This window comes from Clostridium ljungdahlii, assembly GCF_001636845.1.
GTDB classification, from domain to species: domain Bacteria; phylum Bacillota; class Clostridia; order Clostridiales; family Clostridiaceae; genus Clostridium_B; species Clostridium_B ljungdahlii_A.
Genome location: NZ_LITT01000011.1, coordinates 1 through 57671, shown reverse-complemented (window position 1 = coordinate 57671; position 57671 = coordinate 1). Strand labels below are relative to the sequence as shown.

Annotated in this window: 50 protein-coding genes, 2 rRNA genes, 1 riboswitch and 1 other annotated feature; of the genes, 17 read left to right on the top strand and 35 right to left on the bottom strand. The window is 30.3% G+C overall.

What is annotated here, in order from left to right; all coding sequences use genetic code 11:
• Window positions 1–315 precede the first annotated feature (315 nt).
• The 4 genes from WY13_RS05565 to WY13_RS05550 form a co-directional block, all read right to left on the bottom strand.
• Window positions 316–3057, bottom strand: coding sequence for a hypothetical protein (locus WY13_RS05565; RefSeq protein ID WP_063554716.1), 2742 nt, complete (start codon window positions 3055–3057; stop codon window positions 316–318).
• 37 nt (window positions 3058–3094) lie between these two features.
• Entirely contained in the window at window positions 3095–6049 is a 2955-nt protein-coding gene (locus tag WY13_RS05560; protein WP_063554715.1) for a hypothetical protein, read from the bottom strand.
• A gap of 239 nt (window positions 6050–6288) precedes the next feature.
• Entirely contained in the window at window positions 6289–6732 is a 444-nt protein-coding gene (locus tag WY13_RS05555; protein ID WP_063554714.1) for a MarR family winged helix-turn-helix transcriptional regulator, read from the bottom strand.
• A 32-nt stretch (window positions 6733–6764) separates the two neighbouring features.
• Entirely contained in the window at window positions 6765–7088 is a 324-nt protein-coding gene (locus WY13_RS05550) for a DMT family transporter (protein ID WP_023163293.1), read from the bottom strand.
• 217 nt (window positions 7089–7305) lie between these two features.
• On the opposite strand from WY13_RS05550, the gene WY13_RS05545 reads away from it, so the two are divergent.
• The 5 genes from WY13_RS05545 (at window position 7306) to WY13_RS05525 (ending at window position 11888) form a co-directional block, all read left to right on the top strand.
• A complete protein-coding gene (locus WY13_RS05545) occupies window positions 7306–7581 on the top strand; it encodes a hypothetical protein (protein ID WP_063554713.1) in 276 nt (91 codons plus the stop codon).
• A gap of 420 nt (window positions 7582–8001) precedes the next feature.
• Complete coding sequence (locus WY13_RS05540; protein ID WP_063554712.1) at window positions 8002–8475, top strand: MarR family winged helix-turn-helix transcriptional regulator; 474 nt, start codon at window positions 8002–8004, stop codon at window positions 8473–8475.
• A gap of 28 nt (window positions 8476–8503) precedes the next feature.
• Complete coding sequence (locus WY13_RS05535; protein WP_063554711.1) at window positions 8504–9556, top strand: HlyD family secretion protein; 1053 nt, start codon at window positions 8504–8506, stop codon at window positions 9554–9556.
• 8 nt (window positions 9557–9564) lie between these two features.
• The gene (locus WY13_RS05530) at window positions 9565–10719 is read left to right on the top strand and encodes an ABC transporter permease (protein WP_242866341.1); all 1155 of its coding nucleotides are present in this window, start codon (window positions 9565–9567) and stop codon (window positions 10717–10719) included.
• Window positions 10719–11888: an ABC transporter permease gene (locus WY13_RS05525; RefSeq protein ID WP_063554709.1), complete on the top strand. Its 1170-nt coding sequence runs from the start codon at window positions 10719–10721 to the stop codon at window positions 11886–11888. The genes WY13_RS05530 and WY13_RS05525 overlap by 1 nt, the downstream gene beginning before the upstream one ends.
• A 375-nt stretch (window positions 11889–12263) precedes the next feature.
• On the opposite strand, the gene WY13_RS05520 is transcribed toward WY13_RS05525, so the two are convergent.
• Together WY13_RS05520 and WY13_RS05515 are read right to left on the bottom strand one after the other, a co-directional pair.
• A complete protein-coding gene (locus WY13_RS05520) occupies window positions 12264–12785 on the bottom strand; it encodes a nitroreductase family protein (RefSeq protein ID WP_063554708.1) in 522 nt (173 codons plus the stop codon).
• Between the two features lie 31 nt (window positions 12786–12816).
• Window positions 12817–13029 (bottom strand): zinc ribbon domain-containing protein, encoded by a 213-nt coding sequence (locus WY13_RS05515; RefSeq protein WP_063554707.1) that lies wholly within the window; start codon window positions 13027–13029, stop codon window positions 12817–12819.
• A gap of 174 nt (window positions 13030–13203) precedes the next feature.
• Here WY13_RS05515 and WY13_RS05510 point away from each other — a divergent pair, with 174 nt between their 5' ends.
• Both WY13_RS05510 and WY13_RS05505 read left to right on the top strand, forming a co-directional pair.
• On the top strand, window positions 13204–15270 hold the full coding sequence (locus WY13_RS05510) for a helix-turn-helix domain-containing protein (protein WP_063554706.1): 2067 nt from the start codon (window positions 13204–13206) through the stop codon (window positions 15268–15270).
• A gap of 183 nt (window positions 15271–15453) precedes the next feature.
• Complete coding sequence (locus WY13_RS05505) at window positions 15454–16827, top strand: MATE family efflux transporter (RefSeq protein WP_063554705.1); 1374 nt, start codon at window positions 15454–15456, stop codon at window positions 16825–16827.
• Window positions 16828–16831: 4 nt separating this feature from the next.
• Here the strand turns inward: WY13_RS05505 and WY13_RS05500 are convergent, their stop codons facing one another.
• The 15 genes from WY13_RS05500 to WY13_RS05430 form a co-directional block, all read right to left on the bottom strand.
• The gene (locus tag WY13_RS05500) at window positions 16832–17554 is read right to left on the bottom strand and encodes an effector binding domain-containing protein (RefSeq protein ID WP_063554704.1); all 723 of its coding nucleotides are present in this window, start codon (window positions 17552–17554) and stop codon (window positions 16832–16834) included.
• A 16-nt stretch (window positions 17555–17570) separates the two neighbouring features.
• Entirely contained in the window at window positions 17571–17768 is a 198-nt protein-coding gene (locus WY13_RS21485) for a hypothetical protein (RefSeq protein ID WP_082848398.1), read from the bottom strand.
• A gap of 46 nt (window positions 17769–17814) precedes the next feature.
• A complete protein-coding gene (locus tag WY13_RS05490) occupies window positions 17815–18750 on the bottom strand; it encodes a helix-turn-helix transcriptional regulator (RefSeq protein ID WP_063554702.1) in 936 nt (311 codons plus the stop codon).
• A 25-nt stretch (window positions 18751–18775) separates the two neighbouring features.
• The gene (locus tag WY13_RS05485; protein WP_063554701.1) at window positions 18776–20086 is read right to left on the bottom strand and encodes a DUF6179 domain-containing protein; all 1311 of its coding nucleotides are present in this window, start codon (window positions 20084–20086) and stop codon (window positions 18776–18778) included.
• Complete coding sequence (locus tag WY13_RS05480; RefSeq protein WP_063554700.1) at window positions 20086–20559, bottom strand: DUF6323 family protein; 474 nt, start codon at window positions 20557–20559, stop codon at window positions 20086–20088. The genes WY13_RS05485 and WY13_RS05480 overlap by 1 nt, the downstream gene beginning before the upstream one ends.
• Window positions 20560–20895: 336 nt before the next feature.
• On the bottom strand, window positions 20896–21564 hold the full coding sequence (locus tag WY13_RS05475) for an RloB family protein (protein ID WP_063554699.1): 669 nt from the start codon (window positions 21562–21564) through the stop codon (window positions 20896–20898).
• Complete coding sequence (locus WY13_RS05470) at window positions 21548–22786, bottom strand: AAA family ATPase (RefSeq protein ID WP_063554698.1); 1239 nt, start codon at window positions 22784–22786, stop codon at window positions 21548–21550. Before WY13_RS05470 ends, WY13_RS05475 begins: the two co-directional genes overlap by 17 nt.
• A gap of 201 nt (window positions 22787–22987) precedes the next feature.
• Complete coding sequence (locus tag WY13_RS05465) at window positions 22988–24910, bottom strand: ABC transporter ATP-binding protein (protein WP_063555075.1); 1923 nt, start codon at window positions 24908–24910, stop codon at window positions 22988–22990.
• On the bottom strand, window positions 24897–26639 hold the full coding sequence (locus tag WY13_RS05460; protein ID WP_063554697.1) for an ABC transporter ATP-binding protein: 1743 nt from the start codon (window positions 26637–26639) through the stop codon (window positions 24897–24899). The genes WY13_RS05465 and WY13_RS05460 overlap by 14 nt, the downstream gene beginning before the upstream one ends.
• 50 nt (window positions 26640–26689) lie before the next feature.
• Entirely contained in the window at window positions 26690–27127 is a 438-nt protein-coding gene (locus WY13_RS05455) for a MarR family winged helix-turn-helix transcriptional regulator (protein WP_063554696.1), read from the bottom strand.
• 260 nt (window positions 27128–27387) lie between these two features.
• Window positions 27388–29028 (bottom strand): peptide ABC transporter substrate-binding protein, encoded by a 1641-nt coding sequence (locus WY13_RS05450; protein ID WP_063554695.1) that lies wholly within the window; start codon window positions 29026–29028, stop codon window positions 27388–27390.
• An 88-nt stretch (window positions 29029–29116) separates the two neighbouring features.
• Window positions 29117–30100 (bottom strand): ABC transporter ATP-binding protein, encoded by a 984-nt coding sequence (locus WY13_RS05445; protein ID WP_063554694.1) that lies wholly within the window; start codon window positions 30098–30100, stop codon window positions 29117–29119.
• The gene (locus tag WY13_RS05440; protein ID WP_063554693.1) at window positions 30090–31109 is read right to left on the bottom strand and encodes an ABC transporter ATP-binding protein; all 1020 of its coding nucleotides are present in this window, start codon (window positions 31107–31109) and stop codon (window positions 30090–30092) included. The genes WY13_RS05445 and WY13_RS05440 overlap by 11 nt, the downstream gene beginning before the upstream one ends.
• 15 nt (window positions 31110–31124) lie before the next feature.
• Window positions 31125–32039, bottom strand: a complete 915-nt coding sequence (locus WY13_RS05435) for an ABC transporter permease (RefSeq protein ID WP_063554692.1) — start codon at window positions 32037–32039, stop codon at window positions 31125–31127.
• Between the two features lie 11 nt (window positions 32040–32050).
• A complete protein-coding gene (locus tag WY13_RS05430) occupies window positions 32051–32971 on the bottom strand; it encodes an ABC transporter permease (RefSeq protein ID WP_063554691.1) in 921 nt (306 codons plus the stop codon).
• Between the two features lie 677 nt (window positions 32972–33648).
• Here WY13_RS05430 and WY13_RS22270 point away from each other — a divergent pair.
• A complete protein-coding gene (locus WY13_RS22270; protein ID WP_082848397.1) occupies window positions 33649–33750 on the top strand; it encodes an IS3 family transposase in 102 nt (33 codons plus the stop codon).
• Window positions 33751–33807: 57 nt separating this feature from the next.
• On the opposite strand, the gene WY13_RS05425 is transcribed toward WY13_RS22270, so the two are convergent.
• Window positions 33808–35706: an AAA family ATPase gene (locus tag WY13_RS05425; protein ID WP_063554690.1), complete on the bottom strand. Its 1899-nt coding sequence runs from the start codon at window positions 35704–35706 to the stop codon at window positions 33808–33810.
• Window positions 35707–35878: 172 nt separating this feature from the next.
• A riboswitch (purine riboswitch) is annotated at window positions 35879–35980 on the top strand.
• 78 nt (window positions 35981–36058) lie between these two features.
• Between WY13_RS05425 and WY13_RS05420 the strand changes: the two genes are divergently transcribed.
• The gene (locus tag WY13_RS05420; protein ID WP_063554689.1) at window positions 36059–37375 is read left to right on the top strand and encodes a nucleobase:cation symporter-2 family protein; all 1317 of its coding nucleotides are present in this window, start codon (window positions 36059–36061) and stop codon (window positions 37373–37375) included.
• Window positions 37376–37396: 21 nt separating this feature from the next.
• On the top strand, window positions 37397–37969 hold the full coding sequence (locus WY13_RS05415) for a xanthine phosphoribosyltransferase (protein ID WP_063554688.1): 573 nt from the start codon (window positions 37397–37399) through the stop codon (window positions 37967–37969).
• A 246-nt stretch (window positions 37970–38215) separates the two neighbouring features.
• On the opposite strand, the gene WY13_RS05410 is transcribed toward WY13_RS05415, so the two are convergent.
• The 4 genes from WY13_RS05410 to WY13_RS05395 form a co-directional block, all read right to left on the bottom strand.
• The gene (locus WY13_RS05410) at window positions 38216–38731 is read right to left on the bottom strand and encodes a hypothetical protein (protein WP_063554687.1); all 516 of its coding nucleotides are present in this window, start codon (window positions 38729–38731) and stop codon (window positions 38216–38218) included.
• A gap of 165 nt (window positions 38732–38896) precedes the next feature.
• On the bottom strand, window positions 38897–39859 hold the full coding sequence (locus tag WY13_RS05405) for a serine hydrolase (protein WP_063554686.1): 963 nt from the start codon (window positions 39857–39859) through the stop codon (window positions 38897–38899).
• 38 nt (window positions 39860–39897) lie between these two features.
• Window positions 39898–41343: a zinc ribbon domain-containing protein gene (locus WY13_RS05400; protein ID WP_063554685.1), complete on the bottom strand. Its 1446-nt coding sequence runs from the start codon at window positions 41341–41343 to the stop codon at window positions 39898–39900.
• Window positions 41344–41364: 21 nt separating this feature from the next.
• Window positions 41365–42246, bottom strand: coding sequence for a zinc ribbon domain-containing protein (locus WY13_RS05395; RefSeq protein ID WP_063554684.1), 882 nt, complete (start codon window positions 42244–42246; stop codon window positions 41365–41367).
• Between the two features lie 429 nt (window positions 42247–42675).
• On the opposite strand from WY13_RS05395, the gene WY13_RS05390 reads away from it, so the two are divergent.
• Window positions 42676–43317, top strand: coding sequence for a hypothetical protein (locus WY13_RS05390; protein WP_063554683.1), 642 nt, complete (start codon window positions 42676–42678; stop codon window positions 43315–43317).
• A gap of 73 nt (window positions 43318–43390) precedes the next feature.
• On the opposite strand, the gene ilvA is transcribed toward WY13_RS05390, so the two are convergent.
• Window positions 43391–44602 carry a threonine ammonia-lyase gene (ilvA, locus tag WY13_RS05385; RefSeq protein ID WP_063554682.1) on the bottom strand — a complete coding sequence of 404 codons (1212 nt, stop codon included), beginning with the start codon at window positions 44600–44602 and terminating at the stop codon, window positions 43391–43393.
• Window positions 44603–44781: 179 nt separating this feature from the next.
• Window positions 44782–45054: a binding site (T-box leader), on the bottom strand.
• A gap of 180 nt (window positions 45055–45234) precedes the next feature.
• On the opposite strand from ilvA, the gene WY13_RS05380 reads away from it, so the two are divergent.
• The 3 genes from WY13_RS05380 (at window position 45235) to WY13_RS05370 (ending at window position 48270) form a co-directional block, all read left to right on the top strand.
• A complete protein-coding gene (locus WY13_RS05380) occupies window positions 45235–45966 on the top strand; it encodes an ABC transporter ATP-binding protein (protein WP_063554681.1) in 732 nt (243 codons plus the stop codon).
• Window positions 45956–47140 carry an ABC transporter permease gene (locus tag WY13_RS05375; RefSeq protein WP_082848396.1) on the top strand — a complete coding sequence of 395 codons (1185 nt, stop codon included), beginning with the start codon at window positions 45956–45958 and terminating at the stop codon, window positions 47138–47140. The genes WY13_RS05380 and WY13_RS05375 overlap by 11 nt, the downstream gene beginning before the upstream one ends.
• A gap of 89 nt (window positions 47141–47229) precedes the next feature.
• On the top strand, window positions 47230–48270 hold the full coding sequence (locus tag WY13_RS05370) for a M42 family metallopeptidase (RefSeq protein ID WP_063554680.1): 1041 nt from the start codon (window positions 47230–47232) through the stop codon (window positions 48268–48270).
• An 89-nt stretch (window positions 48271–48359) separates the two neighbouring features.
• Here the strand turns inward: WY13_RS05370 and WY13_RS05365 are convergent, their stop codons facing one another.
• Window positions 48360–50273 (bottom strand): endonuclease MutS2, encoded by a 1914-nt coding sequence (locus WY13_RS05365; protein WP_063554679.1) that lies wholly within the window; start codon window positions 50271–50273, stop codon window positions 48360–48362.
• 400 nt (window positions 50274–50673) lie between these two features.
• The gene (locus WY13_RS05360; RefSeq protein ID WP_063554678.1) at window positions 50674–51573 is read right to left on the bottom strand and encodes an NUDIX hydrolase; all 900 of its coding nucleotides are present in this window, start codon (window positions 51571–51573) and stop codon (window positions 50674–50676) included.
• Window positions 51574–51959: 386 nt separating this feature from the next.
• Between WY13_RS05360 and WY13_RS05355 the strand changes: the two genes are divergently transcribed.
• Genes WY13_RS05355 through WY13_RS05345 form a run of 3 tightly spaced genes read left to right on the top strand, consistent with a single transcriptional unit; the run spans window position 51960 to window position 55005 of the window.
• Complete coding sequence (locus tag WY13_RS05355) at window positions 51960–52499, top strand: biotin transporter BioY (protein WP_063554677.1); 540 nt, start codon at window positions 51960–51962, stop codon at window positions 52497–52499.
• Window positions 52495–53673 carry a thiolase family protein gene (locus WY13_RS05350; RefSeq protein ID WP_347459172.1) on the top strand — a complete coding sequence of 393 codons (1179 nt, stop codon included), beginning with the start codon at window positions 52495–52497 and terminating at the stop codon, window positions 53671–53673. Before WY13_RS05355 ends, WY13_RS05350 begins: the two co-directional genes overlap by 5 nt.
• Before the next feature lie 6 nt (window positions 53674–53679).
• The gene (locus WY13_RS05345) at window positions 53680–55005 is read left to right on the top strand and encodes an AMP-binding protein (protein ID WP_063554675.1); all 1326 of its coding nucleotides are present in this window, start codon (window positions 53680–53682) and stop codon (window positions 55003–55005) included.
• Window positions 55006–55140: 135 nt separating this feature from the next.
• Here the strand turns inward: WY13_RS05345 and WY13_RS05340 are convergent, their stop codons facing one another.
• The 6 genes from WY13_RS05340 to WY13_RS05325 form a co-directional block, all read right to left on the bottom strand.
• Window positions 55141–56148 carry a sensor histidine kinase gene (locus WY13_RS05340; RefSeq protein WP_242866340.1) on the bottom strand — a complete coding sequence of 336 codons (1008 nt, stop codon included), beginning with the start codon at window positions 56146–56148 and terminating at the stop codon, window positions 55141–55143.
• On the bottom strand, window positions 56145–56336 hold the full coding sequence (locus tag WY13_RS21705; protein WP_242866339.1) for a hypothetical protein: 192 nt from the start codon (window positions 56334–56336) through the stop codon (window positions 56145–56147). Before WY13_RS21705 ends, WY13_RS05340 begins: the two co-directional genes overlap by 4 nt.
• Window positions 56337–56359: 23 nt before the next feature.
• Window positions 56360–56740, bottom strand: coding sequence for a winged helix-turn-helix domain-containing protein (locus WY13_RS21700; protein WP_242866338.1), 381 nt, complete (start codon window positions 56738–56740; stop codon window positions 56360–56362).
• A 113-nt stretch (window positions 56741–56853) separates the two neighbouring features.
• Window positions 56854–57063, bottom strand: coding sequence for a response regulator (locus tag WY13_RS21695; protein WP_242866337.1), 210 nt, complete (start codon window positions 57061–57063; stop codon window positions 56854–56856).
• Window positions 57064–57124: 61 nt separating this feature from the next.
• Window positions 57125–57241, bottom strand: a 5S ribosomal RNA gene (gene rrf / locus WY13_RS05330).
• Window positions 57242–57466: 225 nt separating this feature from the next.
• A 23S ribosomal RNA gene (locus WY13_RS05325) occupies window positions 57467–57671 on the bottom strand; the annotation flags it as partial.

Here is a 57671-nt window from a genome sequence, read left to right as displayed (position 1 = left end):
TTTAGAAAGTATATCAAGAAAAGAATAAACTTATCCTCCGAATGTTTTTACAACCTTCAGCACGTTAAATATTTTGATAAGTCTAAGCAGAAAATTTTGAAAAAAACTAAGAACTTTTAAAAACTCGTACCTCAAACAATTCAAAAGTTCTAAGTTTTTCAAAAATTTTTCACTAAGACTTATATGCAAAATATTTAAATGTGCTTCATTATTATAAAAGCATTTCTACGGATAAGTTTATTCTTAAGCTAGATTTATTTACCTTAATTAAAATACTAAAAATATAGGATTTCAAGAATTGAAGATCTAAGTGAATTATTCCGTCATAAAGCTTTGTTGTAAACCCATTTGTCTAATTCTGTCAAGCCAATCATATATCATTGCTTGGTTATATATAGGTTGTCCTTTCTCATCTTTAGCTTTTTCTAGTGCAATTGCAAGTAGCGCATATTCGTTTTCTAAATAAGTTCCAAAAACACCTTGGTCATCAGTGTTAATGGATACAAACATTTGCGGGCAACTTTTTATTTTTTCCGGATCACACGTAAGTCCTAAATTATAAAAATTAATAATTGGATGCTTATCATACCTCTTAAAGCTACCTATAAGATAATTTGATGATGGATTAGTTTCAATACCTATGCCTTTTTGAGCCACTACCTCCTGCATTCTCCTTTGAATTTTTTCAGCTGCACGTACATAAGCTTTTGGAACTTTAAAGTTATACTGTTCAGCACCAGTTTTTTTAACTTGGAAATTATAGTGATAGTTATAATATAAGTAAGCACAGTTCCTATTGTTTCTTATTGAATCTAATATAGAATTATTTATCTTACATCTATCCCAATAGCAAATTTCTATTTCACCTTTATCATATTTCTTATCAAAATACAATGAAGGATCATCCCCTCTTAATTTCCATGCATCATAATAAGTCATATGATTATAAATAGCAGATTGAAGTTTTTCATCTTCTGAATGAAAATTATTTTGATATATTTCCTGAAACATTTCATTAAACTGATTTTCAAGTTCGTATACTAAATTGTCAGTATCCTTTATATTATATTCCCTTATCTTCGCTAACATCCAAACTATATTGTCTAAATAATCCTGTTTAGAAAGCACAAGATTATTGCATTTCGAATTATACCAATCTCCAACATCAACCCCCAATGCCATTGCATGTCCTATTCTATCCCCATAACTTAATCCTAGAAATAAAATAGATTCATCTATTGCTCTAAGACCATCAATTAAATCCAAAAAATCTTCTCCTGCATGATAAGTTGACATGATCCTTGGAATTTTATATTCATCAAGTAAATACTCATGTTCAGTGCTATTACTATGATTTTTAAGGAATCTAAAAGCTTGTGCAAAAACTTCTGGTCTGCACCCAATTTCATCAGAACATGCATCTATACCAAATATTCTCTTAACAACTGGATTTATTCTTTCTCTTAGTCCTGCAATCATAATTGCTTGATTTTTAACATTTTTTCTAAGCTTATAGTCTCTTGGTTTCATTGAAACAGCTATCTTTTCATCAATATTTTCTATTGAATTATACTTAACATCATCTTTTCTTTTAGGGAAATGAAGTACATAAAAATATTTTTTTTCACTTTCATCTCTAAAAAGCATTTGTTTTAAATTTATTTGTTTTTGCTTATCATCTACAATCTTTATATTTCCTTCTTCTTTTTCAATAATTTTATCTAGCCACTTTATTGTATCTCCCATGTCTTTATCCGTATTAGATGGACAAATTCTAGCCTCTAAGTTCCTTATGTTTTGATCTTTCATAGAAGATATAATGGACATATAAATTACAGCATTATATAAAAGCGGTTCTTCATTTAAAAACTTAGTTTTTCTATCCTGGTAATCACCAAAATTTTTGAATCCAACTCTATTATTTATTTGCATTAATTCTCCTCTAAATTTTGATTTTATAACAAGGTAAGCATAAAACAAATCAGCATATGCAAGATACTTTTTATCTCTTTCATAAATCTTTTTGAACATCAAATACATAAATTTTCTTTCGCCATATAACAATACATTACTATTTTTATTTATTGAACTTAAATTTTTAGGTATGCAATAATCAGCCGCAATTTTCTGTCCATAAGTACCACATTCAAATTTATATCCAAATTCATGTTTTAATACACTTATATCCTGCTGAATTTTATGCAGATCCAAATCAATATTATAATTCTTTAAAAAACCTTTTAATCTTTTATCTTGGCTGTTTTCATTTTTCATTTCATTTATACTTTTTTTATTTTCATCAAAAAAATTCACACCATTTAAAACACTAAACAAAAATCCTCTTATTACAGCTGCCTTTTTCACTAAATCAATAATATTGCAGCTTTTATCATCTGAAGAATAATTCAAATCAGGATCTAATCTTTTGCTACCAATTCCAGAAGCCTTAAAATCCTTATTTCTATATACGACTTTATTCATAAGACTTATCCATGTTAAATTAAAATACGGAGCTGATCCCTTAAGATGAAAGTGATTTTCTGCCATACCCTTTTCCATCATTTTATGAAGTCTTATATTATCACTTTTTATTACAGGCTCCCAGGAGAAAAAACTTCTCTCCCTAGAAGACACCACATCCCTATATGCAAAATAAGCTGTAGTAAATAAGTCTTGATCTAACCTGTGTGAAATCATTCTCCATCTTAAAAGCTGTTTGTACTTACAAAACGGCTCTCTATCTTTTTCTATTAAGACATCATCTGTAAACTGAATTAACAAATTAAATACCGATGAAAATTTATTTTTTTCACTAATACCTCTACTTACTTCTCTCATATCTTTCATTAAAATATCTAGTTCATTATATATATTTAAAATTTCATCTTCAGAATAGTGCTTGAAATACTCTGTAGCCAAATTAATAAAAGTATTTCTATCTACTCTGTTATGCAAATTCTTTCTTTTTCTTTCTTCCCACTGAAATGTACTGTCTAAAATCTTTTGTGGGGATTGTTTCCTAAAAAAGATGTCTAGGCATCCTCTAATTATATCCATTAGGATTCACTCTCCTTAAATTCCAACTATCACATAATTATTCATTTTCTAGCCTATCCTTTTCACGTTTAAGCAAATCTATTAATTCATCTATATAATTAGAATTAACCCTTTTCTCATCTTCACTACTCCTATTATTATTTACCCCATCAATCCAATCTTTTATTTTTTGTATAAATTCATTTCTAAAATTCGATTGTAAAACCACTTTTCCTTTTTTTATCTCAATGCCTTTATTATATATTGCCCTTGCGTTATATTTAATAGCAGGCACTTGAACTTTGTTCCCATAATTAGAAAAATATTTAATTCTGTCATCCAATATATATATATTTTGCTCATCATTTTGAAAAGTGTCACTTTGTTGCTCTATATAATCTAATATTTGTCTAATATGTGCACTAAAAACAGGTTTCTTTTTATCTGCATCTACCTCTAAAATTTTATTAACAATAATGTTATCAATAAAATCTCCCTTAAAATCATCATTTTCCTTTAAATTTAATATTTTATTAACATCATAATAATTGCTGTTAATAACATTATATATAACTTTAAAAAACGTCTCAAAAAAATATGCTAAACTACTTACTGCCTTATAACTTTTATCAAATTCATAATATGTATCCTCAACAATTTTCTCTGTTAATTCAACACTATATATAGGCAATACTATTTTAGTGCTCTGTTCATTAATTTCTTTTGACATCGAAATATTATACATAGTATTGTACATATTTTTAATATCATTACTTTTTACTATATCATCCCCATCAGTATTCATATAACCACCTATTGCTTTTTCAATAGTACCTTCTGGATCTAGAACTTTCGTTATAAAGGCTGTGGCATTAATTATTCCATGCTTTCGCCCAACACCTCCATCCATATTCAATTGACTATTTAATTCATAATAAGGTATGACATTTCTCCTATATTTACTATCTTCTTTTCCTAAAATAATAAAATAATTTATTAATTCAAAGTCTCTAAATAATTCTTCATCAACGTCTCCATAATAATCCCCATCATTTATTACTCTATCCATAAACTCTTTCATTCTATCGCTAGCTTCATTAACTCTCAAACTTCTATAATCACTTATTGGATAAAACATGTAATAATTTGGAAATTTATCTAATAACATTGTATTAATAATATTTCCACCCATTAAAATTTTAGCACTATTAAAACTCATTCTTACTTTAAGTATTTTATAAAACAATATAGAATACAAAGTTTTTATTGCAAATATAAATTTTTTATACTCTTCATCATTTAAATATTCATCATACGTATTAAGAACTGCAATCACATCTCCAAAACTTATATTTAATGAATTATTAGATAAGTTAATTATATTTTTTATTGTTTCCGCTATATCACCTTTACGTATAAGTTTTCTAGGCCTAGTATAATCCGATATTTTATAAATATAATTCTCTCTATCTAAATCACTATATGAATATTTTTTCATAAGAAATTTAATATAAATTTCATCTGTAACTGCATTCACTATAAACTTATTCTTTTTATTAATTGAAACATTATAAAATTCATTAATAATCTTTATATATTTTCTCGACAAATTTCTTCTTACCCAATTTTTTAAAAAATAAGTTTCAAATTTTTCAAGATTATGCAACCTAATTTGTTTATTCTGCTCATCATCATCTGGAATTAATTCAATATCATCCATCTTATTAAGCATAATCAAATAATTTTGCAACTCTCTCAAATTATCTGGGACCAAATAATGAACATTATAATCATTTTTTATAAATATTAAGCCTGTCTTTTCATATGTAATTTTCAAAACAGTATCTTCTATTGATAAATCATTCTCAACTTTAACTTCTTTTTTAGCAGTAGATTCTTTATTCATACAACATACATTAGGAGAACCTTCATAATCGCATCTACATGTTTGAGATTGTTCCCCTTTATTTATATCATCTTCATCTTCAAACACTAATTCTATATCTTCTTCCATTCCATCCTTATGAACTCTTATATCAGGTAAATAAAGTTTTCTGCCATTCGGTATTAGTTTTTCTATGTATCTTTCCGCCATTTCTTTAGGATCATCAGACAAGTTGTCCCCCTTAAGCATGACCGCATAATTTTCTCTATACATCTGCTCTATAGAATCCTTTAGTTGTCCCATCTTTATTGCCATAAGCACAATTACATTAGGAACCATTAAATATTTTCTTATTTGCTCTGCCATTTCTGCCGAATGTTTAATATTCATATCTAAATCATCTATTGGAATAACAAGAAATCTATTATCATTCTTTTCTTTACCAGCAAACATTTCGAGAAATTCATTAACTAATTCAATAAAGCTTTTCCTCATGTTAGACCCAGAGGCTAAACTAATTAATGTTTCTATTATATCCTCACTATATGGTGATTCTTTTAACATATCTTTTCTATCTGCATTAATTGTTTTTAAATCCATATACACTTTTTGAAATTTCTTTAATAATCTTTTTTTATCATCATATTCTAAAGTATTACTTTGGTTTTCCATTTGTTCTTTAAACTTTGAAAACATCTTTGCTATTATAATTTCAAATATAGACTCTTTATCCTCTAAAAGTGCTGGGTCAATTATATCTAAATTCACAAAAGATACATCTTTAAGTTTTTTAAACTTTTCAAGTCCTGATTTATCTAAGTTAATATCTTTATCATTTATATGCTTTAAGGCTTCCGCAAATGAAACCATTGCTGAACTCTTTCCAGTTCCTCTCTCTCCAACAAAAGCTATAATATTGTTTGCTTCTTCTTTATCTTTTTTAAACTTTTCATCAACATTATAGTATTTCTTAGTATTGTCAATTATCTCTCCTGCATTTACTGCTGCACTATCATATATATCCTTAAAAAATGAATCATTGAATTCTTGTACACCTTCAACTTTTATTTTAAATTCTGATCCTTCTTTTATAACTAGTTTTGTCTTTTTAGAATTATCATAGCCCATTTAGATTATCCTCCACTTTATTATCATTTTTACTTACAAATTAGGTATTTATTTCTTTTATTTTAACATAATAATACTAATTATTGTATTTTATTAATTTAAAAGTTATATTTTTCAATTATAAAATTACCATATATTTTACTAAATTTTTATTTACGAACACAAAAATACCGTACTATTAAATAATACGGTACCACTATATACTAGTTTATTTTTCAATTACTATATAAATCCTGCAATTATTTAGAAAGACTTTTGGTTAATAAATCAGATAACAAGCAGAAACTTTCCACCATAGTCCTTCTTTGCTCTTGAGACATATTACTCAGAGCTTCTACCTCCGATGCTTTAAGCTGATCTAATATTCCTTTTGCATATTTGTCTCCTTTTTCTGTAAAGCTTACTACTTTATTTCTGTGATCTTCAGAATCTACTTTTCTAGAAATATATCCTTTTTTCTCAAGGTGGGATAATATTAAAGAAACCGTCTGTTTTGGCAGGCATAATTTATCGCAAATTTCATTTTGACTGCAGGAAGGGGAAACTTCTATTACATACAAAATAAACAAAACCGTATCCTGAATACCATGTTTTTTTGACCAGATACGATAAATTTCATTAATTTTAAACCAGGATTCATAATAATCACTTAATAGCTCAGTAACTTCATTTTCTTCATTCATATTTCATACACTCTTTTCTAATAGTAAAAAAATTAGTGACTAACGCCGCTAAAATTTAATCCTACAACTCCTAATATAATAAAAAATATAGACAAAACTTTTAAAATACTTATATTTTCTTTAAAAATAAAAATTCCTATTACTGATATAATAGTAGTTCCCGCAGCTGACCATATAGCATATGCCACACTCACAGGTATTTTTTTTAATGATATTGAAAAAAGTACAAAGCACAAGCCATATGTCAAAATTGTTCCTAAAGCTGGCAGTAATTTTGTAAATCCATCAGACATCTTCATACAGGTTGTTCCTATTGTTTCAAGTATAATAGCTCCAATTAGGTAAATCCATTCCAATGATAAAACCTTCTTTCACTGTTTATAATAATATTAGTCTATTTATGGACTAATATTATTATAAGCTAAAAGCTATTTTTGTTCAATTGCAAATAATTTTACTGTAAACAAAACGAAACTATATAATAGATGCTGTTCTTATTACAATGTCTATTAGCCTAAATTTTCATGCAGTGCTATAATAACATTATTAATTTAAAGTACAGAGGTGCAAATTATGGACAACACAACTACTGAATTAGAACTGCTTTATACTGATGCTAAAAAAGATCCTTCCTTAAGAAAGAAGCTGCTGGAAACTCGTCTTGCAGATGATCCTATGGATACCTTTTGTAAAATAGCCTGTGATACAGGACATCCTATAACTGTTGGAGGTCTTCTGGAAGTTGGACAAGAGTACAGTGACAACCAATGTAAAAGTACAAACGGTGGAAATCCAGATCCCTACGATTCGTTTGAAGATGCATATGAAATGTTTTTATCTTCTTTATAATTTCACTTAATACATAATTAAGGGATTGCCTAATTTTAAGACAACCCCTTTTCCCTGATCTATAATTTTAGAAACTTCTTACCTTTACATGACACTTGGAATTCAAACACCTTGCCTATATTTACCCCCTCTAATAATTCCTATCCTACATACTCTACCATTTGTATAACACTTTCTTAATGGCAGATACCTAACAATATCTTTATTTTGTAGAACTAAAATTAGAAGTTACAGATTATTAATAACAATTTCCAATTATTGATATTGAAACTAATATAATAATGTGTATAATAGTTAGTATGGTTAATCATTAGCCATACTAACTATTAGTCGTACTAACTATTATTTATATAATTATCAGCATATTAAATTAATAGTGTTAGCAGAATAATATCAAAAAACATTTTAGGGGTGTTGTTTATGAATAAAAAAGATACCGATTTAATTAATATTGATCCAATGGAATTAACTTTTGAGGTAGCTGATGAGATAGTTAAAGTATCAGAAATAATAAATAGATTTGGTGAGGAATGCTATAAAAAATTTAAATTAACACAAGTACAATTCAAAGTTTTGTATTATCTATATTTATGTGGTGATGAAGGAAGTACTTCCTCTACTCTTAGTAAAAAGTTAGGAGTAAAAAAACCTAGCGTAACAACTTTAATTGATAGAATGACATCAAAAGGAATTGTTATGCGACAGGAAGATAAAAATGATAGGAGGTATACAAAGGTAATTATAACAGAAGAGGGTAAGGATATCTTAGTTGATATATTACCAGATAAAGAAAATTTTATAGCTTCTTTATTAGGTGTTTTACCAGAAGAACAAATGCAAATTCTATATGAATCACTTGTAAAAATTAGACAACGTTTAACATCTTATAAGTAAACATATTAGTTGATTTGGGAGGATTTATATGAAAAAGAAAAAAATTTCATTATTATTGGCTCTAACAATTACAACAGGTTTGTTTTCAGGTTGTAGTAAGAATTTTGTTTTGACGGGCGATAAAATAGTAAAACAGCAAAGCGACCACTTAATTGTTCAAGGAGATATAGAAACTAAAGAAATAAATATAAATTCTAAAGCTGCAGGCAAAATAACAGCTATAAAAGTAGCTGAAGGTGACAGCATAAAAAACGGACAAGTTTTAATAACTATAGACAATAGTTCACTAGTTGCAAAGGAAGCTCAATCAAAAGCTCAAATCGATGCAGCTACTGAACAAATGAAAGCAGCAGAAGCAGCAAAATCAGCAGCTCAAGCACAACTTCAAAAGGCTCAAAATGGAGCAAGACCGGAAGAAATTGATGAAGCTAAGTCTCAATATGATTTAGCGAAATCTACATATGATAGGATAAATGCATTGTATAGTAAAGGTTATGCAGCTAAAGAAGATTTAGATAAGGCTCAAACATCTATGGATGTGGCGCAAAATCAATATAATGTTGCTAAAGATGGAGCAAGATCTGAAGATATAGCAGCATTACAAGCACAAGTAAGTCAAGCAGATGCAACAATACAGGGATATCAAGCTCAAATTAAACAAGCTGAAGGTGGACAAGATGAAGTACAAAGTTACATAGCTGATACAACAATAACAGCACCAGCAGATGGAATTGTAAATCAGTTAAATGTAGAGGTCGGTGAACTTGTATCTACAGGAATGCCTCTTCTAGTAATGACAAATACAGTTGCACCCTGGGTTGAATGTAATGTAAAAGAAACAGATCTTTCAAAAGTGAAGTTAGATGAAGAAGTTCCTGTCAAACTTTCTGCTTATCCTAATCAAAAATTTAAAGGTAAAATAGTTAGAATTAATAAGGATGCTGATTTTGCAGTTAAAAGGGCAACAAATGATAATGGGGATTTTGATATATTGTCCTATGGGGTTAAAGTTGAATTAACTGATATGAATAAACCACTTCATGCGGGAATGACAGCCTTTGTTGACTTTGGAAAGAAGTGATGATTATCATGAAAGAAAAAATATTAAGATTTAAGTATATGATAATTCCTATTTTAATGTTTCTAATACTTGGAATTGGTGGTTCTATTGTTTTAGCACTTGAATTTAGTGCTCATTCACTCAGCCAAATTCCAACTATTATTGTAAATCATGATAATTCTTTATCAACTCAAACTTTCATTAGGGAAATAAAGACAAATTCAAAATTTAATGTAGTTGCATATAGTCAGATTGATAATGATATTAAAGATTTAATAGACAAAGGAGATGTATCTATAGGATTTATTATTCCTAAACACTTTTCAAAGGATCTAACTGATGGGAAGGATCCAAAAATTATGGTTGTTTATGACGGAGCACAAATGGCCATGACTTCTTCTGGTAGAACAAGAGTTGCACAGATTCTTGGTACTATTAAATCAGCATATTTAATAAATGTAGCAGAGGGACAACTTGGATTAATGCCAGAAGTAGCTGCAAATTATATCAATCCAATACGTTATAATTCCAGAATTATAGGAAATCCTACTGAAAATATATTTAATTTTTTTATTCCAGGATTTTCAATCAATACTATTCAAGTTGGGATGATTATAGTTGTAATTTTGTTAATAAACAAAGGTAATAGCTATAAAAAAATATGGATTAAAGGTATTATGGTTGGACTTCTGGCATCAATTTCAGTTTTTATTATCCATGTAATTTATTGCAAATATTTTGGCTTGCCTTATAGGGGTTCTGTTGATGCAGGAATTATGTTAACTATTCTCTTTTGTATCGGAATGACATTTGTGGGAGTACTTTTAAGCATCTTGTTTAATGGAAACCAGATAGATGCACTAGGTTTAGCAGGTCCAATAGCTATAACTCTATTTTTGGTTGGATACACATTTCCAACTGTAGCTATGCCTGATATTATTCCTATGCTAGCTAAATTAATTCCATTTTATTATTATGCTATACCTCTAAGAGATTTATCACTTATAGGCGGAAGTTTTCAAGATAACTTATCTAATATATTCTGGCTTACTAAATTTATGATTTTTATGTGGGTGGTTACATTTCTTTTATATAAAATGAAAGAAGCTAAGAAACTTAGAAATATTCGAATAAACAAGAAAAATAGTATCATTAATAGTCAAAAAACAGAGGTGATAATATAATGAAGAGTTTTTTTAAAATATTAAAAGAAGAAAGAAGCCCCCTACTTAAGACTATTATACTCACTATTTTAGGAACACTTACTTTTGGTTATGCCATGTCCAATCCTTATATAGAGCATATTCCCTTTGGTGTAGTTGATAAAGATAATTCACATTTGTCGAGAACTGTTGTACAACAACTTAAAATTAGTCCAGGTTTAAATGTTAATTATTACGCAGATTCGGATACTGAACTTGAAAAAGCAATAAAGGATCATAGAGTAGATGGAGGTATAATAATACCTAAGCATTTTGAAAAAGATGTAAGTTTGGCAAAATCGCCCAGTGCTTTATTACTAATAAATGGAACTAGTCTTCCTAAAGAATCCAGTGTTTTAGGATATGCTAGTCAGGTTTTAGGTACGATAAATGCTGGTGCTCAAATAAACACTTTACAAGGAAATGGTATGGTTCCATACCTATCCAAACAATCTGTTTTAAACTTTTCCTACGTTGAACGTGTACTTTATGAGCCGCAAAGTAGTTATCTTAGATATTTAATTTATACTTTGGTACCTTTAGTTAATCAAGGTTTTTTTCTACCAACACTTTTAATGCCTGCTTTAATGAAAAAGAAAGAGCAATTTGCACATATTAAAATACGTTCAAGAGAAGGTGTAAGAGCTGTACTTGGTCTTATAGGAAGAATATTACTATATTCTACTTTATGTACTATATTAATTTTTATTTGCCTATGTATTCTTGATAAATTTGTCTCAGTACCCCTTCGTGGTGATGTATTAATATATATTGTTTTAATGTATTTATTCTTTATTAACCTTACAGCTATGGGATTAGTTTTTACATCAGTTATGGATAATCTTGGTTATTTTATGCTATTTTTTAATATGATAAATATAGTTATATTTCTAACCGCTGGTATTGTATTTCCAGATTATCTGCTGCCAAGTGGAATGTCGGATGCTCTTAATAGTCTATGGCCATTCAGACATATGACAGTAGCATTAAAGATGTTAAATTTAAAAGGATTAGGCTGGGACCTTATGCTTCCTTATTTGCAAAATGAGCTTAAATTTGGCGCATTTTGGTTACCAGTAGGAATTGCACTATACTCTGCTAAAGTTGTTTTTATGAAATATAAAAATAGTAAACTACTGCAGAAAGTTTAAAGTTAAATCTATAATTACTTAAAATTGCTTATATAAGTCTCGGTTGAATTTATAACTTTAGCATTTAAATCAAGTTGGCAATTTGGATAAGTTTAATTGTAGAGTTAACTATCTATATGGGGTTTCTAATTGAAATTTAAACTTATACATAAAATATAATGACAAAATTGAAATCACATTTAAAAACTTTTCCATAAGTCTTAGCGAGGTATTTTAGAAAATCTTAGGAGCTTAGATATGTCTGAGGTACGAGTTTAGCTGAGCTTCTTAGATTTTCAAAATACCGAGCTTTAGACTTGTCAAAAGTTTTTATAGTGATGAAATTTGTCATTATATGATATTGTATATGTTAACTTTCAATTTAGAAACTCTATATTATTTTACAAATTTAATAACCCCATCTTTTCTCTCATGTGCTTTAGATATATCTTCAGGATATCCAATAGATGCCATTCCCCAAACAATATGATTTTCAGGTATACCAAAACTATTTAGTACTTCCCTTACTTCTTTTTCATCACAAATAGTTCTTAATTGGTTGATCCAGCAGGAACCTATTCCTAGTGAATTTGCCATTAGAAATATATTTTCAAGAGCACAAGCGCAATCAGCAAGTCCATTTACATTTTCCTTCTCATTGGACAGCATAATTAAAGTTGGAGGTGCATAAAAATTGTATCCAGCATCTCTCCCTAATGCTCCTCTAACTACTTTTGCAAGTAATTCCATCTTCTCTTTGCTTTGAACAACTGTAAACTGCCAAGTTTGTTTGTTCATGCCACTTGGTGCATACACCCCAGCTTTTAAAATCAATTCTAATTCTTCGTCTTTTATTTGTTCTTCCTTGAACTTTCTTACACTTCTTCTTGTTAAAATATTCTGTAAAACTTCATTCATAATAATTTCTTCCTTTCATATATATTATAAGTTAATTGCCTATAAGAAAATCTAAAATATTCCATCCAGATGAAGACTGTGCCTTGTACAATTCAGTATATCCACACTTTTTACAGCTAATAGTAATAAATTTCTTATTCTGTACATCAAATATCTTTGAGAAATTTCCTCCTGTTGCCTGGAATTGATCTGATTCATATTCTGTGCTGCCACATTTTGGACAAACATATTGTTTCTTTTCCATTTTAAACCTCCTCTTAACCTATACATGATTGTAAAGTAATTATACTCTTTTTAATAAACAAATTTCCACTTGCTTGAAAAAACTTTTTTCATATATTATACTAGTTATAATTTCAAAAAGTATTGCTAGGGCTTTGCCCTTCTTTTCCCTAAAGAAGAAAGGAGTTCAATCTATATGAGGAGAAAATATATAAATTATTCTTCAGATATACCTGTTTCAATAAATTTAGCAAATATAATGAATTATCCTCTCCACTGGCATAATTCAATAGAAATACTTTATGTCCTAAAGGGCACTCTTAATATCACCATAGAATCTGACAAATATGAACTCATAGAAAAAGACATAGAAATAGTAAACATAGATGAAACCCACAGTATTGTAAGCAGTGATGCCGGCAATAGAGTTTTAGTGTTTCATATAGATCCTTATTTTTTTGAAAAATACTACAGTGATATTGAAAACATGTTTTTCTTTACCAACACCACAGATGACAGAGCTCAAGAAAGTGAAGAATATGATATTTTGAGAACCTTTTTAGCTAAAATAGCCTGTGAAGCAATTCAAAAGCAGGATAACTACGATGAGGAAATAAAAACCATTCTCATAGATCTTCTCTATCACCTCATAAACAATTTTCATTATTTAATGTATGAAAATGAAAATTTAAAGGAAAAAGAAGAACAGCTTGAAAGATACCATAGAATTTCCAAATACATATTTAATAATTATAACGATAATATAACCTTACAGGACATTGCAAAAAAAGAATTTTTAAGTACTGACTACTTGTCCCACGGTATAAAGGACGTCACAGGATACAGCTTTACAGATTTACTGAATTCAAATAGAGTTGAAGAGTCCCTAAAACTTCTTTTAGATACAGATAAAACTATATCTGAAATTTCAGAAGAAGTAGGATTTTCCCATACCAGGTACTTTAATAAACATTTTAAAATTCAATATAACTACACTCCCCTTCAATATAGGAAAAAGTTTAAAATGGATGATGAAGCTTTTGAGAAGCAAAAAATTATTGAATTTTTTAATCTGGGGGAAAGCCTCCAGTACATAACACATTATTTGGAGGACTATGACAGATTCAATTATGAGGATAAAATAGCAAAGATAAATATAAATATGGGAGATGACCTTGGAAAGTTCAGCAAAAGTTTTAAAGATATATTAAATGTAGGAGATGCCTTTGAACTTCTCCTGGAAGATAACAAAGATATATTAGAAGTTCTTCAGGAAGAAATAGGCTTTACCTATGCCCGACTTTTAAATATTTTCAGCGAAGATATGTGTATATTTCCAGAGTCTAAGTTCTATAATTGGAATAGAGCCCGGGATGTACTTGAATTTTTAGATACGCTTAATATAAAACCTATTATAGTTTTAAATGATACGGGTTTCTCTACTTCAAGCTTTCTATTAGCTATAAAATCTTTTTTAAACTACTTTAATGACCTAGATAGTTTAAACTTAGATTCCTTTAAATTTCAATTTGACTCTACTCTAGAGCCTGCTGTTGTGGATAAAGTAACAGAACTTTTATCTACAGAATACAAACTGGAAATAGTTAAAGATGTATTTTATGCAAAAGACAGCATAGATTTTATCTACGATACCACATATATGCTGCCCTATATTATATATAGTGTAATAAACAATACAAATTCTCTAAACTTTTTAAGAGCCTTTGATGTGCTAGATAAACAAATTAACTTGACTAATGAAGTGTTTTTTGGATACCCAGGACTTATAAATGACAAGGGAATAAAAAAACCTTCTTATTATGCCTATTACTTGTTAAATAAACTTGGAGACACTTTAGTTGCTAAAGACAAAGGATATATAGTTACAAAATCCAATAATGAGTACCAAATCCTACTCTACAACCATCATGACAATGTAAATAAACTGATACCTTTTGAGAATTTTTCAAAGCTTAGGGCTGTCAAAAATGCTGCTGCACAAAAGCTTTCAATAAATATAGTAAACATACCTTCATCTATAAAAATAACTACTTATGAAATGAACGAAAAATCCGGCTCCTCATATAACTACTGGCTTGATATGGGTAAACCCAAAAGACTAAGCAAAGAAGAAAAACAGATTCTTCACAAAGCCTCTTTTCCAAGTATACATTTTAAAAGCTTTAAAAAAAGTACTGTATTTAATATACGAACTAAACTCAAGGGTTATGGTGCTCTATTAATTCTAATAAAAGAGGTCTGATAATACCTTAAAACAGGTGTTATTATGCTATTTCAATAATGTGACTATTTTCGCAGCATAACGACATAGTACCTTTTTATGAACCTTTAAGTGAATGTAAATTTTGCCCAAAAGCATTACAATTTAACTATAGAAAAAAGTTAAGCCTATTTTCTAACAGCTTAACTTATTGAGGTGAAATTTATGGAAATTGAAAATAATACTCTTAAACAAGGTAAAATAAGAAAATTACTTTTAAAATTTGCTATACCTTCTGTGTTCGCACTGTTGGTATCTGAGCTTTACAATATTGTAGACACGGTGTATGTGGGACACTACATAGGAGTTACTACACTAGCAGCTATTACTATAGCATTTCCAATTCAAAAATTATTAGTAGCCCTTGGGCTTTTGATAGCTGTAGGAACTTCCACTTATGCCGCTAGAAGCTTAGGTGAAAGAAATATTGCAGAATTTAAAAAAATAATAATTACTTCTTTTAGTTTGGTTCTAATATCACTTACGATAGTTTCATTCATGATTTTTATATTTAGAAGACCCATTTTTTATGTATTAGGTGCCGACAATCTAACTTATCCTCTAGTTAACAAATATGTATCTATAATACTTTTAGGGGGCATTTTTCAGTCCTTATCAGTAGTTGCCTGTTATATTATGATTTCTCTAAAAAGAACAAAAGCTCTTCTATATACTAATTTAATAGGTGTTATTTTAAATATTTTAATCAACTATATATTAATAGTTAAATTGCACTTTAAAATAGAAGGTGCTGCTATCGCTACTGTATTATCTCAAATAGCTGCCTTTGCCTTTGCTTTTTACAAGTTTAAAAATGTCATAAAGGAATTTCATATGGAATTTTCAATGCGTTCCATTCACAATTCAGTTACAAAAGAAATTATATGGGGCATAATTACCGTTGGATTCTCCACCTTTATAATAGAAATTGAGGATGCCTTAGTTACTGTAGTTCTAAACAACCTTCTTTATACTGAGGGCGGAGAATCTGCTATTGTCATGGTAGGAGTAATAACTAAAATTTCTATGTTTCTATTTGTAACCATAATAGGCATAAGTTCCGCAATGCAGCCTATAGTTGCTTATAATTTTGGTGCTGAAAACTATGATAAAGTTAAAAAGGTTTTAAATACTTCAATTAAAGTTGTTCTAATAACCTCTTTTGCACTTTGGTCGATCTTTATGTTATTTCCAAATTATATCATAGGCTTTTTCTTAAACGATACTGCCCTTTTAAATGAAACAGTTAAAGCATTCAGATTATGCATATCTCTAATTCCTTTAACAGGAATATATTATGTAGTAATAAACTATTATCAAGCAATTGGTGAAGCTAAAAAAAGTTTCTTACTTTCAATATATAGAGAGATCATAGTGTTTATCCCTTTAGCCATACTACTTGTTCAGCTTTTTGGTATAAAAGGTGCCTGGGCTGCCTATCCTATAACTGATGCCTCTGCTGTTTTAACCTCTTTTTACTTTTTAAATAAAGCATTAAAGGAAGATTTTGATCAAGTTGGAGTGAGTGAAAAATTCTAATGGCTTACTTTACAGCCACATATATATCCACTTCGGAATTTTCACTCCCATCATATCTCTCATCATAAATCTCAAAATCTCCTGTATATGTTCTTTCAATATCAGCATTCCATATATATCCCCAGGCTTCTCCAATGCTTTCCGGCATTTTTCCCTTTACTGTTACCACATAATATTTAGATGCCGGAATTACTTTATATGTCATACCATCAGGTATGCTACCTGTATCTTTTACTTGAAGTCCAACCATATAAGAATAATCTCCAAATTCTTTATTTTCATAATCACTATATAATCCTAGAATTTCACCATTCTTCAGCTTATTGGGTATTTTATCTTCAAGCTTTTGCTGGCTAAATTCTGTCCATAGTTTTTCGATTACAGCCTTACATTTGCCACCTTCATTAGTAGTCCTTATTTCTTTTCCAACCAATACAATTTGATTCTTTTTTACTACCTTGCAGGTTATTTTACTCTTTCTCCACCTTTTTAAATTGGGAAGACAGTTTCCCATAAGATCCCTTGCTTCACTTTCCTTCATTCCCTTTTGAACCATAAAAGGTACAGAAGCCTCAATCATCTGTTCCATAGTTAAATCCGGCTGTTTAAAATCTCCATTTTCATAACAGTAAATACAATATTCCTTATTTTTTTTATTATTCTTTTCAGTACCATAAAGTTCCTCATTCATTGGCATTCCACAACTTTGACAGTATTTTTGTTTCATATAATATTCTCCTTCCCTATGGGTTAATTGATATTTTTATTATACAGGGAAGCTTTGACAGCATTATGTCAGGTTTAATTTTGTTTTTCGCCCGATGGCTACCTACTGTAACACTCCCACTTCTATCAAAGTGGGAGCTAACAGTAGCTACACCCCTGGATAATTCATCTAAACTTAGTGGGAGAAACAAAATTCTAAAAAGAAAGCGATTCATTTTAAATCAAAGATTTGGGATACCTGCCTTTCCCACTAAGTAAGATTCATTGATAAATAGCATTCATTTTTTTGCATCTATTTTTTATAATCTCTCTTACATGAAGAGGCTTTATTACCTCTACATATTCCCCATAGCCAAGTATCATGGAATAGATCCATTCATTCTCTAAAAATTTGGTATTTACTATAATGCTGCCATCTTCTCCAAAGGTCATTTCATCCTTATCAAAAGAATCTTCTACCCTATACCTAACTTTTTCTGAAAATTTAAGAGTAAGTTCTGTAGGCAGTTTTTCAACTTTATTCATGCTTAAATATTTTTCATAGGAAATTCTACCTTTATGAATCTCTTCATTTAAAATACTCAAAGTATCCATTCTAGAGAGCTTAAATATCCTGTAGTCCTGTCTTAAATTACAAAAGGAAAATAAATACCACCCAAAACCTTTAAATACAAGGGTTAAGGGTTCTACCTTCCTCGAAACATACTCACTTTTTGCATTTCTATAGTTAAAAGACATGCACTTCTCATTCTCTAAAGCTTCATATATTATGTTATATTTTTCATTTTCTTCACTGGATTTTTTAAATCCCCAGGGCAAGGTATCTATAAATATCTGTTTAAAGTGCAAATTAAAATCACTCTTCTTTTCATCCGGTACTATGTTTTTTACTTTTTCAATGGCTAAATCCACGTTTTTGTCATTTAAAACTTCATTTATGTTTCTCAAAGCTTCTACTATAGAAATCATGTCATCCAATGTTAAAAACTGATGGTTGATTTTATAATTGTCCACAATATAAAAACCTCCATTATTTCCGGACTGAGATGCTATGGGAATCCCTGACATATTAATTGCTTCAATGTCTCTATAAATAGTTCTTACAGAAACCTCAAATTTTTCAGCCAATTCTCCTGCAGATATTTTCTTTCTATTTAAAAGCATGACAACAATTGCAATAAGCCTATTTATTTTCAAAACTAAAATCCTCCATATATTTTAATTACAGTTCCTCTCCTAAATCAATATCCATAATTGTCTTTTCTATGACTTTTATTCTTTCTTCTTTCAGTTCCAATAAAAATTCGATGTAATAATTCTGCCATTCATATTCCAAAGTATCTTTATAGAGAAGCAGTTTCCCATATGTGAGTTTAAAAGAATTACACCTTAAATCATCATAAAATACATTTTTACCAAGTACAGCAAGAGACATGTCATCAAGTGACTGAAATGCCTCTTTATATTCATCACCAAATAAACATTCCAAATTTAAAATATCCATGTAATCTTCAAGAGAATGTACATTTTCACTTATAATTTCAAGCTTGTCTTTAACATTTTCGCATTTTGTAACCTCATCCACAACACAACTAAATGCATAGTCATCCATTTTCCTGCCTTTTTTAAAGGCAACATAATTTTCTTCATTATCTTCTTTATCTATAACAACCATATTATAAAGATTGCCGCTGCTGCAGGCAATCAAAAATCTAGTTTTAAATGAATTCTCATACTTTTTTATATAACCTATAAGTTTCAAGTTTTTAATATTAAACTTGGAGATAATTTTACTAAAAGTTCTGTTTACAATTAAACATATCTCCTCCTTGCTTTTTCCTAAAAACCTTTCATTTATTCTTTTAAACTCATCCATTGATATTGTAAGTTTTTCTTTACTGCTTTCTAATAAAACTAGAAAAACAGATTGATTAATAAGTATTTCAAAGACATTTATTGGAGCTTTTATAATATTTATTTTATACTTTTTACCATAATCTCTAAGTAATTTTCTAATAGCTGCCTGTGTAAAAAAGTTACAAAATTCAGTTTCAATCTTCAATTTTTCAAGGTATTGTTTTATATAATAAATGCCTTTTATATTCATATCATCAAATACAAGGGGATAATCCATAGTACATGTTATATCCTGTGCTGCAAAAATTATATCATAGCTTTCAAAGAAATAAGGTAATACTGTATCTATCATATAATTATATACTTCATTTGGAATATGAAGCTTGTTTTCTTTTACTTCCCTATAAAGTTCTTTGCTCTCTAACACAGATTTTTTAAGGATTTCAGTGCCACCTTCATAAATTTTAACTATATCATCTTGAACCATCAAAGAAAATCCTTTACTGGAATTTGACGAACCTTTAATGTAGGCATTTATTGCATAGTAAATTGAATTCAAAATACGAACTGCTGTATCCTCTTTTATGGAACTGCTTTTACCTTTTGTGTATCTTACTATTAGATTTTGGAGGATATATAATACATCTGTGTTTCTATTTTTAATAAATTCTTTCACTATTCATTTTCCTCCTCTTTCTTTATGTCATCAATATCTTTACCATTTCTAAAATTATCTATAATTTTTTCAATACCTTTGCCTTTTATAAGTTCCATTGAACCACCATAAACTGTATTGTAAAAAAACATTATAGTTTTTAATATCTCATCATCACATAAAAAATCTGACGTAGAATTTTTCACATAGTGAAATACTTCATACATATCGCTAATTGTTTCAACTAAATTGTCCTGATTTACATAAGAAGATTTTCCAAGCTCCTTTATAATAGATTTCATCACATCTAAATTTAGCTCAATTCTGCCCTGAGCCTTTAATGCATTGTTTCTGGTATTTATTATATCTTTTGCATCTTTGACACTAAGAACAAGATCATGGGTTCTAAGGTCATCATTTAATTTAGAAATTTCATTTATACTGTTTGATTCCTGTAACTTGCTGAGTGAATTAAATATTTCAGGTAAATTCATCGTTTTTCCTCCTAAAAATGAAAATAAAGCACTTGACACAAAATTCATTTTGTGATATAGTAACATTGGATATTTATATACATGTGCAATGGTTATTATAACACATCTCCTATTATAATTAAATAGATAATGCGTAATTTACTATTTTTTATAATGTCAAATCGATAAAATTCATTATAGTTTATATATTTTTACTTATAAAAATATAGTCAAGTTAAATATTTTGCATTTAATTTAACAAAATATCTAACTAGACTAAAGGTTATAAAAAAATTCACCCAACTGTTTAGGTGAACTTTCTTTTCTATTTATAGATTAATATAAATCTTTGAATAATTACTTAGAATTAGGCTGAATATATTTAATTAATTCTTCTACTAAACTTTGTACTGTAGTACATGGGTTCATTTTAGATGGCAAAAAAATATTATTTTTCTTATATTCTTGGATTAAATCTTTACTTCTTTTAATAGCTTTATCTATACAAGGATATGTAATGTCAAATATTTCTTTTATATTTTTATCATAAATTCCATTATTAATCTTTTCTTTCTCAAAATGATGACTTAACTTTGAATAATAATCATTTCTAGAAATAGATGAATTTAAAATTGGGAAATGAAGTAATAACCATAATTCAAAACATTCATTTGACCATGCTACATTAAATCCTTCATTTTCAGCAAATTTTATTGCCTCATCAAAATCATTATTATCATCTTTATCAAAAACTACCCATACTTCACTATAAGTACTTAGGCTTCTCATTTTTAAAGCCTCATTTACAAGTACCATAGTAGCTCTTCCCTTACCTTCTACATTTAAAGATATTTTATCAACTATAATTTTGCTTCTAAACAAACCTTCTATTATTCTTTTTATATTTTTAAAATAGTTAACTTCCGTCTCAGTTCCTTCAGTTACAATCAAATAATTTCCTGGACCTGGTGATTTGATATTCTCTTTTCTTCGGCGTTTAAGCCCAGCTCTATTTAACCTTGGCATTTTCCGTCCTCCACATATCATAACCTCTAAGTATAGGAACAGCACCATACTTTCCTAATAGATAATCTTTGTTATAAGAAGCATCTTTTCTAACCTTTTTATCATCATCTAATTTGTATTCAGCTAAAGAATATAAATTAGAAACAGCATTATTATCCTTTTCCACAAACCATATTTGATCCCTTCTAAATATATCCTTAGTTAAGGTATAGTTATCATGAGTAGCATATATGAGCTGAGCACCATTTTTATTGATTTTCTCGTCATGAAACATAGTTAAAACATACCTTAAAAGTAACGGATGTAGCTTCGAATCCAGTTCATCAACAAATAATGGCAATCCAAATTCAATTGCGCTTTTTAAAAACCAAAAAAGTGAAAACATTTTTTGAGTTCCACTGGATTCTTCAGAAAAAGGTAACTTATAATAGCCATTGCCTCCTCCAATTAAGTGCTTTGTATATATCTTATATTTTGTTTTATCATTTTCGTCTTTATTTTTTTCTACAATTATTCCTTCTATATTAATATCAATAGCTCTTAAGAAGGTTGTCAATTCTTTTTGATACTCCGTACTTTCAAGATCGAAATTTGCTTCTGACAATGCAATTTCAAATAACATATTACCATAATCTATAACTACAGTAATATTAAACCACTGACTAACATTTGTAGCATATCCTATATTGGCATTTGATATTATAGAAAGAAATAATGTCTTATCTCTAACCATAGGAATAAAATTATCTGCACCCTTAAGCATTTTTGAGTTACATTCAATGCCAGTACCGTCTCTTTCAAATAGAGGCACAAACTTACCTTTCCTATTTTTTATGTACAGCCATTCCTCACATATTTTTTTTTCATCAAGAGAAAATCCATATTGATATTCTTCACCTTTATATTTAAAAAACACTTCAAATTCTGCAGGTTGATTTTTACTTTCAGTATCAAAAGCAAATCTTTTAAGAGGTATATTTTCTTTATCAGAAGCATTCTTAAAAGAGTACACTACCCATTTTCTCATAAACCCATAAGCCTCAATTATTGAACTTTTGCCACTGGCATTAGCACCATAAATAGCTGCAGTTTTAATATACTTTTCATCATTTTCATCATTTATTAGATTATATGGGTGTTCTGTAATAGACGTTGCCGTCATGTCTAATGTAGTTTCATTTTTAAAGCTTTTAAAATTTTTAAAGTTAAATTGTATAAGCATTTTTCTCACATCCTTACTATTATAATACTATACTTACCTTAATAAGTGAATATATATGAGCCTATTTCTCATATAACAAGTTTGCCCATATATAGTTAACTTATTCTTTTTAACTTAAATTCCATTTTTTGTTATCATATTGTATTAATTATAACATAAAAATTCACCCAACACTTAGGGTGAATTTTATTTTTTATTTATTTACGACAGTTCAAAGGCTCCTGTATACAATTGATAATATTTCCCTCTTTGCTCAATCAAATCATCGTGACTTCCTCTTTCAATGATTCTGCCTTGTTCCAGCACCATAATTACATCTGAATTTTTAACCGTTGAAAGCCTATGTGCAATTACAAATACCGTTCTTCCCTTCATAAGCTTATCCATTCCTTCTTGAACAATAGCTTCTGTTCTTGTATCAATGCTGGATGTAGCTTCATCAAGTATTAAAACTGGTGGATCTGCAATAGCAGCTCTAGCAATAGTCAAAAGCTGTCTTTGTCCTTGTGACAGGTTTCCACCATCTCCAGTAATAACAGTATCATATCCCTTTGGTAAATGTTTTATAAATCCATCTGCATTTGCAAGCTTTGCTGCTGCAATTACTTCTTCCTCTGATGCATCCAATTTTCCATACCTAATGTTATCTGCAACTGTTCCTGTAAATAAATGTGGATCCTGCAGTACAATTCCAAGAGATCTTCTTAAATCATCCTTCTTGATCTTGTTAACATTAATGCCATCATATCTAATTTTTCCATCCTGAATGTCATAGAAACGATTAATTAAATTAGTAATAGTAGTCTTTCCTGCACCTGTAGCACCTACAAAGGCTACTTTTTGTCCCGGTTTTGCATAAAGCTTTATATTATGCAGTATAACTTTCTCATCAGTATATCCAAAATCCACATCATCAAATACTACCTCTCCAAGAAGTTTCGTATAAGTAAGCGTGCCATCATGATGGGGATGTTTCCATGCCCAGATTCCCGTATGTTTTTCAGTTTCTACTAATTCCCCATTTTCATTTTCTTTTGCATTAACCAACGATACATAGCCTGCATCTCCTTCTGGCTTTTCATCAAGAAGTCTGAATATACGTTCAGCTCCTGCCAGTGCCATTATAACAAAATTAAACTGCTGGGACATTTGGTTAATTGTAGTACTAAATGTTCTTGTCAATTGCAAAAATGCTGCAATTCCTCCAAGAGTAAATCCGCCAAATCCATTAATAGCTAAAATAGAACCAAAAATAGCAACAAATACATAATTTATGTAACCAATGTTACCCATAATAGGCATTAAAATATTGGCGTACTTATTTGCATTATTTGCACTGTGATAAAGCTCGTTGTTTAACTTATCAAAATTGATTTTTGCCTCTTCTTCATGACAAAAGACTTTAACAACCTTCTGGCCATTTATCATTTCTTCTATATATCCATTTACCATACCTAAATCTTTTTGTTGAAGTCCGAAATACTTTCCACTTTTTCCACCAATATTTTTGATAACATAAATCATTAAAATTACAATTAAAATTTCAACTATAGCCAGTGGGAAACTTAAATATACCATTGAGATAAAAGTACTGACAACAGTAATAATTGCTGCTAATATTTGTGGAATACTTTGGCTAATCATCTGCCTTAAGGTATCCGTATCATTTGTATAAAGACTCATCAAGTTTCCATGGGAATGCGTATCAAAGAAACTAATAGATAAACTTTCCATATGAGAAAATATGTCATCTCTTATTCTTTTAAGAGATCCTTGAGAAATTATAATCATTACACGACTGTATACATATGTTGACACAACTCCAACATAATAAATTACTGCCATAGTAGTTATCATTTTAAACAGCGGTCCAAAATTATGATTTGATCTTTGTAAAAGAGGTGTTATATAATCGTCAATTAAGTTTTTTAAAAATAATGTACCTATAACATTAGCAAGAGAACTTACGACAATACCTACTAATACAATAAGAAATAGAAACTTATATTCCTTGATAACATAAGCTAATAATCTTTTTAATGTTTTTAAAGAATTTTTACTAGGCTTTACATATCCACGATGTCTGCCCATTGCTCTAGGTTTAATATTATTATTTTGAGCCATTGTCATCGTCATCTCCTTTCACTTGAGATTCATAAACTTCATGGTATATCTCATTTGTCTTTAGTAACTCCTCATGAGTTCCAAAGCCATCTATTTTTCCATCGTTTAATACAATGATTCTATCTGCATCCTGAACTGAAGAAATACGCTGTGCAATAATAATTTTTGTAGTATCTGGTATTTCTTCTCCAAATGCTTTTCTAATAAGAGCATCAGTTTTAGTATCCACTGCACTAGTAGAATCATCTAAGATTAATATTTTTGGTTTTTTTAACAGAGCCCTTGCAATACATAATCTTTGTTTTTGCCCACCTGATACATTTGAACCACCCTCTTCAATAAAAGTATCATACTTATCAGGAAACTTTTCTATGAATTCATCAGCTTGGGCCTCTCTACATACAGCAACTATTTCTTCATCAGAAGCATTTTTACTTCCCCATCTTAAATTTTGCTTTATCGTCCCAGAAAACAATACGTTCTTTTGCAGCACCATTGAAACTTCATCCCTAAGAGTCTCTATATCATATTTTCTAACATCAACTCCGCCAACTTCAATAGTTCCACATGTAGTATCATATAGTCTTGGAATAAGTTGAACTAAAGTAGATTTTCCACTTCCTGTTCCTCCTATAATACCTATTGTTTCGCCAGAATTAATCTTCAAGTTTACATTTTTCAAAACTAGATTGTCCATATTTTTATTATAACTAAAACCAACTTTGTTAAATGATATGGATCCATCTTTTACTTCACAAATTGGATTTTCTGGATCTGTTAAATCACTTTTTTCGTCCAAAACCTCAACAATTCTTTCAGCAGATGACTTGGCCATAATTACCATTACAAATACCATTGAAATAATCATAAGACTCATTAATATATTAACGGTATAAGTAAATAAACTCATAAGTTCTCCCGTTGTCATGGATTTTGAAACAATCATTTTTGCTCCAAGCCACGACAAAAGCAAAATACATGTATACACTGCAAATTGCATTGCAGGGGCATTAATTATTATTAATTTTTCAGCTCTTATAAAGTACTTATACAAAGTTTCAGAAGCTTTATAAAACTTGCTTTTTTCATGCTCTTCTCTTACATAAGCTTTTACAGTCCTTATGGCAGTTAGATTTTCTTGTACACTAGCATTCAAATCATCATACTTTTTAAAAACTTCCATGAAATATGGATGTACTCTTGTCATAATAATATACAATATAATTCCCAAAAAAATTATGGCACCTAAGAATACAAGAGCTAACTTTGCATTTATATAAAAACTCATTGCCATAGCAAAGATTAGCATAAATGGTGCTCTTACAAGCATTCTTATTATCATTTGAAATGCATTTTGAACATTTGTTATGTCTGTAGTCAGTCTAGTTATAAGACCAGCTGTAGAATATTTATCTATATTAGAAAAAGAAAAGTTCTGAATATTATAGTACATTGCTCTTCGCAGGTTTCTAGCAAAACCAGTAGATGCTTTAGCCGCATATTTTCCTGATAATGCACCGCAAGTAAGTGACACAAATGACACCATAAGCATTATAGTTCCAACAATGCACACATATTTTATATTTCCTTTCCCCACGCCATTATCAATTATCCATGCCATCAACAGCGGAATAATCGTCTCCATTATGGCCTCTAAAGCAACAAATATAGGTGTTATAATAGAATCTCTTTTAAATTCGCCTATATAACTTGATATCTTTCTTATCATAACCTTGCTCCTCCCCTGTTAGATTTCTAACTAATATCAGAAATCTATATTCAATCCCCAATTTTTTCAGACAATCTGTCAAGTAAATCGACTAATATATCTGTCTCCTCATCACTTAGTTCATCTTTTAAGGATTTTTCCATTTCAATAATGAAATCATATACCTTTTTTTGAATTTCCAAACCCTTTTCTGTAATTGTTATCTTCTTAAGTCTTGCATCTTCAGAAACACTTACCCTTTTAATGTATCCATTTCTCTCCATTAGTTGAAGTACACTAGTTACAGAAGAACGTCTAATGTCAAGTTCTACTTCTATATCTCTTTGGAATATATCTTTTTTATTTGACCTACAATATATAAAGCCAAGTATTCTAGCTTGAACAGCAGTTATACCATACTGTGACGCCTCTTTATCTATTCTTCTATGAATTCTCCTAGAAAGTATACTAACTTTTCTTCCAATGTACATTTCTGTTTTATTGTTCATTTTCATGCCTCCACCATTTGTTAGATTCCTAATTGTAAGGTTTCTAACTATTATAATTTTAATTATACATTATGTCAATAATTTTTGGTAAAATATAAAAACTATGAAGTTTAGATTAAAAATCTAAAAAAGAACCTATAGAATAGACACTAAAAAAGCTGACTCCTGTACAATACAGAAATCAGCTGTTAACTGCTTAGGCATTTTTTATGTCCTTGAAATAGGTTCCATTTTAGGTTCTAAGACAGTTCTTTTATTTGTTATTTTTCTAAGTAGGCATCTCTGAAGAAGAAGAACCCAAGATTGGATACATGGACTCCCTTTAGTTTAGAATTCATGCATACAAGTTCACTATAATAGTAGATTGGCATTATTGGTAAATCGGTCATGAGTTGATCTTCCGCCTGATGCATCAAATCAGCTCTCTTACCCTTGTCAGATTCTGCTTTTGCCTGTGCTATCAACTGGTCATATTTTGTATTTGAATATCCACACATGTTATTTCCGTTTCCTGTTGTGAACATGTCGAGGAAAGTCATGGCATCATCATAATCAGCTATCCAAGTATCCCTTCCAACTAAGAATTGATGATTCTGGAGCTGGGTAAGATGAACTTTTCTTTCGACATTTTTCAGAGTGACATTTACTCCAAGATTCTTTTTCCACATATCCTGGACTGCCTGTGCTATATTCTGATGGGTTTGATCCGTATTGTAAAATATTTCTAGCGCAGGGAACCCTTTGCCATTTGGATAACCTGCTTCAGCCAGAAGTTTTTTAGCTTGTGCTACATCTGCAGTTTTAGGAAGATACTCTTTGTCTGTAAATTGTTTTCCGTTTGAATTGCTTGTTCCTTTAGGTACAAATGAAGTTGCAGGTATTTCGCCACTTTTTGTAACCTTTTCAGCTATTTCATTTCTGTCTATTGCAAGGTTTAATGCTCTTCTAACCTTTACATCACTTAATGCCTTTGCAGCTTCAGGATTTATACCCTTAGCTTGTGGTGATACATTGAAATCATAGTAGTAAGTACCTAAATAAGGATATGATTTTGCAGTACCATTTTTAAGCAGAGTAGGAGCCTCTGTAGAAGGTGGTCTATCTATCATATCAAGCTCTCCCGTCTTGAAGGCTGCATAGTAAGTGCTGGCATTTTCAAGAGTTTTGAATTCAATTCTATCTATTTTTACATTTTTGGTATTCCAGTAATTAGTATTTTTCTCAAAATTTAAGCTATCTTTTGCCTTGTATTCAACCATCTTGTAAGGTCCATTAGATACATAGGTACTAGGTTTTGTAGCCCAGCTGTTAGGATCTTTTTCAACTATGTCCTTTCTTACAGGATCATATGTAGGAAAAGCTGTGAGTGAAAGAAAATACGGTGTAGGAGCTTCAAGGGTAGCTACCAAAGTATAGTCATCTTTAGCTTTTACACCAACCTGATCAACTGTAGCCTTACCTTTATTATAAGCTTCACCGTTTTTCAAGTAAAATAACTGATATGCATATTGAGAAGCTGTTTTTGGATCAACAGCCCTTTTCCATGCATATTCAAAGTCTTTTGCCGTAACTCCCTTACCATCTGACCATTTTGCATTTTTCCTCAGATGAAAGGTGTAGGTAAGTCCATCGCTGGAAACTTCCCATTTTTCTGCAACTCCTGGTATTGGCTTTTCATTTTTGTCAAGGTTAGTCAATCCTTCAAAGGCATTTACAATTATTTGTCCTCCTTCGACTGAGTTATTCAGACCAGGATCTATTGTTCTAGGGTCAGCATTAATGTTTACTTTTATAGTGTTTTTACTGCTTGAACTGCTTGAATTGCCGCAGCCTGCAAACATACATCCAACAACTGTAAGCGACATTACAACTGCAAGAATTTTAAGTTTGTTTTTTAACATAATAGTTCCTCCTTAAAAATTTAATATATGTTCAATACGTGTTAAAACACGTAGAATATACTATAAGTTCAGCAAGTTACCCTATTAACTATTTGTCATATAAATGACACGCTGTGCAATGACCTCCACCGAGATCTTTTAATTTTGGCTCTTTTTCAGAACATCTTTCTGTTGCATATTTACATCTATCTTTAAATCTGCATCCTGGTGCAGGATCTATTGGAGACGGTGTTTCACCCTCAAGCACTATCCTGGTGTTTTTAGCAGCCATATCAGGGTCTGGTATTGGAATTGCAGACAAAAGCGCTTTTGTATAAGGATGAAGTGGATTCTTATACAGTTCATTGCTTTCTGCAAGTTCTACAATTTTACCAAGATACATTACTCCAATTTTGGTTGATATATGCTTTACCATGGATAGGTCATGGGCTATAAACAAATAAGTAAGACCCATATCCTCCTGAAGATCTTCAAGCATGTTCACAACCTGTGCTTGAATTGATACGTCAAGAGCAGATATAGGTTCATCACATACTATGAATTCAGGTTCCACTGCAAGAGCTCTTGCTATGCCTATTCTCTGCCTCTGACCACCTGAAAATTCATGTGGATATCTGTTTACATGGTCTTTATTTAATCCTACTTTGTTAAGAAGGTACTGAATTCTGTCCTGTCTTTCCTTGCCTTTCATTAGATTGTGTATATCTATGGGTTCTCCAATTATATCTCCCACTGTCATTCTTGAATCAAGAGATGCATATGGATCCTGAAATATCATTTGCATTTTTCGCCTGTAAGGCATCATTTTTGACGGGGAAAGTTTTGAAATATCTACACCATTGTAAATTATATTTCCACTAGTTGGTTCATAGAGTTTTATTATGGTTCGGCCTGTAGTGGTTTTCCCACATCCAGATTCTCCAACCAGACCTAGAGTTTCACCCTTATTTACAACAAAAGACACATCATCAACAGCTTTTACATTGCTGATTGTTTTTCCAAAAAACGATTTCTTAGCAGGAAAATATTTTTTCAAGTTTTTTATTTCAATAAGAGGCTTACTATTTTCCATTTTTTACACCTCCTACATTAATTGTTTCCAACTTAGGTGCATCTTTATGATTGAGCCAGCAGGAAGCAAAATGATATTTATCAACTTCAAAAGCTTCTGGCATCCTATTCAAACATATTTTCATTGCATATTCACATCTTGGAGCAAAGGGGCATCCAACAGGTGGTTTTAAGAGATCTGGAGGAGTTCCTTCTATAGGTTTAAGCCTTTGTTTTGTATCTTTATTAGGATTTGGTATACTTTTTAAAAGACCCCAGGTGTATGGGTGCTTTGAATTGTAGAAGATATCCCTAGTACTTCCTCTTTCAATTATCATTCCACCATACATTACATTTATTCTGCTGCATAGATCCGCTACAACGCCAAGATCATGAGTTATAAGTATTATTGACATACCAAGTTTATTTTTTAAATCTTTCATGAGTTCGAGTATTTGAGCTTGTATTGTTACATCCAAAGCAGTAGTAGGTTCATCTGCAATTAAAAGTTTTGGATTGCAGATAAGTGCCATAGCTATCATGGCCCTTTGCCTCATTCCACCAGAAAACTCATGAGGATATTGGTTAATTCTTTTTTCTGCACTTGGTATTCCTACTAGTTTCAACATTTCAATAGCTTTGCTTCGTGCTTCTTGTTTACCCATGTGTCTATGTTTTATTAGTGATTCAGACAATTGGTAACCTATTTTAAAAACTGGATTTAAAGAGGTCATAGGATCTTGAAATATCATTCCGATCTCATTTCCTCTTATATTTTCCATTTCTTTATCACTTAATTTTGTCAAATCCTTATCTGAAAATTTTACATTATCTGCTTTCATTTCTCCATTTTCAGGTAGAAGTCTCATAATTGACATCATGGTTATGCTTTTCCCGCTTCCAGATTCCCCAACTATTCCTAAAGCTTCACCTTTGTCAAGGTGAAGAGATACCCCTCTTACTGCCTTTACTTCACCAAGATAAGTATGGAAAGATGTATGCAGATTATTTATTTCAAGTAATCTATCCATTTATGTAGCCTCCTATTATTTTTTCATTTTAGGATCCAAAGAATCTCTTAATCCGTCACCTAGTAGATTAAATGCGAGCATAGTCAAGCATATGGCTATAGATGGAAAGAAAAGCTGAAGTGGATACAATTGAAATCCATCTAAGGCATCAGAGGCTAATGTTCCCCATGAAGCCATTGGTGCCGATACACCAAGACCTATAAAACTCAAAAATGATTCTGTGAATATTGCATCCGGTACTGATAGAGTAAGTGTTACAATTATTGGTCCCATACAATTTGGAATTAAGTGCTTCAAAAGTATCCTTGTAGATGATGCACCTAGAGTTTTGGCAGCCAGTACAAATTCCTGCTGCTTGAGAGACATTATTTCACCTCTCACTATTCTGGCCATTGTAAGCCAAAATGCTACTGCTAGGGCAATTATTATACTCTTAAGTCCTGCACCAAAGACTACCATAAAGAGTATTACATAGATTGTCATAGGTATAGAGTACAAAATGTCTACTATTCTCATCATTATATTATCTACTTTTCCGCCAAAATAACCTGCTATTCCACCATATACTATTCCAATTATTATATTTAGCAAACTTGCAACATAACCTACAGTCAGAGAAATTCTTGCTCCATACAATACTCTTATGAATATATCCCTGCCAAATTTATCTGTTCCAAACCAGTGGGCACTGCTTGGAGATAAATTTGCCATATTTAAATCCTGACTGTAATAATTATATTTTGAAAACATAGGCCCGAATACAGCAAGTAAAGTAATAAATATTACAAATATCAAACCTGCCATAGCTAACTTGTTTAACTTTAATCTTCTCCATACGTCCTGCCAGTAGGACATATTTGGTCTTACTATTGCTTCAGATTGTTTTTCCTTATCCGAAACTTTCTCAAATTCATTCTTTGGTATTTCCATTTTTCGACCTCCTAGGATTCAAGTTTTATTCTTGGATCGATGATAACATATAATATGTCTACAACAAGATTGCATACTATTAAGAATGCACTATAGAATATAGTTACACCAAGTATTGTAGTGTAATCTCTGTTGTATATGCTTTGAACGAATTCCCTACCGAGTCCGGGTATTCCAAATATATTTTCAACTACGAAACTACCGGTAAGAATTCCCGCAAATAATGGACCTATATACGTAACTATAGGTATAAGTGAATTTCTTAAAGCATGCTTATATATTATTTTAATTTGAGGTAATCCCTTTGCTTTTGCTACTTTTATGTAATCCTGCCTAATTACTTCTAGTAGGCTTGATCTTGATAATCTGGCTATAAATGCCATTGAATAGGTGCCTAATGCAACAGCCGGAAGTACGTAGCTTGATGGAGAATCAAGACCTACTGCAGGAAACCACCCAAGTTTAACTGAAAAGAAGTAAATGAAAAAAGTTGCCATTACAAAGTTGGGGACAGTTACTCCAAAAGTCGATATAACCATGGCAAGGCTGTCTTGCCACTTACCTTGATGTAATGCTGCAATTATTCCCATGAATAGACCCAAGATTAATGCAAAAGCTATAGCCAATATACCTACTTTTGCCGATGCAGGGAATGATTGGGATATTACCTGATTTACAGATTTTCCTTCATACCTCATAGATGGTCCAAGTTCGCCGTGTACTATATTTCCAAGATATGTAGTATATTGTTGGCTAAGAGGCTTGTCCAACCCAAATTTTTGTTCCAAATTAGCCTTTATTTGAGGTGGAAGCTTTTTTTCGTCATCAAAAGGACCACCAGGAATCATGTGCATTAGCAAAAATGTTATTGATATTACAATCCATATTGTAATGACACTATAGACTAACCTTTTTAAAATATACTTAAGCATTTTTTAACCCCCATTGTGTGATTATTGTAAAACTTTCTTCCGTGAAAACAACATTATAAATTAACTCTTGTACCTTTTATTGGTACAAAAGTAAATTCAATGTAATGTTAATAAATATGCATAATTATGAAATATGCAAAAAAATATGCAATACATATTAAAAAATAAAATATTTGGTGCAAAAATAGTAAATAAGCGAAAATAATATTACATTTCATACATTTCCGTAATATTATCATAGAAGTATTAATATGTCAATGTTTTTCAATATTATATTTGTAAAATAGTCACCTATTGTTTTCATAAAATATTAATGGAGTTATACAAGTTATAACGCTTACTATAAAATATAATTTACTGTATAGATGTATATTTATGCATAAAATAATTATGAATTAAGGAATCAGATAAATATAATCTTTTAGTATGACTGTATCCAGTTATTTTTATAATAATAAATGAATAAATTATTCATTTATTATTCATTTACTATTTATTTATTTATTTATTATTCACTTAACTTAAATATTTTATTTTGTAGATTAATGTATTAACATATAATAAAAGATAATTAGGAGAATACATGTCACGACGCAGCAATCACTGTGATAATGCACCGCAAGACTCTTTCTTTGTCCATATAAAAAATTTGCAATACATTTGAAGAACTTCAAACTATGACTAATGACTATATGGATTACTATAACAATTGTAGATATCAGTGTAGGTTAAAACAGCTGACTCCTGTACAATACAGAAATCAGCTGTTAACTGCTTAGGCATTTTTTATGTCCTTGAAACAGGTTCCATTTTACCTTCTTCATAGTCTTTTTTTATTACTCTATAAGTTCCTTTATCCATTTTTTTATCCTATAAGGTTCATTAGTCCAATATTCGGCAATCTGAGGTAAAATTTCATATTGAATAATATTTCTATACTTCTCCTTGCTTAATGTATGCTTCGGCGTACAAAAATAGCTGTGCCCTATGCGAAAATCCCCTCCTAAGGAAGGATCGTTTTCAATATCTTCGTTAAGTTTTATAAACTTTTCAATAATACTGTCTGCCAAATCTTCGTTCTTATTTTCCATATATCTTTTAAAATTTAAATTATTAAATGCAGGTTCAATTTCAATAAAAGCAAAACGTCTTCTAAGACTACAATCAAATACTCTGCTGTTACCTTTACGTGCAGTCATAGTACCTATAATATAAACATTTCTCGGTATATAAAATAAGTTTTCAATATAAGGTAGAGATATAGCATACTCTTCTCCGCGCTTATCAGCTTCAACAAGCATAATAACTTCTCCAAAAATCTTACTTAGATTTCCCCTGTCTATTTCATCAATTATAAAATAATAAGGTCTTCTAGGATCGCTTTCTGCCTGCTTACAGAAACGATAAAATATACCATACTTAAGTCTAAAACCATCCTTTCCAGGCCTATATCCTATAACAAAATCTTCATAGGAATATTCCTCGTGAAACTGAATCATCTTAACCCTTGCATCGTCTCTTTGCTCCATTATAGAGTAAACAAACTTTCGGGCTATAAAAGTTTTACCAACACCAGATGGACCTTTTAAGATTATATTCTTTTTATGCCTTAAAAGATTATATATAACATCATACTGGCCTTCTTCCATAAATATTTCATTTAAGAAATCTTCTTTAGAATACGTAGATTTTGAGCAATCAGATATTTCTAAATCTTCTTCATTAACAACATCCCTGTTTGGAACAATTTCACTGTATTTTGACTTATCTATTTTCATTCTCTCTATGCTTAATAATTTCATATCCAATACTTTGTAATTTCTAAACAGACATTCTTTATCCCTAAACTTTTTAATTTTTCTAGTATTTTCAACATAATTTGTAAGCTCTTTTGGATCTGTAAAAATTACGCCTTTTTCTTCAAACAAAACGTAATCTTCAATTGTATCTGTATTAATTATAGGGAAAATATAGGGTTTCAAACAATGAAGAATAACTGAAGCTTCCATCGCTTGCATACCTTTTATGCTAGTTTTAAAGGTTTCCTCAGCCATATGAAGAATTTCATTTTCATCATCCGATTTATGTATTTTTATACACAAAGATATAAATCTTCGTGCACTATCTTCATCTGATTTTGAGGTGAATGTGTAAAATCCAATACTAAACATTCCTACAGACCATTCGCCTACAATATTTTCATATTCATGCTTTCTAGCTCTCTCCATTACAAGATTAAATATTTTTGTTAATCTTTTCTTTTCTTCTATAGGCAAATGACTATTTTGTATTTTTTGGATCTTATATTTTGCCTTAACTTTCCAGGTTCCCACAGTCATAAAATATAGCACATCCAAATCACTTACATCTATAACATCTATTGGTGTTCTTGAAAAAGACTCTACTGTTTCTCGGACAAGTTCATAGGACCCATCATATTTATCCGGATCTACATCAGGCATATCCTTTATTTCCTGAACAAGTTTGTTTTCTTTAAACTCCTCATACAACTTCAAGGAATTAAAAAGATTTTTCACTTTTATATTTTCATCATCCTCTTTTTCAGTATAAGAAAGTTTAGGAAAAATAGACTCACACTTATCCCTTGCATAAGAATCATCTAAATCTCCATAAGATTCTTCTATTATAAGGCAATTTGAAATTTGAGCATTACAAGTCATATCATCTAACTTTTTAATTATTTTTAGCCATTTATAAAATACGCTTTTATTCATAGGAATTCCCCTTTTTAGTTTATAATAAAAAGCAGCTTCATAATTTATTCTTCCATTTTAATCAAAATTATATTACATTAAATTAAATTTATATAATTTAACCTTCTAATATGGTGGAATATTTTGCATTATACTTTAATGTGAAATGTGTTATAATCTTATTTGTGACTTTAACCATACATAAGTAATAACTCGTATACATTCGGTAATATGGTCCGACAGTTTCTACCTGCTAACCTTAAATAAGCAGACTACGGGGTAATATTTGAAATTTTATGTATTTTTCAAATGTACCTCATTTTTTATGGGGTATTTTTTATATACTTAACTATTAACTAAAAAGGAGCCTATCATGGAAGCTAAAAGACAAGAAGAACAAACATCTGAAATAGGGTTAATTTATGGAGTTTATGATAAGCCTAAATTATTATCTCAAGTTTTATTAGGATTCCAGCATATTTTTGCTGCTTTTGGTGGAATTATTGTAGTCCCAATAATTATTTCATCTTCACTAAAACTTGACTCCCATATATCTACGGCACTAATAAGTGCTGCAATTCTAGTAGCTGGAATAGCTACACTCATACAATCTAGGGGTATTGGCCCAGTTGGAGCAAGAGTAGCCTGTATTATGGGAACGGACATTACTTTTGTAGCTCCGGCTGTAGCAGTTGGAAAAAGATTTGGACTTTCTGGCATATTCGGAGCCACTATATTAGGGGCACTTATTGTAATTATTTTAAGCTTTTCTATTAAATATATAATGAAACTTTTTCCACCAATTGTAACTGGAATAGTTGTATGCTTAATAGGACTTACACTACTGCCAGTTTCAATAGATTGGGCGGCAGGAGGTTCTGGAGTCCAAAATTATGGAAGTTTAAAAAATATAGGCATTGCGTTAACTGTAACCTTAATTACTTTACTTTTAAACCATTATGGCAAAGGACTTTTAAGCAGTGCCTCAATTTTAATTGGAATGGCAGCAGGTTACATAATTTGTATTGTCTTTGGTATGGTAGATTTTTCATCCATTTCAAAAGCAAGTATAGTAACACTTCCAAAAATATTTGAACATGGTATCACCTTTAATTCAAGTGTTCTACTTCCATTTATTCCGGCATATTTAGTTTCTGTCATAAGTACTGTAGGAAATTTGAGAGCAATAAACGAAATATCAGGTATTAAAGAAGATGATATTAGGATTTCACATGGTGTACTTTCTGATGGAATTGGAAGTGTAATTGCTGGAATATTTGGTGCTATGCCAAACACTTCTTTTAGTCAAAACGTTGGATTGATTCCCCTTACTAAAGTTGCAAGTAAATTTGTCACAATGACCGCAGGAATAATACTTATTATATTAGGATTATTTCCCAAATTTGCTGCGATAATAAACGCAATGCCTCAAGTTGTACTCGGTGGTGTTGGAATAGTAATGTTTGGAACGGTTGCTGCTGCTGGAATTCAAACTTTAAGTAAGGTAAAATTAAATAACAGGAACCTTCTCATAATAGCAACTTCTATAGGTTTGGGGCTTGGAGTTACTTTCAGACCTGAAATTTTATCAAACCTTCCAGAAAGTTTAAAGATGATTTTTTCATCTGGTATCTCTACAGGAACTATCGCAGCACTTATATTAAATCTTATTTTGAAAGAAGAAAAATAAAAAATCGCGAGGTGTTAATTTATGAAAGAATTACAAAAGAAAATCTTAGAGGAAGGACATGCCTTAAGTGAATCAATATTAAAAGTAGATTCATTTTTAAATCATAAGGTTGATCCAAGCCTCATGTATTCCATAGGTAAAAGTTTCACGGAACATTTTAAGGACATGGGGATCACAAAGATATTTACTATTGAAAGTTCAGGAATAGCCCCAGCTGTTATGACTGCTCTTCAAATGGATTTACCTATGGTAATACTAAAAAAGAAAGAATCCAAAATATTAAATAAAGATGTGTATCAAACTACAGTTCACTCATTTACCAAGGATTCCGATTATGAACTTACTTTATCAAAAAAATACATATGCCCTGAGGATAATATTCTTATAATTGATGATTTTTTAGCTAATGGAGAAGCTTCAAAAGGTACTATACGCCTGGTTGAACAGTGTGATGCAAAGGTAGCAGGAATAGGAATTGTTATTGAAAAATCCTTTCAACCCGGCCGTAAGCTCCTTGATGAACAAGGATATCATGTATATTCTCTTGCCAGAATAAAGAGGCTTGCAAAAAATACTATTGAATTTATGGATTAATTAAATTTGTTTGAGTTTCTATTGTGACCTGGATGGAAAATAGATGAAAACTTTTATTTATTTTTCATCTTTCTTTTATATCCAGACAAAAATTAACTTATTCCTAGATTCCTTCCAAATTTAATTTCCATAAATATAAAAAGAACATACAATTTTCATAACTAGTTTTATAAATATTTATTTATATTAGCTAATGTATTATAAAATTTTGATATGATTATTTTATCTGACAGGAATTAAAGTTATCTATAACTCAGAAAACATCTTAATGTATTCTTCAGAAAAAGGTGGTATGTTACTAAGTAAACCATCCACTATTTCATCAACATTGTCATCTGTAATTTTTATTCCTTCCATATCATCTTCATCTTTTTTAATAAAATTTTCATCTTTAAATTTTGTTATTTCTTCTTCATTATCCTTATCTTCTAATTGTTTTACAAGTTTATTATATTGGTTTTCATAAATAGACCTATAACTATCATGTTCTAATGCTTCTGAATTACTTATACATTTATTTGATAAATAAATATTATCTTCCGTAAACATAAGGTTTCCATATACATAAGCTCTCATACAAGGATTTCCACCACTTGTAGGTAAATTTAACTTTTTGTTTTCTTTTTGGTGTATATTAAACCTATAATCAGATTCATGCCTTTGTAAATAACACTTAGAGTCCAGTTTTTCCAACTCTTTCATAACAAATTCAGATACATCTGGTTTTAACTTTTTTATTGCATTTTTAACTGTAATGCCCATATTATCTCTCCTTATTCATATCTTTTTTGGTGGTTATTTATTAAGTACTTTTATAGAGTATTTAATTTAAATTAAATACTCCTATCTTCTATTATACTATTTATATTGATAATCTCAAAATTTCCAGTTGCTTACAAGAAAATTTTTACACTTCTATATTTCATTTTACTTCAAATTTACATCATTATTCAGTTCATCGTAAACTTTTTTAGACAACTGGGCGATAAATTCATCGCTTTCCCCTTTAGTCATAATTGATATTATATACGGATCCTTCGCATAAACAATTGCCACATCGTGATTATAACTTCCATTTATGCCGATTTTATGTGCTACTTTCACCGGTAGATATTTAGGTATTTTAATATTATCCCAGCTTGTATTTTTTAAATTATCTACAGCTTGTCCGCCTTGGAAATATATTGACTTCATAAATAAAGCTATATCCTTAGCCGAGAAGTCCTTAGAAAAGGTAGTTATATTCTTAGATAATATACTGCTAATGTAATTCTTAAAAATACCATCATTTTTATCACAGACATAATATCCCAGCATATTGGAAGCTAGGTTATCAGAATAACTGCAGGCATATTTTAATAAAGTGCCAACACTAACCACTTGGCCATCATATATATTGTTTTTTAACACACCCGTACCACCCCTAATCATGGCTCCGGGTATGTCATTTACATAATCATGATACTGAAATTGAGTATTTACACTTATATCTCCTTCATTAATTCTTTTTTGAGTATATAAAATCTCTGGTAATTTTCCTGTACTGGCAGCATAATAAATTTCATCCTGATTTACTCCAAAACTCTTTTCACTATTCAATTCAATGCAATATACTCCCACATCTTTTGAACCTATATATGCTTCAGTGACTTGCCGTGCCTTTTCAGTTTCATCAACCTTCATTTCAGATGCAGCTGTTGAGGTCTTCTTGGACTTATTATCAACTTTTTTGGGACTTTTATAAGATTTTGTTTTCTTATCTACACTTGCAGTAGATGCTTTCTTCTGATTCATATTTGTCTTGTAAATATTAAATTCAATCACAAACAATGCTATCAAAAATACAGATATAATACTTAACGCCAATAGTGACCTCTTTCTTTTTTTCATTAAGTTTCCTCTCTCCTGTTAATCAAAACAAAATAAAATTACTTTTCTACAGCACTTGTCCTTTCCATCAATTGATATGATTGTGTAGTATCATTGTATTTAAACTTATATATATTCTCAAAAGTTTTCGTCTTTGTTTGAGAATCAGCTCCATCATAATTTTCATTAATATCATATACCTCTGTTGCGTCTACCGTGCCTGACTTACCGCTTGCATCCATCTTATACGAATTAACAACAGCAGAATCATATTTTTCGTAAAAACTGCCATTACCTTTATAATAAGAATTTATATTGTCCATCTGCTGCTTGTCTAATTTACTCCCCGGATACATATAAGATTCAAGCCGTCCTGCATTTCCAGAAGTCAATGCATCAGCAAGAGAAGAAGCATATCCAACTATCATATCATTGATATCATTTTGCCGCTGTTCAGGTGTTTCTCCTCCTTTAGAATAATCAAAACTAATTAGATTATCATCATCTGCAAGATTAGCAGAAGAACTTTTAATCTGTTCTCCATTGTAATTTATAACTGCATAAATACTTGCTCCTGCTGCAACAGGTCCAATGGTATCTCCAGAACTTACAGATTTTTTAGTATCTTTGCCATTAACATATATTTCATTATTATCATAATTAGAATTTACTTTCAAATAGAGCCCTTTTAATGCCTCTGTAGTTTCATCCTGCTTTTTATCACTTATAAAATCTACCTTGGTCTTATTATCCATCTCACAAAAATCGCCATGAGCCTTTCCCTCCACATTATAGAATCCTGGTATATACGGCCCAAATTGTTTTGAAAAATTTTGACTGTCAACCTTAGCTACTTTCTCACCATTTACTAAAATATCTGCTCCTTTAACATTTGAAGTGAGTGTTAAGAAAACGGATTTAAATGTAATTTTATATTTTGGGAAGAAAATCAAAGTTCTACCCACTTTCGTAATATACAAACTAGAATTTTGATTTTCTACACCACCATTTTTTAAGTTTGCAGCCTGACTATTTAAATCATTAATAGTACCTGAAAGCTCTGAAGGAGTGTTCTTAAAAGATTTTAAAAGTGGATCTATAGTATCTGATTTTAAATTTAACCTTCCATCAGTTGTATACAATATCTTAGATAATGCCGTAGTATCACTTTTGTTTACAGCACTTTGAAATGAAGCAACAGTTCTTTGAGGACTGCTAATTGTCTTTCCAATAAAAATAAATAATATTGTAAATGCACAGGCTGTAATTATACCAATTAACATTTTACTATTCAAAACCGATTTAATATTTTCTATTTTATTCTCAAACTGTTCCGTTTTTTCCCCTGAATTGTCTTCTAAATCTTCTTCTGGATTATCTTCTAAATATTCAGGTTTATCTTCTTCCTTAACATTATTTGACTTCGTTTTAAGGTTATAACCGCAATTGCGGCAAAACCCCGAATCTTCCTTAACACTAACACCACACTTTGGACAGAAATTCATTTTTCACCCTCCAATCAAACTTTAAATTCCTAAATTTTTTATATCATTCATAGTTGATGAAACTATACTAGATAAAACAGACGGCATAAACCACTCAAAACACAATATAAGAGCAATAATAGTGACTAAACTTACAAATGAGACAACAAATACAGTATGATTTTTAGAAATCACTAGTGATTCGTTTATAACCATTGCAAAGCATATTAGTGAAAATATATACCCAAACAAAGCTGTGGCCAATCCAAGATCAATTGATAAATATGAAAATATAATAGAAAAAAATTCAAAATACAAAGCTGGAGCTGTAACTATAAGTGCTGTTTTATAATATTTAAATTTTTCAGGTGCCTTTTTAGATAATAAAGTATTTGCTACACAAATTATTATAAAAATAATTAGCACTGAAATTAAAACCAATGCACAATTTTGCAAGAATATTTCTCCGTAAGGTATTTTTATAAATGACTTTATTTTGCTTATTTCACCTGTTATTTCATTCATTTCACTAGAATTTATTATATTGGAAGAATCCTGTGGTTGTATCAAATTTACAATTTCTGCTGTTTTTCTAATACCATCTTGTACGATGTTACTTATACTTGAAACAATCTGATTTGCTCTCCAAATTCCTAAAAATCCTTGAAATGCTGTAAAAAGTAAAGTTAATATGGCTACTATATTCTTTTCTGTTTCATTTATAAATTTTTTTGCCGTTGTAATTGGTTTCAAAAACATGCCCACTATAATATTTATAATAATTTTATAGTCGATATTCCTGTTTGGTACAGTTTGTGATATAACTTTTACATTGTCTTTTAGTTCTATATTTTTAGTTCCACAATCAGGACAATATATGTCATCTTTTTTGAGTTTTTTACCACATTTAGAACAATATGCCATAATATTTCCCCCCATTTCTATCTTTCTTCTTATTTACATATAGTTTACTTTAAGTTATTCTATAGAATCTTTTAAATTCCTCCTATGATTTAAAAAAAATTAGTTTTTAGCCCATATTTTACATTAAGCACCACAATTATTCTAATGCACTTAATTTGTAACAAATAAATAGTATTTAAATATCATATATACTGGGGAACATATTAGACTCTTGCAGTAGTCTAATATAAACAGAGTTCTTGGCATCAGATGGAGTTTTGACTCCACCTGATGCTTAGAAATCGTTATCCAGGGACGTAGCTGCTCGCAACGTACACGTGAAGAAAAGCAGATATCCCAAATCTTTGATTTGGTGATAGTCGCTTTCACAGAGTGCGTTGGAGTATTAAAGCAGGTAGTCATCGGATAAACAATGGTTAGGAGGGAAAAATGATGTCCCATCATCATAAAAATGAAGTCAATATTCGTGAATTAGAAGATACTTCTTTACAAACAGAAGGTGTTTTAATAGGAGCATCAGCTTATAATAGCTCCTGCAATTTATCTGATAATGACAAAGGAGTTGGCGTACTGTATCAGCAGCAAGGTGCTGTAAAGATACACAACGGAAGAATAATCGGTTGTGATGGTCAGGGTTATATAGTACGACATTGTTCAGATGCAAGTAAGGGAAGTCCTTTTAAATATGATAAATTCTATTTTTACAGTGAAAAGTATTTTCATACTCATAATATTCAACACGCTCATGCACATGCCTTTATTAATATTGGTATAAGGGACAATAAGCATGTATTTTGTTACTATGGAAAAGAAAAAAATGCTAAAAATCTTCACACTCATAATGGTGTATTTCATTCTTTTTCCTATAAAGATCCTATAACTAAGAAGTCTGTAACCAGCAGTGATTTTACTACTTTTTTAAGTTTTCGTATGACACCCCATTTAGTAAACAATATAGTTTACTATCATTATATTCAAGAGTATGACAATAAAAAACATCAAACTGTTTTTAAATATGTAAAAACTTCAGCTGATCATATAAAGCATTATGGAGAAGTACCACACAAATAGATTATCTAATCATGTTTTAAATAAGGCGGATAGCTTTAACACTATCCGCTTTTTTTAAGAATTTATTTTCTTCTTAACAAACTCTATCTACATTATATCCTTCATCATTTAATGCCTTAACTATAGATTCTATATGCTCATACCCATTTGTTTCTACTGTAACTTCTAAAACCACATGTTTCAATCTATCAACAGCCTTGAACTGATTGTGATCCAGCTTTATTACATTAGCTCCTTTTTCTGCTAATATCTGAGATATCTTAAGAAGTTGTCCTGGAGTATCCTTAAGTTTAACTGAGAAACAGAATATTCTTCCTCTTGAAAATAATCCATTATTCAAAAGAGATGCTATTGTTACTACATCTATATTTCCTCCACTTATTAAGGAAACTACCTTTTTTCCTTTAAAGTTTAATCTTTTCAATGCTGCTAAGGACATTACTCCCGTTGCTTCTGCTACAAGCTTATGTTTTTCCAAAACAACAAACACAGCTTCCATAAGTTCTTTATCACTTACTGTAACAATTTCATCTACATACTCCTTTATTACTTCAAAAGTAAGGTCTCCAGGCTGCTTTACTGCTGCACCATCAGCGATAGTATCAACTTTATCTGCATAAGTGAGTTTACCTGTATCAAAAGAAACTTTCATAGGATTTGCACCTTCAGCTTGAACTCCTATTACTTTTATATTAGGATTAATAGATTTAGCAGCTACTGCTATTCCACTTATTAATCCGCCTCCACCTATTGGCACTAATATAGCATCTACATCCTTTAGTTCTTCTATTATTTCAAGTGCTATAGTTCCCTGACCTGCCATTACATCTACATCATTAAAAGGATGAACAAAAGTATACCCATTTTCTTTTTCTAATCTTTTGGCTTCTTCATAAGCCTCATCATAAACTTTTCCTTTAAGTACTACATCAGCTCCATAGTTTTTAGTAGCTTGAACCTTTATAAGTGGAGTAGTTTCAGGCATAACAATTGTTGCCTTAATTCCAAGTTTTTGTGCAGAATATGCTACACCTTGAGCATGATTTCCTGCAGAAGAAGCTATAAGTCCCTTTGCTTTTTGCTCATCACTTAGTTTTACGATTTTGTTTGATGCACCCCTTAACTTAAATGCTCCAGTAATTTGAAGGTTTTCTGGTTTTATATATACCTCATTACCACTTTCTCTGCTAAATTCTGAACTATATATTAATTTAGTTTTTACACATATTCCTTCTATTCTTTTACTAGCCTCTAATACATCTTTTAATGTTAAATTCACTTTCATAATTTTTCAGATCTCCTCTCTTAATACTCGATATAATAATATTATTGCTGTATTGCACTTTGCCCCAATTCTAAAAAATTTCTAATATAAAGTAAAAGCCCCCTATTCACTCACCTCTCAAATTTTCATTTTATAATAAAAAAATCTTTCGTTCTTATAAACATACTTTTAAATATGCTTATAAGGACGAAAGATTATCTTTCCGCGGTACCACCTCAATTGCAATTAGATACACTAATTGCCACTCCACTCAGGTCAACGTAAATAAAACAGCTATTCATCGTGAACCCTAACCATATATCGCTGGTAAACGTCCTCATTTACTTGGCAAAAACCTTTCTACTTGGAAGCTCCGGAGTGATAGTTACATATTTATGTTAACACCAACTTACACCAACGCTGGCTCTCTGCAGTTAAACATCAAATATTTCTTTCTCCATCAAAGCTTGTATTTATTACTAACTTGTTGTTAAGTATATTATTTTTTTGCCACATTGTCAATCTATTTTTCTAATTTTTTTCTAAAAATATTTGAATCTTTAAAATTTACAGTTTACAATTTTCTTTTATTATTGCATAATAATTTGAGAAACAAGTTAATTTGAAATAAAAAAAGAAAGGCAGGAAACACATTGATTAAAGTTCAATCATTAACTAAAATATTTAAAAAGATTTCAGCTGTAGATAATATTAGTTTTGAAGTTAACAATGGGGAAATAGTAGGACTTCTTGGTGAGAATGGAGCAGGTAAAACAACTACACTTAGAATGCTTGCAACTATGCTGAAGCCTACATCAGGAACAGCTTTAATAAACAATTATGATGTGAATAAATATCCAGAGAAAGTAAGAGGAGAAATAGGAATACTTTTTGGTGGCGAAGTTGGTCTTTATGATAGATTAACTGGAAGAGAAAATATAAGATACTTTGCAGAACTCAATGGAATGTCAAAGGAAAAAACCGAAAAGAGCATAAAATATTTAGCAAAAAATCTTGAAATGGAAGACTATTTGGATAGAAGAGTAGGTAAATTCTCAAGAGGAATGAAACAAAAAATTTCCATAGCTAGATCTATCGTACATAATCCATCAGTAGTATTATTTGATGAACCAACATCAGGCCTTGATGTCAGTTCGTCTAGAATAGTACATGATTTTATAAAAAAGTGTAAAATTGACAATAAAGCTGTCATATTTTCAAGTCACAGTATGGCTGAAGTAGAAAAGCTTTGTGATAGAATTATAATAATTCACAAAGGAAAAATTATAGAAACAGGAACGATAGAAAATTTAAAATCTAAATACAATAATGATGATATGGAAGAAATATTCATGCAGTTGGTAGGTGATGTAATTGAAAACTAATGTCGTATTAATAGTATTAAAAAAAGAACTTTTAGATATGTTTAGAGATAGAAAGACAATCCTCATGAGTATATTAATTCCCATGCTGCTTCTTCCTATACTTTCATTTGTTATAGGAAAAGCTACAAATGCAAGTCATAAAAATGTAGAAAACAATTTAAAAATAGCTGTGGTTGATAAAGGAAGCAGTAATTTAGGAGTATTTTTTAAATCACAAAAGAACGTAAAAATAATTGAATCCAATAACATAAAACAAGATGTAAAAGATGGTAAAATCTTAGTAGGAATAACTATACCAGAAAATTTTGATGAAAATATAAGTAAAGATATGAATGAAAAAATCACATTGACTTATGACAACTCCAGTAGTGACAGCATGGAAGCCTTTGACATATTAAATTCTTACATAGATAAATATTCAAAGAATATAGTTTCTAAAAGATTGGAAAAAAGAAATATAGATTCTAAAATATTAACTCCAATAAATGTTGCTCAGGATACTATAGAAAAAAAGGAAAGTGGTATTGGAAAATTAATGCTTAATATAATGGTACCACTTTTATTGATCCTTGGAAGTGTTGGTAATACAGTAGCACCCTCTTTGGACTTAGGTGTGGGAGAAAAGGAAAGAGGTACTCTAGAACCACTTCTAACTACAAAAGCAAGTAGAATGTCCTTGCTCTGGGGGAAATTTCTTGCAATTACCATAATGGGAATTATAGTATCACTTGCAAACCTTGCAGGATTATTTATCTCAATGAATCAGACAAATGGAATGTTTCAAGGTGCAAATGACATCAATATAGGACTAGAAACTATTATCTTGATAATGATTTTACCTATACTGCTAACTATGGTTTTTGGGGCTTTAGGGTTGTCCATAAGTATCTATGCAAAATCATCAAAGGAAGCTCAAACATATTTAAGTCCTTTTACAATAATAGCTGTCATATTGGTTTATGCCACAATGATGAAAGATGGTAAAAGCATAGAAACTTATTTTTTTAGTATACCTATAGCTAATGCTTCTTGCCTTACAAAAGAGTTCTTAGTTGGAATACACAATACAGCTCATATAGCTATAACCTTTGGCTGGATGATAGTGTATATAGTTGCTGCAATCTCATTTGCAAGATATATGTTCAATAAAGAAAGTGTTATTTTTAGATCATAATTTTCTAAACAAAATTGACTCTTACTATATTGTAATCATAAAATAACTATAGAGACTAAACTATATTTTACACTTGGAGGATTAAAATTATGAATTATGACAAAAATACTATTTTAAATATTCTAAAAACTATTCTTTCTATACCAAGTCCTACAGGATATACTAAATCAGTAATGCAGTATCTCAAGGATGAACTTAACAAAATGAATATACCTTATAAGACCACAAATAAAGGTGCTCTTATTGTATCTTTTACTGGAATAAATGACGATTATCAAAGAACCTTTACATCCCATGTTGATACATTAGGTGCAATGGTTAAAGGCATAAAGGAAAATGGTACTCTTTCCATGGTTCCTGTTGGCGGATATATGATGTCAACACTTGAAGGTGAAAATTGTACTATAAAAACTTTAGATGATGTAAGCTATTCTGGTACTATTCAAACTATAAAACCTTCTGTCCATATAAGTGGTGATGAAGCCAACAATCTTAAAAGGATTCCTGAAAACATGGAGGTAATACTAGATGAGAAAGTGTTTTCTAAAAATGATGTTACAGCTCTTGGTATTGATGTAGGAGACTATATATGTATAGATACAAGGACAACTATCACTGAAAAACAATTTATTAAAAGTAGATATCTAGATGATAAAGCTAGCGCTTCTCTTCTTATGTATGTAATTAAATACCTTCATGAAAATAATATAAAACTTCCTTACACAACTAATTTCTATATAAGCAATTATGAAGAAGTTGGTCATGGTTCTAGTGCTGCTTTACCTGAAAAAACTAAAGAGTTCATAGCTGTTGATATGGGAGCCCCTGGCTGCAATCAAAATTCATCAGAATATAGCGTATGTATTTGTGCTAAAGATTCCTCTGGTCCTTATGATTATGATCTTAGGAAAAAATTAGTTAATAACTGCAAGAAAAATAATATTTCATATAAGCTAGACATATATCCTCACTATGGTTCAGATGCTTCTGCTGCACTACGTGCTGGTTGGGATGTTAGAACAGCCCTTATAGGTCCTGGTGTTTTTGCATCTCACGCCTATGAAAGAACGCATATAGATGCATTATTAGCTACAGTTGACCTTATCATAAAATATATTACTGAAGAATAGCCAAGCTTTATAAGCCGAGACCTTAAATTCCCGGCTTATAGGGTTATTTTAATTCATAATAAACTTTAATGTTTATATGGTGCAAGATTTTATTCCTTATGATATTGATTTTTTATTTCTTTTTGAATCTTTTTTAAAGCCTTTTTAGAGCCCCTTATAATATCTCTTTCTAACTTTCTATCTTTATAACTTACAAATAGAGTATTTAAATCATAGTCCTTAGGATACAGATCTTCTGCTTTTAATTCTAACCTAATTCTCTTTTCATTAACTTCTATAAAATTTTCTTTATACAATACAGTAACATTGTTAAACCTATCCTTCTCTTTGTATACAATAGCAAAATCTTCATAGTCCATAAGAAATACTCTATCTCCTATTTTAAAGTAGTAATGGTTTTTGTGTTCATCAAATTCTTCCTCAACTTTTCTATTTTTAATTTTGCTCTCTTTAACTAATTTAAAATTATAATCTTTATTTTTTATATAACTTTCTGCTTTCTCAAGTACAGAATTTTTTATACCCATTTTTTTAGATATCCAAAGCGCATTGCTCTTTCCAGATTTACCTATAACTAATTTATACAATGGTTCTAATGTTTCACTTTCAAACTGCATAGCCGCATTTTGAAAATCTTCGTGAATTTCTGAAAAATTCTTTATTTCACCATAATGAGTAGTGGCTACTGTAATACACCCTTTATGATAAAATTCCTCTAATATGGCTATAGCAAGTCCTGCTCCTTCATTAGGTTCTGTTCCGCTTCCTATTTCATCGCACAATATAAGTGTAGATTTATTGCTATTGTCAATTATATCTGCTAAATTTTTTATATGGGAAGAAAAAGTACTTAGTGCATTTTCTATACTTTGATCATCTCCAATATCAACAAATATCTTTTCAAATACAGATATTTCCGTTCCTTCTTCAGCTGAAATATGAAATCCTGATTGAACTGCTAAAGTTAAAATTCCAACTGTTTTTAATACTACTGTTTTTCCACCTACATTAGGTCCTGTTATTATTAAAGTTCTATAATCATCCCCCACCTTAAAATCTAAAGGTACTACATTACCTTTTAACAAAGGATGTTTTCCCTTTATGATATTTATATATCCATAATCATTAATTTTAGGCTTCATTCCGTCAATAGCTTTACTGTATTTCGCCTTAGCAAAAATCATATCATATTCTTCAATAACTTCCATATTAATTTTAATTTCTCTTAAATTATCAAATACTAATGCTGTTAAAGTAGATAGTATTTTATATTCTTCTATTGATTCTTCAGCTTTTAATGCTGTTAATTCTTCTGTACTTTTACTTATATTATTTGGCTCTATGAATATAGTGGAACCTTTAGAAGAAGTTTCTACTATATTGCCTGGAACTTGATTCTTATATGCAGCTTTTATAGGTATAGTATACCTTCCATTTCTTTTGCTTATAAAAAATTCCTGTATATAGTTTTTATTACTACTATTTTTTAAAAACTTTTCTAATTTATCTTGCATCTTGCTTTCCGTATTTTCTATAAATCTTCTTATTTTCCTTAATTCTTTGCTAGCGTTAGAATCCACCAAGCTTCCCTTTATAGAAAGTTCAATTTCTTCTTCTATAAATTTGAATTCTGTAATTGAATTGCTATATAAACTTAATGTTGGAGCATAAAATTCTTTGTCTTTCATAAAATTCTTAATTTTTCTGCACCCTCTTAAAAAATTGCAAAGAGTAGTTAAATTTTCTGGTTCCAGTACTATACCTTTTTCAACATTATTTATAATATTATCTATATTGAATATTCCCTCTAAAGGTATATAACTACAAGTATCTAATAAAGTTCTGCCTTCACTGGTTTCATTAAGCCTTTTATCTATAACCTTTAAATTTGTACTTGGCCTAAGCTTATCTATTAACTTTTTTCCTAATCCGCTTACACAATAAGATTTTATTATTTCCTTTAAGTCATTATATTGCAATTTATCAAAAGTGTTTATATTCATTTTCTTTTCTCCTTACATAGAATTTAATATTCTATGAAGATACAAATATCTTGGATAGATTTCACTTTTGACACATTGTACTTATTGAATATATTTTTACGAAAAAAGCTGTGGACATTTCCACAGCTCAAAATACATACCATTAAGATAGCCCTAAAGAACTATCCTGTAAATATAATAATGGTATTTTATAGCTTTGTATCTCCATAGATTGCTTTAAATAAACCTATGACAAACAAAGGTATAAAACTACCCCTTTTTCAAAGATTTATTTAAATATAAAGTTTAATCTATTTAGATACTACCACGCTCATAAAATACCTCTCTATTTTTATTTTAATGAAATCTATCTTTTTTAATTGTATTATATGTATATGTAAATTGTCAACTAATTAATTTTTTACATATTTCTTTTCCATCCTGAATTATATCTAAATAGTTTTGAAGGTCTATGTCCTGCATCCTTTGTAAATTGATTTGTTTCAACAACCATATTTGCAACTTTTCTTCTAAAGGCAGCTGCTAATAGTTCTTTTCCTTGTATAACTTCATAAACCTGTTGAAGCTCCGTTAATGTAAATAATTCTGGCATAAGATTAAAAGCTAAACTTGTATATTCAATTTTATTCCTTAACCTGTTAATAGCATATTCAATAAACTTACCATGATCAAAAGCAATACCTGTAGATTCCATAATTTCTCTACTTACTTTACCATCTGGATTTTCTACAATTTTTATCTTGGCAGACAAATCTTCGTTTTCATTCCAGAGTTTTATTTGTACTATCTGTTCGTAAATATACCCTTTTTCCACTGCTTCCTTTTTTTCTTGAAGCAAATTGTAACTGACATTAAACCATGCTGCATCTTCTTCATCACTGCCAGCTTTAATGCTTAATGAACTGCTGTCCACAAGTGCCATATAGGATGAACTTATTACTCTAGTCCTAGGATCTCTATCAACTTCTCCCCAGGTATATAACTGTTCCATATAAATATCATCAATATTAGTTTCTGATCTTAACACACGTAAAGCTGCTTCATCCAAGCTTTCATTAATACCTACAAATCCACCGGGAAGTGCCCATTTCCCAATGTATGGATGATCTCCTCTCTTTACTAAAAGAATCTTTAAAGATTTTTCTGGAAGCTTCCTGTAATTTTCTTTTTTTTCGTTCATTACTGTAAAAATCAACATATCTACAGTAAGAGATGGTTTTTCATATATACTATCATCATATTGCTTTAAAAACTCTTCTTCAGTTAATCCTTGTTTATTTTTAATATTTACATATTTCATACTATCACTCCAAATTTACTTTTAATTTTTATGATATTATCACTTTGTTATTAATATAATATCCTTAAATTTTTTATTGTCAATTTATAATTATATTTTTAAATCAAGTTTCACTTATTCTTCTATGATGTTGTTTTTTCATTGTCTCTTTCTAATTTTCTATCTTTATAACTATAATTAAGATATTTAGGTCATAAACTTTAAATCTCAGCAATATTGTTAACTAAATATAAAATCAAGTTGACAATATTGCTTTTTTAATTTATTATTTTTATGTCAAGTGATTCTTAAGTTCAGATGGAGTTTGCTTATAAAGATGACTTTCTCCAGTTGAACCTTTTGTCTTAATTTAAAACTCAAATAAAAATTAGTAAGGAGAAATTAAATTGAAAAAAGAACTAACTGTAAGAGACATTATTTATGCTGCTTTATTAGCAGCAATCATTTCAATTTTAGGCTATATAATTGTTCCTCTACCTTTCAGTCCTATACCAATAACGGGACAATCTTTGGCAGTAATGATTGCAGGATGCATTTTAACACCAGTTCAAGCAGGACTCAGTATGTTAATTTTTCTATTTTTAGGATGTATAGGTATTCCCGTATTTTCAGGTGGAAGAGCCGGAATTGGAATTTTAGTTGGAAAATCTGGTGGATACTTTATAGGATATCTAATAGGTGCTGTAGTAATAAGCATTTTAACACGAAAAAACAAATCAGTTGTAAATATGCTCTTAGCTTGCCTTTTAGGAGGAATAGGAGTAGTTCATTTTCTTGGAGCTGAATGGCTTGGATTTATTACAAATATAGGAATGAAAAAAGCATTTATAATTGGCTCACTTCCATTTCTTCCTGGAGATTTATTAAAAGCAATAGTAGGTATATTTATTTCATCAAGATTAAATAAGGAGTTGAGAAGAAATTAATATTGAAAAAACTATACATAAAAAAGTTTATATAATTGGAGGCTTAAGGACACCCATAGGCAAGGCCAATGGGTGTCTAAAAGAATTTCTTCCTGAAAAATTAGCAGCTTATCTAATAAAGAAACTTATTTATAAATATGATATTCCTAAAGCTTCCATAGAAGAAGTCATTCTTGGTAATGCTATAGGACCAGGTGGAAATCTTGCAAGATTGAGTCTTCTGGAAGCAGGATTACCCTTTGATGCAGTTGGAACAACTATAGACTTCCAATGTGGTTCAGGACTTAAAGCTATAAATCTAGCGGGTAACTTAATAAAATCAGGTCAGAGAAAACTTATCATAGTAGGTGGATCAGAAAGTACAAGCCTAGCACCAAATAAACAATACAACCCAAAAGATTATAGATATAAAGGAAAAGATATTTTTTTCAAAAGAGCACAATTTTCCCCTTATTCAATTGGAGACCCTGATATGATAGAAGGGGCGGAAAACACAGCAAAATATTGCGGCATTACTAGAAAAGATATGGATATATGGGCACTCCAAAGTCACATAAAAGCATTGGAATCAAGGGATAAGAATAAATTAGAGGATATAATTTGTGGCATACAAACTGATAAAAAGTTTATTAAGGAAGATGAAAATATTAGAAAAAAACCTTCTCTAAAGCTTATTGAAAGAGCTATGCCAATTTTAAATAGACATGGTACCATAACTGCAGGAAATACCTGTTCTACTAATGACGGGGCAGCTCTTATCATTATGGCTTCAGAGGATATAGTTCAAAAATATAATTTACGACCTCAAGCTGTCTGGATTGGTGGGGAAAGTGCAGGTGTTGATCCAAACTTGTTTCCACTTGGAGCAATTGCAGCTTCAGAAAAACTCTTGAAATTGAAAAATCTTAAAATAGCTGATATAGATTTGATGGAAATAAATGAGGCCTTTGCAGTAAAGGTATTAGCTTTTTTAAAGCATTTTAATTATCCAAAATATAGAATAAATGTATTTGGAGGGGCCATCGCTTATGGACATCCTTATGGGGCTTCAGGTGGCATTATAATGCTTCATCTTTTGGAGGCTTTAAAAGACAGAAATAAGGAAGTTGGAATGGCAGCAGTAGGTGTTGCTGGCGGACTCGGAGAAGCAGCAATTATAGAAAGGTGTGACTAGATTAAAATGTTAATTTTTTCAGGAGTATTTAAGAATGCAGAAAAAAAACCACAGAAAATATGTATGACTTTTGGCAAAAAAGTTATCACATATAAAGAACTTGCAAAAAGCATAAATGAAAGAGCAGCATTTTTGGCAAGCAAATATAGGATAGGCAGCAGGATAATAATTAAAAATTTAGATCCAATAGATGCAATAACTGTATTCCTAGCTTGCTCTAGAGCAGGTTTAATTTCCATTACTGTTAATGATAAAATAACTTCATTACAATTAAATAAGGTAACTCAGAAAGTAAAACAGTGCTGTATTATAGATGATAAATTTTACTTTAGGTCTGATGGAAAAGAATATTATAAACTACCATGTATTGATGATTCCTGTATTTTTCTCGGTGCCTTAAGCTCCGGAACTACCGGTCATAATAAGGTTATATGGAGAGATCATAAAAGCTGGGCAAGTGCTTTCAAATATCAAAGTGAAATATTTAACATAAGTTCCAGTGACATACTTTTTCTCATAGGCTCTCTTTCATATACAGGAAACCTTAACAGTGCCATACACATATTGAATGAAGGTGGAAGTATAGTATTTTCCAAGAGCATTTATCCTAAAACATGGATTAGAGAAATGATACAAAACAATGTTACCAGCATGTTTGCTGTACCAGCACGTTATAGAGTATTATTAAAAGAACTTGATATGGATTTTGAAAATGTAAATTCCATACTAAGTGCAGGTGATAAGCTTGATGGAGAAACAATTGATTTATTGAAGAAAAAGTTTCCCAATGCACATATTTTCGAATACTATGGTGCTAGTGAATTGGGGCATGTGTCCTATATAGATTTTAGAAATAACTACAATATAGAAAGTGTGGGCAAAGCTTTTCCACAGGTAAAATTCTGGCTAAAGGATGATTTAGTATGGGTAGAAAGTCCCTATATAGCTCCTGATTTCAGACCTAGGGCTTCTGTTGGCGATATAGGAAAAATAGATGAAAAAGGGAACTTATATATTTTAGGTAGGAAAAATAATACTATAAATAAAGGTGGAGTAAAAATACTTCCATATAATATAGAAAAAGTACTGGATGCTAATCCTAAAATACTAAAATCAGCAGTATTTGGAATAAAAGATCCAGTAAAAGGAGAAGATATATGTGTAACTATTGTATTAAAAGTTGATACCCTTGGCATAGAAGACATTAGAAAATATTGCAAAAAGAATCTTGAACCATATTTATGGCCTAAAGAAATAAAAATAGTTAAAGATTTAAAATTGAATTCAAGTGGTAAAATTGATAAAAAAGCGCTAAGTTATAAAAAAAAATAAGCCTCAGACTGTATTTCACTTCTTACAGTGAAATACAGTCTGAGGCTTTAATTTTACATTACTAAAAAATATTACTATTTAATGATTAGATATCAGATACAGCATAATATCCTTGATATACTGCATGATTATTATTTATAACTTAAACATTAATTTAAATACTGTTTTATATTTCTTACATTTTTCAAGTGTCAAAGTTCCTCCATGCTTTTGTACTATTTTATTTGCAATAGAAAGTCCAAGTCCCGTACCTCCTTTTGTATACCTTGACTTGTCTCCTCTTACAAAGGGTTCAAATATATTTTCCTTTAAATTTTCATTAATGCCAACTCCATCGTCTGCAATTATCAGTTGTATCTTAGAACTGTCATAAGTTAACTCTATTTTTGCCTTTGTCCCAGCTTCATTATACTTCAATATATTAGATATAATATTTGAGATAGCTCTTTCCATCTCTACTTTATCAAATTCATATATAATTTCATCCTCTGGCAAATTTATTTCAAGTTCAAAATCTTTTTCTTCAAATTCATTATAGTATTCAGATACTATTTCTTGTACAAACTCACAAAAGTCGCATTTTTCCTTGCTTATTAAAAACTTGCTATTATCAAGCTTTGTAAACTCATGAAGATTTTCAATTAGAGAAACTGTTCTCTTTGATTTATTGTATATTATGTTTAAATACTGTTTAATCTTTTTATCATTTTCTACCACACCGTCATTAAGTGCCTTGGAGTATCCCATAATAGAAGTTAATGGTGTTTTCAAATCATGAGATATATCTGATAAAAGCTGTTGTTTCAAATTTTCCATCCTGTTTCTTTCAAATATCGAAGTTTCAATCTTTTCAGCCATAAAATTAAAAGCATCTCTTATTTCTCCAAATTCATTTTCTGCATTAAAATTAATCCTTGTTGAATAATCTTCTTCAGTCATTCTCTTTATACCCTGCAGTATTTTTTTTAATGGCATAACTACTTTCTTAGTAGTTAAATAAGCATATAAAAATATGGATACTGTTAAAAACACTATAATTATAAATATGCTTACTAATATATAAATTGCAGCTTTTTTAATATACTTATCCTGCGAAGGTGCTATGTCCACATTTAATGTCACTATTCCAGGAGGCACTTTCACAACGCAATAAAGATTTTCGCCATTACTATTAAAAGCTGTAACAGAATAAAAGTAAGAAGTAGCACTTTTAAGTTGTTATAGGATAAATCCATAAAATTCAAAAGTTCATTTTCAGTATAACTTGTTACCTTATCTTTTTTAGTTCCTATAAACTTTTTTCTTACGTGCTTTAATGCTTCAAAAAACATATATGATACACTCCATACCCTAATTACTTTTTACTTTCAAATTTATATCCAAGTCCCCTTATGGTTTTTAAATACACTGGGTTTTTGGAATCTTCTTCAATTTTATCTCGCAATTTGCTAATGTGAACCATTATGGTATTGTCATCACCATAAAAAGGTTCATTCCAAACAGACTCAAAAATCTGCTTTTTAGTAAAAACTTTTTTAGGATTGCCCATTAAAAGTAACAAGAGCTTGTACTCTATGGATGTAATTGATATAGGTTTATCCCCTTTATAAATGACACATGAATTAGTATCGAGTTTTAACTCTCCAACTACTATAGTTTCCGTATGCTTTTTTTCATTATAATTAAATTCAGAGCATCTTCTAAGCTGTGCCTTTACCCTTGCTATTACTTCCAATGGGTCACAAGGTTTAGTTATATAATCATCCGCCCCAAGTTAAAGGTCCAATATCTTATCGCTTATTTCACTTTTAGCTGACATAACAATTACAGGGACTTTATATTTCTCTCTTATTTTTTTATAAGCTGATATCCGTCCATATTTGGCATCATTATATCAATTATCACAATATCAACTGCTCTATCTTTCAAAATATCCAGTGCTGAAAATCCATCGTAAGCCCCAAACATCACCTTCATAATATCCTCAACATAATTTTCAATTAATAATTCCTGATATCCAGCCCTACCAACGTTTTTAAGCTCATGTATCCCAGGCATTTTATAATTAAAAAAGAAGCCATTACACTAATTTCTTAGTGTAATAGCCTCTTTTATTATAACCTGGCAGCGACCTGCTCTCCCACAGGGCCTCCCCTGCAGTACCATCGGCACTGTGAAGCTTAACCTTCCTGTTCGGTATGGAAAGGGGTGTTACCTTCACGTCATTACCACCAGATTTATTATCGAAAATTGCTATTAACTTCGCCCAGTTTCGTCAAATACCTCTCTGCGGTGCTCAATTACTTTAGTAAGTTCCGCTCCTCGTTCAGCATTTTCCTCGCTGTACTCGTTACTATCAATTTTCTTATATATTACCTTTTAGAAGTTCAAATCAAATTGAAATTTATCAACTTCATTTGTCCTCTCAAAATTGCACAGTAAATTTTTCTTTCGTTTTTATTTGGTCAAGCCCTCGACCTATTAGTATCAGTCAGCTTAACAGGTTGCCCTGCTTACACCTCTGACCTATCTCCTCGTATTCTTCGAGGGGTCTTACTAGCTTACGCTATGGGAAATCTTATCTTGAGGTGGGCTTCACACTTAGATGCTTTCAGCGTTTATCCCTTCCCAACTTGGCTACCCAGCTGTGCTCCTGGCGGAACAAC

Excerpts from the sequence above, each read along its gene's own strand:
- WY13_RS05415 (WP_063554688.1), top strand. The coding sequence starts at position 37,397 with ATGAAAGAATTACAAAAGAAAATCTTAGAGGAAGGACATGCCTTAAGT.
- WY13_RS05555 (WP_063554714.1), bottom strand. The coding sequence starts at position 6,732 with ATGAATGAAGAAAATGAAGTTACTGAGCTATTAAGTGATTATTATGAA.
- WY13_RS05430 (WP_063554691.1), bottom strand. The coding sequence starts at position 32,971 with ATGCTTAAGTATATTTTAAAAAGGTTAGTCTATAGTGTCATTACAATA.
- WY13_RS05445 (WP_063554694.1), bottom strand. The coding sequence starts at position 30,100 with ATGGAAAATAGTAAGCCTCTTATTGAAATAAAAAACTTGAAAAAATAT.
- WY13_RS05465 (WP_063555075.1), bottom strand. The coding sequence starts at position 24,910 with ATGGCTCAAAATAATAATATTAAACCTAGAGCAATGGGCAGACATCGT.
- WY13_RS05500 (WP_063554704.1), bottom strand. The coding sequence starts at position 17,554 with ATGAAACAAAAATACTGTCAAAGTTGTGGAATGCCAATGAATGAGGAA.
- WY13_RS05560 (WP_063554715.1), bottom strand. The coding sequence starts at position 6,049 with ATGGGCTATGATAATTCTAAAAAGACAAAACTAGTTATAAAAGAAGGA.
- WY13_RS05525 (WP_063554709.1), top strand. The coding sequence starts at position 10,719 with ATGAAGAGTTTTTTTAAAATATTAAAAGAAGAAAGAAGCCCCCTACTT.
- WY13_RS05480 (WP_063554700.1), bottom strand. The coding sequence starts at position 20,559 with ATGAATTTACCTGAAATATTTAATTCACTCAGCAAGTTACAGGAATCA.
- WY13_RS21485 (WP_082848398.1), bottom strand. The coding sequence starts at position 17,768 with ATGAATCGCTTTCTTTTTAGAATTTTGTTTCTCCCACTAAGTTTAGAT.
- WY13_RS05515 (WP_063554707.1), bottom strand. The coding sequence starts at position 13,029 with ATGGAAAAGAAACAATATGTTTGTCCAAAATGTGGCAGCACAGAATAT.
- WY13_RS05505 (WP_063554705.1), top strand. The coding sequence starts at position 15,454 with ATGGAAATTGAAAATAATACTCTTAAACAAGGTAAAATAAGAAAATTA.
- WY13_RS21695 (WP_242866337.1), bottom strand. The coding sequence starts at position 57,063 with ATGCCTGGGATACATGAGCTTAAAAACGTTGGTAGGGCTGGATATCAG.
- WY13_RS05460 (WP_063554697.1), bottom strand. The coding sequence starts at position 26,639 with ATGATAAGAAAGATATCAAGTTATATAGGCGAATTTAAAAGAGATTCT.
- WY13_RS05390 (WP_063554683.1), top strand. The coding sequence starts at position 42,676 with ATGATGTCCCATCATCATAAAAATGAAGTCAATATTCGTGAATTAGAA.
- WY13_RS05370 (WP_063554680.1), top strand. The coding sequence starts at position 47,230 with ATGAATTATGACAAAAATACTATTTTAAATATTCTAAAAACTATTCTT.
- WY13_RS05520 (WP_063554708.1), bottom strand. The coding sequence starts at position 12,785 with ATGAATGAAGTTTTACAGAATATTTTAACAAGAAGAAGTGTAAGAAAG.
- ilvA (WP_063554682.1), bottom strand. The coding sequence starts at position 44,602 with ATGAAAGTGAATTTAACATTAAAAGATGTATTAGAGGCTAGTAAAAGA.
- WY13_RS05565 (WP_063554716.1), bottom strand. The coding sequence starts at position 3,057 with ATGGATATAATTAGAGGATGCCTAGACATCTTTTTTAGGAAACAATCC.
- WY13_RS05345 (WP_063554675.1), top strand. The coding sequence starts at position 53,680 with ATGTTAATTTTTTCAGGAGTATTTAAGAATGCAGAAAAAAAACCACAG.
- WY13_RS05475 (WP_063554699.1), bottom strand. The coding sequence starts at position 21,564 with ATGCCAAGGTTAAATAGAGCTGGGCTTAAACGCCGAAGAAAAGAGAAT.
- WY13_RS05455 (WP_063554696.1), bottom strand. The coding sequence starts at position 27,127 with ATGAACAATAAAACAGAAATGTACATTGGAAGAAAAGTTAGTATACTT.
- WY13_RS05365 (WP_063554679.1), bottom strand. The coding sequence starts at position 50,273 with ATGAATATAAACACTTTTGATAAATTGCAATATAATGACTTAAAGGAA.
- WY13_RS21705 (WP_242866339.1), bottom strand. The coding sequence starts at position 56,336 with ATGTTTTTTGAAGCATTAAAGCACGTAAGAAAAAAGTTTATAGGAACT.
- WY13_RS05410 (WP_063554687.1), bottom strand. The coding sequence starts at position 38,731 with ATGGGCATTACAGTTAAAAATGCAATAAAAAAGTTAAAACCAGATGTA.
- WY13_RS05400 (WP_063554685.1), bottom strand. The coding sequence starts at position 41,343 with ATGAATTTCTGTCCAAAGTGTGGTGTTAGTGTTAAGGAAGATTCGGGG.
- WY13_RS05540 (WP_063554712.1), top strand. The coding sequence starts at position 8,002 with ATGAATAAAAAAGATACCGATTTAATTAATATTGATCCAATGGAATTA.
- WY13_RS05510 (WP_063554706.1), top strand. The coding sequence starts at position 13,204 with ATGAGGAGAAAATATATAAATTATTCTTCAGATATACCTGTTTCAATA.
- WY13_RS05405 (WP_063554686.1), bottom strand. The coding sequence starts at position 39,859 with ATGAAAAAAAGAAAGAGGTCACTATTGGCGTTAAGTATTATATCTGTA.
- WY13_RS05440 (WP_063554693.1), bottom strand. The coding sequence starts at position 31,109 with ATGGATAGATTACTTGAAATAAATAATCTGCATACATCTTTCCATACT.
- WY13_RS05530 (WP_242866341.1), top strand. The coding sequence starts at position 9,565 with ATGAAAGAAAAAATATTAAGATTTAAGTATATGATAATTCCTATTTTA.
- WY13_RS05545 (WP_063554713.1), top strand. The coding sequence starts at position 7,306 with ATGGACAACACAACTACTGAATTAGAACTGCTTTATACTGATGCTAAA.
- WY13_RS05535 (WP_063554711.1), top strand. The coding sequence starts at position 8,504 with ATGAAAAAGAAAAAAATTTCATTATTATTGGCTCTAACAATTACAACA.
- WY13_RS05360 (WP_063554678.1), bottom strand. The coding sequence starts at position 51,573 with ATGAAATATGTAAATATTAAAAATAAACAAGGATTAACTGAAGAAGAG.
- WY13_RS05470 (WP_063554698.1), bottom strand. The coding sequence starts at position 22,786 with ATGCTTATACAATTTAACTTTAAAAATTTTAAAAGCTTTAAAAATGAA.
- WY13_RS05420 (WP_063554689.1), top strand. The coding sequence starts at position 36,059 with ATGGAAGCTAAAAGACAAGAAGAACAAACATCTGAAATAGGGTTAATT.
- WY13_RS05450 (WP_063554695.1), bottom strand. The coding sequence starts at position 29,028 with ATGTTAAAAAACAAACTTAAAATTCTTGCAGTTGTAATGTCGCTTACA.
- WY13_RS22270 (WP_082848397.1), top strand. The coding sequence starts at position 33,649 with ATGACTAATGACTATATGGATTACTATAACAATTGTAGATATCAGTGT.
- WY13_RS05395 (WP_063554684.1), bottom strand. The coding sequence starts at position 42,246 with ATGGCATATTGTTCTAAATGTGGTAAAAAACTCAAAAAAGATGACATA.
- WY13_RS05435 (WP_063554692.1), bottom strand. The coding sequence starts at position 32,039 with ATGGAAATACCAAAGAATGAATTTGAGAAAGTTTCGGATAAGGAAAAA.
- WY13_RS05425 (WP_063554690.1), bottom strand. The coding sequence starts at position 35,706 with ATGAATAAAAGCGTATTTTATAAATGGCTAAAAATAATTAAAAAGTTA.